The sequence below is a fragment of the Nocardioides sp. NPDC057772 genome (assembly GCF_042798075.1).
Lineage (GTDB): Bacteria > Actinomycetota > Actinomycetes > Propionibacteriales > Nocardioidaceae > Nocardioides.
Genome location: NZ_JBHVKN010000008.1, coordinates 1 through 56434, shown reverse-complemented (window position 1 = coordinate 56434; position 56434 = coordinate 1). Strand labels below are relative to the sequence as shown.

51 protein-coding genes, 1 tRNA gene, 1 other RNA gene and 1 pseudogene (1 of these 54 cut by a window edge) are annotated in these 56434 nt (G+C 67.4%); 16 read left to right on the top strand and 38 right to left on the bottom strand.

Going from position 1 to position 56434, the window contains the following annotated elements:
- From ACFVJS_RS03150 to ffs, 6 genes and pseudogenes are all read right to left on the bottom strand, one after another.
- Positions 1-393 (bottom strand): annotated as a pseudogene (locus tag ACFVJS_RS03150) (aspartate kinase) (its annotated part extends 912 nt beyond the left edge of the window); the annotation flags it as partial.
- An 11-nt stretch (positions 394-404) separates the two neighbouring features.
- On the bottom strand, positions 405-992 hold the full coding sequence (locus ACFVJS_RS03145) for a DUF5063 domain-containing protein (RefSeq protein ID WP_378877370.1): 588 nt from the start codon (positions 990-992) through the stop codon (positions 405-407).
- An 86-nt stretch (positions 993-1078) separates the two neighbouring features.
- Positions 1079-1675, bottom strand: coding sequence for a recombination mediator RecR (gene recR, locus ACFVJS_RS03140; protein ID WP_008356228.1), 597 nt, complete (start codon positions 1673-1675; stop codon positions 1079-1081).
- 32 nt (positions 1676-1707) lie between these two features.
- Positions 1708-2100, bottom strand: a complete 393-nt coding sequence (locus ACFVJS_RS03135) for a YbaB/EbfC family nucleoid-associated protein (protein ID WP_378877367.1) — start codon at positions 2098-2100, stop codon at positions 1708-1710.
- 10 nt (positions 2101-2110) lie between these two features.
- Positions 2111-4222: a DNA polymerase III subunit gamma and tau gene (locus ACFVJS_RS03130; RefSeq protein ID WP_378877365.1), complete on the bottom strand. Its 2112-nt coding sequence runs from the start codon at positions 4220-4222 to the stop codon at positions 2111-2113.
- A 65-nt stretch (positions 4223-4287) separates the two neighbouring features.
- Positions 4288-4378: signal recognition particle sRNA small type (gene ffs, locus ACFVJS_RS03125), an RNA gene on the bottom strand.
- A gap of 100 nt (positions 4379-4478) precedes the next feature.
- On the opposite strand from ffs, the gene ACFVJS_RS03120 reads away from it, so the two are divergent.
- Positions 4479-4567 (top strand) — tRNA-Ser (locus ACFVJS_RS03120).
- Positions 4568-4647: 80 nt separating this feature from the next.
- Here the strand turns inward: ACFVJS_RS03120 and ACFVJS_RS03115 are convergent.
- Positions 4648-5058, bottom strand: coding sequence for a RidA family protein (locus ACFVJS_RS03115; protein WP_378877363.1), 411 nt, complete (start codon positions 5056-5058; stop codon positions 4648-4650).
- 78 nt (positions 5059-5136) lie between these two features.
- Here ACFVJS_RS03115 and ACFVJS_RS03110 point away from each other — a divergent pair, with 78 nt between their 5' ends.
- Positions 5137-5502, top strand: coding sequence for a winged helix-turn-helix transcriptional regulator (locus ACFVJS_RS03110; protein WP_378877360.1), 366 nt, complete (start codon positions 5137-5139; stop codon positions 5500-5502).
- Positions 5503-5506: 4 nt separating this feature from the next.
- Here the strand turns inward: ACFVJS_RS03110 and ACFVJS_RS03105 are convergent, their stop codons facing one another.
- The 6 genes from ACFVJS_RS03105 to ACFVJS_RS03080 form a co-directional block, all read right to left on the bottom strand.
- Positions 5507-6649, bottom strand: a complete 1143-nt coding sequence (locus tag ACFVJS_RS03105) for a S8/S53 family peptidase (RefSeq protein ID WP_378877358.1) — start codon at positions 6647-6649, stop codon at positions 5507-5509.
- On the bottom strand, positions 6631-8037 hold the full coding sequence (locus tag ACFVJS_RS03100; RefSeq protein WP_378877356.1) for a type VII secretion protein EccB: 1407 nt from the start codon (positions 8035-8037) through the stop codon (positions 6631-6633). Before ACFVJS_RS03100 ends, ACFVJS_RS03105 begins: the two co-directional genes overlap by 19 nt.
- Positions 8037-9407 (bottom strand): type VII secretion integral membrane protein EccD, encoded by a 1371-nt coding sequence (gene eccD, locus ACFVJS_RS03095; RefSeq protein ID WP_378877354.1) that lies wholly within the window; start codon positions 9405-9407, stop codon positions 8037-8039. Before eccD ends, ACFVJS_RS03100 begins: the two co-directional genes overlap by 1 nt.
- A 183-nt stretch (positions 9408-9590) precedes the next feature.
- Positions 9591-9884, bottom strand: coding sequence for a WXG100 family type VII secretion target (locus ACFVJS_RS03090; protein WP_378877352.1), 294 nt, complete (start codon positions 9882-9884; stop codon positions 9591-9593).
- Between the two features lie 30 nt (positions 9885-9914).
- Complete coding sequence (locus ACFVJS_RS03085; protein ID WP_378877350.1) at positions 9915-10244, bottom strand: WXG100 family type VII secretion target; 330 nt, start codon at positions 10242-10244, stop codon at positions 9915-9917.
- A gap of 152 nt (positions 10245-10396) precedes the next feature.
- Positions 10397-11770, bottom strand: a complete 1374-nt coding sequence (locus ACFVJS_RS03080; RefSeq protein WP_378877348.1) for a hypothetical protein — start codon at positions 11768-11770, stop codon at positions 10397-10399.
- A 174-nt stretch (positions 11771-11944) separates the two neighbouring features.
- Here ACFVJS_RS03080 and eccCa point away from each other — a divergent pair, with 174 nt between their 5' ends.
- On the top strand, positions 11945-15985 hold the full coding sequence (eccCa, locus tag ACFVJS_RS03075) for a type VII secretion protein EccCa (protein WP_378877346.1): 4041 nt from the start codon (positions 11945-11947) through the stop codon (positions 15983-15985).
- Between the two features lie 79 nt (positions 15986-16064).
- On the opposite strand, the gene ACFVJS_RS03070 is transcribed toward eccCa, so the two are convergent.
- From ACFVJS_RS03070 to ACFVJS_RS03055, 4 genes are all read right to left on the bottom strand, one after another.
- Positions 16065-18128: a protein kinase gene (locus ACFVJS_RS03070; RefSeq protein ID WP_378877344.1), complete on the bottom strand. Its 2064-nt coding sequence runs from the start codon at positions 18126-18128 to the stop codon at positions 16065-16067.
- Between the two features lie 296 nt (positions 18129-18424).
- Positions 18425-20635 carry a protein kinase gene (locus ACFVJS_RS03065; protein WP_378877342.1) on the bottom strand — a complete coding sequence of 737 codons (2211 nt, stop codon included), beginning with the start codon at positions 20633-20635 and terminating at the stop codon, positions 18425-18427.
- Between the two features lie 57 nt (positions 20636-20692).
- A complete protein-coding gene (locus ACFVJS_RS03060) occupies positions 20693-22390 on the bottom strand; it encodes an ABC transporter substrate-binding protein (protein ID WP_378877340.1) in 1698 nt (565 codons plus the stop codon).
- 113 nt (positions 22391-22503) lie between these two features.
- Positions 22504-23910 carry a hypothetical protein gene (locus ACFVJS_RS03055; RefSeq protein WP_378877338.1) on the bottom strand — a complete coding sequence of 469 codons (1407 nt, stop codon included), beginning with the start codon at positions 23908-23910 and terminating at the stop codon, positions 22504-22506.
- 198 nt (positions 23911-24108) lie between these two features.
- Here ACFVJS_RS03055 and ACFVJS_RS03050 point away from each other — a divergent pair, with 198 nt between their 5' ends.
- Positions 24109-24741, top strand: a complete 633-nt coding sequence (locus ACFVJS_RS03050) for a transcriptional regulator (protein ID WP_378877336.1) — start codon at positions 24109-24111, stop codon at positions 24739-24741.
- Between the two features lie 66 nt (positions 24742-24807).
- Here ACFVJS_RS03050 and ACFVJS_RS03045 read toward each other — a convergent pair whose 3' ends face one another.
- The gene (locus ACFVJS_RS03045) at positions 24808-25269 is read right to left on the bottom strand and encodes a hypothetical protein (protein WP_378877334.1); all 462 of its coding nucleotides are present in this window, start codon (positions 25267-25269) and stop codon (positions 24808-24810) included.
- A gap of 383 nt (positions 25270-25652) precedes the next feature.
- Positions 25653-26858, bottom strand: a complete 1206-nt coding sequence (locus ACFVJS_RS03040; protein ID WP_378877332.1) for a hypothetical protein — start codon at positions 26856-26858, stop codon at positions 25653-25655.
- Positions 26859-27012: 154 nt separating this feature from the next.
- On the opposite strand from ACFVJS_RS03040, the gene ACFVJS_RS03035 reads away from it, so the two are divergent.
- Both ACFVJS_RS03035 and ACFVJS_RS03030 read left to right on the top strand, forming a co-directional pair.
- Positions 27013-27453, top strand: a complete 441-nt coding sequence (locus ACFVJS_RS03035) for a DUF3592 domain-containing protein (protein WP_378877330.1) — start codon at positions 27013-27015, stop codon at positions 27451-27453.
- 11 nt (positions 27454-27464) lie between these two features.
- On the top strand, positions 27465-27914 hold the full coding sequence (locus ACFVJS_RS03030) for a DUF3592 domain-containing protein (protein ID WP_378877328.1): 450 nt from the start codon (positions 27465-27467) through the stop codon (positions 27912-27914).
- Positions 27915-28063: 149 nt separating this feature from the next.
- Here ACFVJS_RS03030 and ACFVJS_RS03025 read toward each other — a convergent pair whose 3' ends face one another.
- The 6 genes from ACFVJS_RS03025 to ACFVJS_RS03000 form a co-directional block, all read right to left on the bottom strand.
- Positions 28064-28660, bottom strand: a complete 597-nt coding sequence (locus tag ACFVJS_RS03025; RefSeq protein ID WP_378877375.1) for a protein TPRXL — start codon at positions 28658-28660, stop codon at positions 28064-28066.
- 34 nt (positions 28661-28694) lie between these two features.
- Complete coding sequence (locus ACFVJS_RS03020; protein WP_378877326.1) at positions 28695-29420, bottom strand: hypothetical protein; 726 nt, start codon at positions 29418-29420, stop codon at positions 28695-28697.
- Positions 29413-30045, bottom strand: a complete 633-nt coding sequence (locus tag ACFVJS_RS03015) for a hypothetical protein (RefSeq protein ID WP_378877324.1) — start codon at positions 30043-30045, stop codon at positions 29413-29415. Before ACFVJS_RS03015 ends, ACFVJS_RS03020 begins: the two co-directional genes overlap by 8 nt.
- 62 nt (positions 30046-30107) lie before the next feature.
- The gene (locus ACFVJS_RS03010; RefSeq protein ID WP_378877322.1) at positions 30108-31199 is read right to left on the bottom strand and encodes a hypothetical protein; all 1092 of its coding nucleotides are present in this window, start codon (positions 31197-31199) and stop codon (positions 30108-30110) included.
- Positions 31200-31246: 47 nt separating this feature from the next.
- Positions 31247-31597: a flagellar protein FlgN gene (locus tag ACFVJS_RS03005; protein ID WP_378877320.1), complete on the bottom strand. Its 351-nt coding sequence runs from the start codon at positions 31595-31597 to the stop codon at positions 31247-31249.
- A gap of 106 nt (positions 31598-31703) precedes the next feature.
- Positions 31704-31991, bottom strand: coding sequence for a WXG100 family type VII secretion target (locus tag ACFVJS_RS03000; RefSeq protein ID WP_008356172.1), 288 nt, complete (start codon positions 31989-31991; stop codon positions 31704-31706).
- Between the two features lie 574 nt (positions 31992-32565).
- Here ACFVJS_RS03000 and ACFVJS_RS02995 point away from each other — a divergent pair.
- Positions 32566-32742, top strand: coding sequence for a hypothetical protein (locus tag ACFVJS_RS02995; RefSeq protein ID WP_378877318.1), 177 nt, complete (start codon positions 32566-32568; stop codon positions 32740-32742).
- A gap of 295 nt (positions 32743-33037) precedes the next feature.
- Here ACFVJS_RS02995 and ACFVJS_RS02990 read toward each other — a convergent pair whose 3' ends face one another.
- From ACFVJS_RS02990 to ACFVJS_RS02945, 10 genes are all read right to left on the bottom strand, one after another.
- On the bottom strand, positions 33038-33415 hold the full coding sequence (locus tag ACFVJS_RS02990; protein WP_378877316.1) for a hypothetical protein: 378 nt from the start codon (positions 33413-33415) through the stop codon (positions 33038-33040).
- A gap of 82 nt (positions 33416-33497) precedes the next feature.
- The gene (locus ACFVJS_RS02985; RefSeq protein ID WP_378877314.1) at positions 33498-34226 is read right to left on the bottom strand and encodes a hypothetical protein; all 729 of its coding nucleotides are present in this window, start codon (positions 34224-34226) and stop codon (positions 33498-33500) included.
- Between the two features lie 14 nt (positions 34227-34240).
- Positions 34241-34849, bottom strand: coding sequence for a protein TPRXL (locus ACFVJS_RS02980; protein ID WP_378877312.1), 609 nt, complete (start codon positions 34847-34849; stop codon positions 34241-34243).
- Complete coding sequence (locus tag ACFVJS_RS02975; RefSeq protein ID WP_378877310.1) at positions 34846-35490, bottom strand: hypothetical protein; 645 nt, start codon at positions 35488-35490, stop codon at positions 34846-34848. The genes ACFVJS_RS02980 and ACFVJS_RS02975 overlap by 4 nt, the downstream gene beginning before the upstream one ends.
- A gap of 36 nt (positions 35491-35526) precedes the next feature.
- The gene (locus ACFVJS_RS02970; protein ID WP_378877308.1) at positions 35527-36780 is read right to left on the bottom strand and encodes a hypothetical protein; all 1254 of its coding nucleotides are present in this window, start codon (positions 36778-36780) and stop codon (positions 35527-35529) included.
- Between the two features lie 42 nt (positions 36781-36822).
- Positions 36823-37119, bottom strand: coding sequence for a flagellar protein FlgN (locus ACFVJS_RS02965; protein ID WP_378877306.1), 297 nt, complete (start codon positions 37117-37119; stop codon positions 36823-36825).
- Between the two features lie 120 nt (positions 37120-37239).
- Entirely contained in the window at positions 37240-37527 is a 288-nt protein-coding gene (locus tag ACFVJS_RS02960; protein WP_008356172.1) for a WXG100 family type VII secretion target, read from the bottom strand.
- Positions 37528-37830: 303 nt separating this feature from the next.
- Entirely contained in the window at positions 37831-38118 is a 288-nt protein-coding gene (locus ACFVJS_RS02955) for a WXG100 family type VII secretion target (RefSeq protein ID WP_008356184.1), read from the bottom strand.
- 125 nt (positions 38119-38243) lie between these two features.
- The gene (locus tag ACFVJS_RS02950) at positions 38244-42749 is read right to left on the bottom strand and encodes an FtsK/SpoIIIE domain-containing protein (protein WP_378877304.1); all 4506 of its coding nucleotides are present in this window, start codon (positions 42747-42749) and stop codon (positions 38244-38246) included.
- 64 nt (positions 42750-42813) lie between these two features.
- Positions 42814-44184, bottom strand: a complete 1371-nt coding sequence (locus ACFVJS_RS02945; protein ID WP_378877302.1) for an RDD family protein — start codon at positions 44182-44184, stop codon at positions 42814-42816.
- 113 nt (positions 44185-44297) lie between these two features.
- Here ACFVJS_RS02945 and ACFVJS_RS02940 point away from each other — a divergent pair, with 113 nt between their 5' ends.
- Complete coding sequence (locus ACFVJS_RS02940; protein ID WP_378877300.1) at positions 44298-45182, top strand: spermidine synthase; 885 nt, start codon at positions 44298-44300, stop codon at positions 45180-45182.
- 194 nt (positions 45183-45376) lie between these two features.
- On the top strand, positions 45377-45547 hold the full coding sequence (locus tag ACFVJS_RS02935) for a hypothetical protein (RefSeq protein WP_378877298.1): 171 nt from the start codon (positions 45377-45379) through the stop codon (positions 45545-45547).
- A gap of 174 nt (positions 45548-45721) precedes the next feature.
- Here the strand turns inward: ACFVJS_RS02935 and ACFVJS_RS02930 are convergent, their stop codons facing one another.
- A complete protein-coding gene (locus ACFVJS_RS02930; RefSeq protein ID WP_378877296.1) occupies positions 45722-47218 on the bottom strand; it encodes an amidohydrolase in 1497 nt (498 codons plus the stop codon).
- A gap of 67 nt (positions 47219-47285) precedes the next feature.
- Positions 47286-48848: a helicase HerA-like domain-containing protein gene (locus tag ACFVJS_RS02925; RefSeq protein ID WP_378877294.1), complete on the bottom strand. Its 1563-nt coding sequence runs from the start codon at positions 48846-48848 to the stop codon at positions 47286-47288.
- Positions 48849-48898: 50 nt separating this feature from the next.
- On the opposite strand from ACFVJS_RS02925, the gene ACFVJS_RS02920 reads away from it, so the two are divergent.
- A complete protein-coding gene (locus ACFVJS_RS02920) occupies positions 48899-49192 on the top strand; it encodes a type II toxin-antitoxin system VapB family antitoxin (protein WP_008356154.1) in 294 nt (97 codons plus the stop codon).
- Positions 49193-49219: 27 nt separating this feature from the next.
- Positions 49220-49735, top strand: coding sequence for a LytR C-terminal domain-containing protein (locus tag ACFVJS_RS02915; protein ID WP_378877293.1), 516 nt, complete (start codon positions 49220-49222; stop codon positions 49733-49735).
- Between the two features lie 12 nt (positions 49736-49747).
- On the opposite strand, the gene ACFVJS_RS02910 is transcribed toward ACFVJS_RS02915, so the two are convergent.
- Entirely contained in the window at positions 49748-51238 is a 1491-nt protein-coding gene (locus tag ACFVJS_RS02910) for a potassium/proton antiporter (RefSeq protein WP_378877292.1), read from the bottom strand.
- A 109-nt stretch (positions 51239-51347) separates the two neighbouring features.
- Here ACFVJS_RS02910 and ACFVJS_RS02905 point away from each other — a divergent pair, with 109 nt between their 5' ends.
- The 5 genes from ACFVJS_RS02905 (at position 51348) to ACFVJS_RS02885 (ending at position 56390) form a co-directional block, all read left to right on the top strand.
- Complete coding sequence (locus ACFVJS_RS02905) at positions 51348-52466, top strand: aminotransferase class I/II-fold pyridoxal phosphate-dependent enzyme (protein WP_378877291.1); 1119 nt, start codon at positions 51348-51350, stop codon at positions 52464-52466.
- A 95-nt stretch (positions 52467-52561) separates the two neighbouring features.
- Positions 52562-52924 carry a hypothetical protein gene (locus ACFVJS_RS02900; protein ID WP_378877290.1) on the top strand — a complete coding sequence of 121 codons (363 nt, stop codon included), beginning with the start codon at positions 52562-52564 and terminating at the stop codon, positions 52922-52924.
- Entirely contained in the window at positions 52921-53802 is an 882-nt protein-coding gene (locus ACFVJS_RS02895; RefSeq protein ID WP_378877289.1) for a hypothetical protein, read from the top strand. Before ACFVJS_RS02900 ends, ACFVJS_RS02895 begins: the two co-directional genes overlap by 4 nt.
- A complete protein-coding gene (locus ACFVJS_RS02890; RefSeq protein ID WP_378877288.1) occupies positions 53799-55139 on the top strand; it encodes a hypothetical protein in 1341 nt (446 codons plus the stop codon). The genes ACFVJS_RS02895 and ACFVJS_RS02890 overlap by 4 nt, the downstream gene beginning before the upstream one ends.
- 159 nt (positions 55140-55298) lie before the next feature.
- Positions 55299-56390: a hypothetical protein gene (locus tag ACFVJS_RS02885; RefSeq protein WP_378877287.1), complete on the top strand. Its 1092-nt coding sequence runs from the start codon at positions 55299-55301 to the stop codon at positions 56388-56390.
- Positions 56391-56434: the final 44 nt, after the last annotated feature.

Sequence of the window (56434 nt, the reverse complement as noted above, 5' to 3'; positions counted from 1 at the left end):
CGCCTGGATCCGCTCCGGAGTGATGCTGAGGATCTTCGCGCGCCCGTGCTGGGCGTCGGTGATCAGACCGGCCTGCGACCCGGTGAACGACCGGGCCTCGTACGCCAGGCCGCGCTCGTTCGCGACGTCGTTGATCGCCATCGCGAGCAGCGCCATCGACTGCCGCTCCCCGGAGGTGAGCAGCATGTCGAACTCACGCGCGTGCGCGGTGGCGTCGGGCGAGACCTTGTTGGCCAGGTCGATCAGCTCGTCAGTGGTGTCGCCCATGGCAGACACGGCCACGACCACGTCGTGGCCCTGCTCTTTGGTCGCGACCACTCGCTGAGCCACACGCTTGATGCCTGCAGCATCCGCGACCGAGCTGCCACCGTACTTCTGAACGACGATACCCACGTCGCAGAAGTCTACGTGGCGGTCGCGGCCGTCTTCTCCAGCATCTCATCAGCGGCAGCCAGGTCCTCGTCCTCGCCGGTGAACGGCTCGGTGTCGAGGCGGTCGTGCGCCACCACCGTGAGCAGCGCGTTGAGCACCGCACCGGCCAGGTTGCCCCAGTTGTTGACATAGCTGAACTGCCACCACCACAACGCCTCGTCGACGTCGCCGAGGCGGTAGTGGCGCAGGCCGTACTCCAGGTCGGTCACCAGGCTGGCGACGTCGTCGGAGATCTGGCTGTCGACCACGTCCGGGCTGTAAGGATCGAAGACGAAGCTGTAGGTGTCGATGTCACCGAACATCTCGGCCAACCCCATCCGGAGCTCGTCGACGTCGGCCTCCATGCCCACGTCGGGCTGGAACTCCTCGCGTGGCTCGAAGTCCTGCTGGGCGCCCAGTCGCGCACCCGCCAGCAGGATCTGGCTCACTTCCAGCAGCAGCATCGGGACAGCGCTGCTGCCGTCACGCTCCGCCGCGATCGCACGTACGGCAAGCAGAAAGCTCTCCACCGAGTCCGCGATGCTCGTCGCGAAGTCCTTGCCGGTCCCGTCGTCCGTCATGACAGCTCCCTTCCCGAGGTGCCTTAGATCGTCAGGCTACCCGCGAACACCCGGCCTGACGAGGGTAAAGAGTCTGGTCTCAGGGACTACTCAGCCGCGCGCCGCCCGGCGAACGCACGCCCGAGCGTGACCTCGTCGGCGTACTCCAGGTCGCCGCCCACCGGAAGACCGCTGGCCAGACGGGTGACCTTCAAGCCGAGCGGGCTCAGCTGACGGGTCAGGTAGGTCGCGGTCGCCTCGCCTTCGAGGTTGGGGTCCGTGGCGAGGATCACCTCGGTGATCCCGGGATCGTTGAGCCGCTGGACGAGCTCGCGGATGCGGAGCTGGTCGGGACCGATCCCGTCGATCGGGCTGATCGCGCCGCCGAGCACGTGATAGCGACCACGGAACTCGCGGGTGCGCTCGATCGCGACGACGTCCTTGTATTCCTCGACCACGCACAGCACCGACTGCTCACGCCGCGGGTCGCGACAGATCCGGCACGTCTCCTCCTCGGAGACGTTGAAGCAGACCGAGCAGAACTTCACCTTCGCCTTGACCTCGTTGAGGATCGAGGCCAGCCGATGTACGTCGGCAGGATCCGCCTGCAGCAGATGGAACGCGATCCGCTGAGCGCTCTTCGGGCCGACGCCCGGCAACCGTCCCAGCTCGTCGATGAGGTCTTGGACCACACCCTCGTACAACTCTGTTGCCTGTCCTTCTAGCTGTGTCGGTCTCAGAAACCGAGCTTGAACGGCGGCTCGTTGCCGCCGGGGGCGCCCATGCCGCCGTCGAGACCGCCCGCGAGCGGGCCCATCGCCTCGCCGGCAAGCGCGTCGGCCTTGCCCTTCGCGTCGCGGTAGGCGGCGACGATCACCGCGCCGAGGTCCTCGAGGTCGTCGGGGCTGCTGCCGTCGAACTCGCCCTGCTTGATCTCCACGCCGACCAGCTCGCCGGTGCCGGTGAGCTTGACGGTCACCGCACCGCCGGCGACGGTGCCGTCGACGATCGTCTCGGCGAGCTTCTCCTGGGCGTCGACGATCTGGCTCTGCAGCGCCTGCGCCTGCTGCATGATCGCGTTGAGGTCGAAGCCGCCTTCGCCGCCGAGGCCTTCGAGTGGGTTCGTCATCTGTGCCGTCCTAGTTGTGAGGAATCTCTTCGATCATCGTTGCACCCAGCTCCTGAGCGAGCAGCGCCTCGGCGCCCATCGCCGACGGCCCGTCGTAGGCCTGGTCGTCGGGGTTCACCGCGGCGTCGGCCTCCGCCAGACGGGCCGCGGTGTCATCGACGGGGGGCTCGTAGCCGGCCGTACGCGTCGGGCGGATCGCCTCGCGCGCCAGCGCGATCGCGCCCGGGTCGGCCTGCTGCGTCGGGGGAGGCTCCGGTGCCGGTGGCTGGTCGGGTGGCGGCGGCTCGGCCGCCCAGTCGGGCGGTGGCGCCTGCTCGTTCCACGACGCCTCCGGCGGCTGCTGCGGCTGGGCGGGCTCCTGGGGCTGGCTCGGCTGCGGCTGAGGCGGCGCCTGCCGCGGCTGGGCGGGTTGGCCGCCGCCCGCGACGATCGCCTCGATCTTCGGCTGGATCCCGATCACGTTGACCAGCGCCTGCCCGAGGATCGGCTCGTGCCCGCCGGTCGCGAACCGGTCGCGCAGCCCCGGCGAGGCGAACCCGAGGGTCAGCACGCCGTCGCGGAAGTCGACCACCTGGGCGTTCTGACCCACCAGGGACCAGGTCGCCCGGCGCAGGCCCTTGGTCTGGGCGATCACGTCGTCCCACAGGCGGCGGATGTCGACGTTGCCCATCCCGCCGCTCTGCTGCGGCTGGGCCGGCGGCTGAGCCGGCGGTTGGGGCCGGCTCGGCTCGGGAGCCGGCGGCGCCTGCTGCGGAGGCGTCTCCGCTGTCGGGGCGGGCTCACGGACCGGCTGAGGCTCGGGCTCGGGAGCCGGAGCGTACGTCGGGGCAGGCTCGGGCTGCGACGGCGGCGGAGCGACCGTCTCGTGGCCCGGCGAACCGACCGACGGCTTGAGCACCGGCCGGTCCTGGGCCGGGGCGGCCGCCGGCTGAGGAGCGGTCACTGTCGGCGTACCGCTGATCTCGATCCGCCGCTCCAGACGGTCGAGCCGGGCGGCCAAGCCGTCGGCACCGTCGGCCGCGGGCAGCAGCACCCGGGCACAGATCAGCTCGAGCAGGAGCCGGGGCGCGGTCGCACCACGCATCTCGGTCAGACCGGTCGCGACGGCGTCCGCGGCCCGGGAGAGGTCGTGCGGCCCGAAGCGTCCGGCCTGGGCGACCAGCCGCTCGCCGCCGTCCTCGGAGACATCGATGAGGCCGGTGGCAGGCGCGTCCGGGACCGCCTTGACGATCACCAGGTCGCGCAGTCGCCGGAGCAGGTCCTCGGTGAACCGTCGCGGGTCCTGACCGGTCTCGATGATCTTGTCGATCACCCCGAACACCGCGGCGCCGTCATGGGCCGCGAAGGCGTCGACGACCTCGTCGAGCAGCGCATCGGGGGTGTAGCCGAGCAGCCCGGCGGCCAGCTCGTAGGTCACGCCCTCAGGGCCGGCGCCACCGAGCAGCTGGTCCATGACCGAGAGGCTGTCGCGCATCGACCCGGCACCCGCGCGCGCGACCAGCGGCAGCGCGGCCGGCTCGACCTTGATGCCCTCCTTCTCGCACAGCGTCGCGATGTAGTCGGAGACGAGCTTGGGCGGGAACAGGCGGAACGGATAGTGGTGGGTGCGCGACCGGATCGTCGGGATGACCTTCTCCGGCTCGGTCGTCGCGAAGATGAACCGCAGATGCTCCGGCGGCTCCTCGACGAGCTTGAGCAGCGCGTTGAAGCCCTGCGTCGAGACCATGTGGGCCTCGTCGATGATGTAGACCTTGTAGCGACTCTTCACCGGCGCGAAGAACGCCTTCTCCCGCAGATCGCGGGCATCGTCCACACCACCGTGGGACGCCGCGTCGATCTCGATCACGTCGATGCTGCCCGGCCCGCCTCGCGCCAGGTCCCGACACGACTCGCACTCCCCGCACGGGTCCGCGATCGGCGCCTTCTCGCAGTTCAGCGCGCGCGCCAGGATCCGCGCGGACGTCGTCTTGCCGCACCCGCGCGGGCCCGAGAAGAGGTACGCATGGTTGACCCGGTTGCCCGCGAGCGCATTGCGCAGCGGGCCGGTGACGTGATCCTGGCCGATGACCTCGGCAAACGTCTCCGGCCGGTAGCGGCGGTAGAGAGCTAGCGGTGCGTCCACTCGGTAGACCCTATCCGCCCGCACCGACAGTTTGCGACCGCGCGCGTGGGCCGTAAAGAAATAGAAAAGGCCCCCCACGTACCCAACAGAGCTCGCTTATCCTTGCTGCCTTCCGGCCCTGGGGAGGTTCGACAAGATGTCGCCACATGGGGGGTTGCCGAAGAGTCTAGACGAGTCGCCGCGCCGATCCCAAAGCCCACCCACTAGCCCTGCGCCGATTTCCCCCACACTCGCGGATCCGCGTAGGATCCCTCACGGATCTGTCGCCTAGTGGCCTATGGCGCACGGCTGGAATCCGTGTTGGGTTAATAGCCCTCGGGGGTTCGAATCCCCCCAGATCCGCCAGCAGGAACCAAGGTTGACCTGCAAGAACGCCGATCCGAAAGCGCAAGCTCCGGATCGGCGTTCTTCATTCCTCAGGCGATTCAGTCCAGGATGGCGTACGCCTCGACCTCGACGAGCACGTCCGGCTCGAACAGGTAGTCCACGCCGATGGCCGACAACGGCGGCAGCGGCCGCGGAATCCCGAGCTCGTCGACGACGCTCTCGAGCCCCGCGATGAATGCGTCGTACTTGTCCGGGGTCCAGTCCGTGACGAAGAACCGGAGGCGTACGACGTCGGCGAAGGTGGCGCCGGCGCCGGCCAGTCCGCGCGCGGTGTTGCGGAGGGCGTGGGCGAGCTGGCCGGCGAGGTCGCCGGGCGCAACACCCCGGCCGAGCTCGTCGCGGGCGATCTGTCCGGCGACATGGATGTGACGAGTGCCGGTGGCGACGGAGACGTGGTGGTAGGGCACGGGCTGGAACATGCCTTCGGGGGTGAGCAGGTCGACGGACACGATGAGATTCCTTTCGAACGGTCAAGGTTTCTCATGTGTACTTGGTATCCGAAGGACACTTCAACGAGACTAGGTTTCATGCCGGATACCCCGCCTGGCCCGCTGCGCCTGACCCAGGAGCATCGCGAGCTCCTCGACCAGCTCCTCGACAAGTGGTCTCTCCAGGTGTTGGACACCCTGTGCGAGCGACCCCGACGTTTCAACGAGCTGCGGCAGGCGATCCCCGCCGTGACCCAGAAGTCGCTCACCACCGCGTTGCGCCGCCTGGAGCGCAACGGCATGGTCGCCCGCGTCGTACTGAGCACTCGCCCGCTCGCGGTGGAATACCGCATCACCCCGTTGGGCAGCACCCTGCAGGACCTCATCGACCGGCTCTACCACTGGTCGGCGACGACACTGCCCGAGGTCGAAGCAGCACGCGAGGCGTTCGACGAAGCCTTGTGACGGGCTACATCGAGCCTTTGCGCCGCGAGAACAGCGGTCGCAGGACCAGCCCGAGTCCGAGCGCGCCCCCGCCTCCGATGCCCCACCAGACCGCGTTGTCGCGGACGGCGTCGAGCGGGTCGGCCTTCTCCCGGGCCATCGGGGCCTGCTCGACCTCCGGCGGCTCGGCAGCCTCCTTGACGGCGGGGCGGGTGAGCGCGTCGTAGGCGTTGACCACGCCGGCACCCCAGTAACGGCCGCCCTGTCCCTCTCGGCCCGACGTGGTGCTGTAGAGGCGGTCGATGACCTGGCTGGCGCTCCAGCCTCGGTTGGTCGACCAGATCAGCGCGAGCACCGCCGAGACCTCAGCGGACGCGAAGGAGGTGGAGATCGTGTCGACCCAGCACGGCTGGCCGAAGAGGGTCTTCGACGGGGCGCCGTACGTGGGAGCGGCGACGTCGGTGTTGGAGTTGGGCAGCACCGTGGATTCGGGGTCGGAAGCCCAAGTGCCGGAGGCACTGACCGTCACAACGGAGTCGTTGGCGTTGGGGAACACCTTGGGCGCCATGTCCCGGTCCGTGCCGGTGGCGACGCCGGACCAGTCGGCGGCCATCACCACGATGGCCCCCTTCTTGATGAGGGTGTCGACCGCCGTGTCCAGGCCCGGCGCGCCCTCCGTCGCCGGCAGCCCGATGTCGACGATCAGGCCCTTCGCGTTGCCCTTGGCCAGTGCGTTGAGCTCGGTCACCATCCGCTTGGCGTCGACCGTCGACTTCTCCTGACCGACCTTGAGGACCGGGTGGTCACTGAGCGTCGCCTTCGGTGCGATCTGGGAGATCAGCCCGGCTGCGACGGTGCCGTGATAGTCCTGTGCACTGCGGCTGTAACCGGAGTCGACCACCGCGATACGAATCCCCTGACCCTGCTTGCTCATCTGCTGCGCCTCCGCGATCCGCATGATCGCGAACGGAGCCACCGTCTCCGGCACGGGCGCCGTCTGGGCCTCCGCCTTCTGCGGGGTGCCGCCGGTGTTCTTCTTGTACGCCGCACAGAGAGGCCGCTCCTCCGCTGCGTACGCAGGGCTCGGGCTGCTCAGCAGGGTCATCCCGCCGACGACGGCAGCGAGCGCGATACCGCTACGCAGCAGCGTCACTCGGTCGCCACGCACTGGCTCTCCTGAACCTCTCCGGTGCTGGGCGGGCAGAGCGCGAGCTCGGTCGAGAGCGCAGCCCCGCCAGGAAGCAGTCGCAGCCAGGTGCCGGGCACGATCGGGCCGGAGTCGGTCGTCAGGCCGAGCCGCGCGACCGTGACCTTCCCGTCAAGGGTGTTGGCGGTGCCGCGGGCATCGATCAGGTAGGGCGTCGCACTCTCCTTCTGGAGCTCCTCGCCGTTGGCGGCGTAGACGAACGCACCCTTGCCGGGATCGACTCGGGCCGCCGTCAAGTCACTTGCCGCAGGAGGCTCCGACGCCGGCCAGGCACGGTTCCCCGGCTCCATACCGAGGCGTACCGTCGTCTTGTCCTCGGTCTCGAGCTTGGCGCAGACACTGCCGGTGCCGGGCTCGAGGGTCGAGGTCGGCCACGCGGTCTCCAGATCCTTGCCATTGATGTTCGGCTGAGAACTCAAGGACTGCTGGTTGGCCTTGCTGCCGAAGGCGACGTCATAGATCTCACTGGCGAAGTCGTCCAAGCGAATCCAGCCCGACTCGGTCATCAGGTAGTTCTTGGCCTGGTAGTTGGCCTTGGTGCCGATCGGGTACTCCTCGCCCTCGACCGTGCCGCCGACCTTGGTGAAGGCGCTACCGAACGAGTCACCCGACAGCGGCGCACCCGCCGGGAAGAGGTTGACCCAGGCTTGAGGAACTGTGGGCGTCGACACCGGCCCGTTGAAGGTCCGGTCAGCGTACGTCTCCGAGTCGCCCTCGATCTTGTAGCTGTAGGCCTGCGTGTAGCCCTCAGGGCTCCGATATTCAGCGATGAGGTAGTTGCCTTCTTCGGTCTGCACCATGAACCCGGTGTCGGCGGCGGACTTCACGTCCGGCTTCTCGGAGATGTTCAGGTAGGTGCCCGCACCGTTGGCCGTGCAGGCCGTCCAGCCGGTGTTGATGAAGTCGGACTTCAGCGGCAGCTCTTCGGGAACCTTGGGGCCGGAGAGCCCGATCGTCTGCTTCGGGAACTCCTTGTCGATCTCCTCCTGGTCGATGACCTTGGACTTCTTCTCCAGGTCGAGACCGAGGATGAGCTGGGCGCTGGCGAGGTTGACGACCGGGTGCAGCTCCTTGTCCTTGTCGGGGCCGGTGACGACGTAGCGCGCACCGCCCTTGGTGACGATCAGGCCGTCGTTGTCGGCCCAGCCGGTCGCGGGCCGGGGAGCGAGGAAGTGGGCGACGGCGCCACCGGCGATGAGCAGCACCGCGAGCACGACGCCACCGAAGACCGAGCGGCCCGGCCGGGCCGGCTCCACCTCCCGCCCACCCGGGGCACCGGAGAGGAACGCGGAGACGAGCCGGCGCCGGCTGAAGGCATGCGCCTCGACGAGGTCCTTCTTGCTGGCCATCAGAAACCAGCCACCGCGGCGCCGAAGAGGCCCGAGGCGAGCACCATCAGCGGCAGCATCGCGAGCAGGCAGACCGTCTCGGCGACATCGGCCAGCCGGCCACGCCGGATCGACCCGACGTCGGGGACGAGCGTCAGCACCAGGAGTACGCCACCCGCGGCCGCCAGTACGACGGCGGTCGTCGGCCGCCACGACTCGTGGTAGACCAGCAGCGCGGCACCGATCGCGAGCAGGCCGGCGATGCCGGAGACCAGCCCGACGAGCACCTCGGAACCCGTCCGGTACTGCCGGGTGCGCAGCATCAGCACGACACACGCGGCCAGCGCCAGCAGCGTGCCGAAGAGCCCGAGGCGCACCACGAACGGCGCGGTCAGCACGACCAGGACGCCGACGGAGAGCGAGATCGCGACCAGGATCTCGTGGGCGACCTTGGCGTCGACCCGGACCTGGTCCTGGCGGATCTCGTCGGGGTCGAGGTTGATGTCCTCGTCGGAGTAGAGCTGGGGGACGTCGGTCTTGGTCGTGCTCAGCGCGAGCCACGGGAAGAAGCTGCCTGCCAGCACCACGACGACCAGCACGATCCCGAGCACCACACCGGCCTTCCCGCCGGTCGCGCTCAACAACAGGCCGGCCACGAGGAAGACGCCGCCCACCAGCGCGCCCGGCATCGCCAGCATCCGGGCCTCACCCAGGCCGAGGAAACCGATCGCGGAGACCAGCATCGCGCCGGCACCGGCGAAGGCCAGCGGCATCCCGACGCCACCGTCGAGGCCGAAGGCGGCCGCGCCGATCAGGAAGCCGGCGACCGCGCCGTAGACCTCACCGATCCACACGGCGGCGATCGCGGCGTCGTTCTCCTCTTCGAGCCGGGAGAGCACGATCGCGCCTCCGGCGAGGACGATGCCGATCACGGCGGCGGCGACCCCGGCGAGCATCGACGGCGCCTGGGTCCACAGCGCACCGGCGCCGAGGAGCAGAAGCAGCGCGGCGGCCAGCAGCGACGTACGTCGTCCTGCTTCGGGCTTCCAGGGAGCCATCTCGCTCTCGACGACGTCGGTCATCGCCTCGACGACGTCGTCGTAGACCCGCGGCGGCTTGTCGTCGATGCCGGCGCTCACGGTGAGCACGCCACCGTCCTCGACGCCCTGCGGGATCAGGCCCAGGTCGCCCGCGAGCTTGCGTCCGTCGGCGAGCACGACGCGATAGCCGGCGTACGCCGTCTGCGGGTCGAGCAGCCCGACGCTTCGCGCGAGCTCGGGGACGAGCTCCGCCACCGGCACAGAGCCCGGCAGCACCAGATCCATCCGACGGGTGCCGGAGGCGACAGTGACCCGGACCAACCCCGTGGGCGCCACCTGCGCCTGCGTCATTTCACGAACTCCTCGCGTCGTGCCTGTACCCGAGACGAACCGACCGAATGTCCCGAGATCTGCGCCCTACCATCGCCTGCTGAGCCAGCCGGCGAGCATCAGCGCTGACTTTGCCATAAATCCAGCGACGAGGGGACCGGTGCCCCGCACCGGTCCCCTCGTGTTGCGTGTGTGCTGAAGAACTCAGCCGCCGAAGCCGCCGGCGCCACGCATGTCAGCCTCGTGCATACGCGCCTGCGACTCGTTGACGAACTTGCTGCTGCGGTCGAGCGCGGCACCCAGCTCACGGATGGTGCCGTTCCACTTGGCCTGGGCCTGGTTGTAGGCGTTGGCCGCCTCACCGGTGAAGTTCTCTTGGAGGTTCAGGATGTACCTCTCGAGCTCGTCGAGGGCGCCGTCCATCTCCCTCACGCCCTTGAGCAGCACGTCCACGATCGAGCCCATGGCTCCGTGGTTAACGACAATCTCTTCGCCCATGACAGTTCCCTTTCAGTCTGTTGCGTCCGGTCAGAACGAGTACTTGGTGCCCTCGACCTGGCTGCTGATGGCGCTGGTCTGCCCGGCGACATCCTGGTCGGCGTCGGATCCCAGCTGGCGAGCCTTGGTGAGCCCCGCGGTGAGCTGGTCGAGCGCCGTGGTGATCTCGCGGGCCTTCTCGTTGTAGGTGTTCATGAGCTGCTGGAACGCGTTGCCGCCAGCGCCCTTCCAGCCGGAGGCCCCAGCAGACTGAGCCTCGGAGACCGTGCGGGAGTTGATGTTCTCCAGCTTGGCCTTGGTCTCCTCGATGAACTTGACGGCGGACTCGATCGCCTGCCCTTGCTTGATCTCACTGCTCATGGTGCTGTCCTTCCACCGGCGGAACCGGTTCCTAGGTTGATACCTGTTGGAGCCCGGCTCCCGATGGGCTCCCCCGAGGTCCGGACACTGTGCTCTTACCCCGTCTCCGGAGTTCTAAACACAAATCTCTGAACTTTTTTCAGCCGTGCTGCCTAGCCATTGAAACCCGATTCCCACAGGTGTCGGAAGAAGCCTGAGGAAACGACGAACGAAGCGATGACGGCTGCTCCGCACAGCGACTCCGACCAGTCGGCCCGAGACGCCCACTTCGCCGAGCGCCAGCCCCGGCCGGTCGCGATCGCCGCGATGATCACGGCGAACCCGATCAGCACGACGCCCAGACCGAACCAGGAGACCAGCTCCGGGTCAGCCCACCCTACGAAGGCGCGGACGCCGACCGCCAGCGCAATAACGCCGGCGACCCGCAGTACGCCACGAGGCAGCCAGTAGCGGTAGCTGCGCGCCGCGAGCAGAATCACGAAGGCACCGGCGAGGACGATCATCCAGGCACCGATCCGGTCCACGTCGGCGGTCGCGGTGGCAACCAGCGCCGGCGCACTCACCGCGACCACACCGAGCACCCCCCAGGACGCGGCCGCCAGCGTACGAGCGCCGCGCTCGGCCACCTCGGTGACCTCGTCGAACGGGACGGTCGCCTTGCCTGTTGTGGTCTTGGCCCGCGCGGACCAGGCGGTCACCGAGAGCTTGGAGACGTCGAGGAGATAGGAGTCGGGGACATCGACGGCGTAGGACGGGACGATCCGTGCCGCGAGGGCCGCGGCGGCGAACAGGATCGACCACGGCACCTGCGGCGCGGTGCCGACCAGGGCGCACAGCGCGGTGACCACGAAGACCGTGACACCGGTCAGGGTCCAGACCTTGAGGGCGGCGTCGACGGTGTCGACCAGCGAGCGCGAGACGGTCGCGACGACCGCCCCGCACAGCCCCGCCACGCCGACGGCCAGCGGCATCGTCTCCGGGTCGGGGGTGACGGTGATGACGAACGCGGCGCCCGCGGCGAACGCCGGGGCCACGATCGCCCGGCGGGCTGCGTACGGTCCGGCGGGGAGGATCCCGACCAGGGTGCCGACGCCGAGGAGGCCGGCGATCGCCATCCGCTGCCAGCCGTCGGCGTGGGCGCCGAACCCCGAGGCCGCGACCGCCAGCAGGGTGGCCAGGCCGACCCAGTAGAACGAGAAGCTGCCCGCGCGGACCGGCTCGGCCGCCTCGACGACCTCGCGCCGTGCGTAGGTCTGCGTGGGCGGGGAGTCGGCGGCGAGCAGGGCACCCGAGGTGATGCCGCGGGAGGCGAGCGAGGCGGTCGGCGGGATCACCTCACCACGGCGGTCGCGCAGCACCGGCGCGGCGGGCAGGCCGACGGCCGTGGCGTACTCCCGTGACAGGTCGGACACGTGCGCATCCGACGGAACCACGATGTCGACCACTCCGGCGGTGCCGTGGACCGTGATCGCCAGGCCGCCTGCTGCGAGCGCCGGCTCAACGGCATCGGCCGTCTGAGTGGGCATGACACCTCCCGGATGCGTGATGACCCTGTGACAGAGTTCCACATCGGAAGCTCTTCCGCCCGTTTTACCCGACCGGCACGGTTAAGGGTAGTAGCCGGGGTAGGGGCACTCTAAGATCCTGACCACCTGCGGCATCCGGGCCCGCGGGGCACTGAACCAGTCTCAGGGGGACACGTGACCATCGCTGCGACAGCCGGCGGTACCCGCACCGAGGAGCCGGAGGTCCCCGAGGGGGAGCTCGCGCTGAATCCTCCGCCGGCTATCGAAGAGGGCGAGGGTGTCGGCGGCGTTCTGATGAACGCCATCCCGATGCTCGGCAGTCTCGGGTCGATCGTCTTGGTCGCCACGATGCAGCCGGCGGGCGGCACCGGTGGCGGTGCTCCGATCCAGAAGTACCTCGCGGCGGGCATGTTCCTCTTCGCAACCCTGGGCTTCATCTTCGTGCAGATCGACCGCCAGCGGAAGCAGAAGCAGAAGCAGGTCGGTGGGCAGCGCACCGACTATCTCCGCTACCTGGCCGGCGTCCGGCAATCCGCCCGCAAGGCCGGTGAGCAGCAGCGCAAGGCGCTGACCTGGCACTACCCCGCACCGTCCTCGCTGCCCGCGATCGCCGAGGAACGCAGCCGGCTGTGGGAGCGCTCGAACACCCACAAGCGCTTCCTCGACGTCCGTTACGGCGTCGCCCACCAGCCTCTGGCCCTGACCCTCGTGCCGCCGCAGCAGACCCCGATCGACCAGGTCGACCCGGCCTCGGCGAGCGCGCTGCACCGGCTGCTGACCGTCCACCGGGTCCAGCCCGACCTGCCCGCGGCGACCAACCTGCGCGGGTTCGACAAGATGGAGATCTGCGGCAACGAGGACCAGGCCCGGGCGCTCGCCCGGGCTCTGATCTGTGGGATGACGGCCTTCCACTCCCCGGAGCAGTTGATCGTCGCCGTGCTCACCTCCGAGCGCAACCTCGCCGAGTGGGACTGGGTGAAGTGGCTCCCCCACGCGCAGAGCGGCCGCGAGGTCGACGCCGTCGGGCCTCGCCGCATGGTGGTCACCAACATCAACGACCTCGGCGCTCTGCTTCCCACGGAGGTCGGCGAGCGCGCCCGCTGGGGCACCGACGACCGGATCCCCACCCCTCAGGTCGTCGTCATCGTCGACGGCGGCTCCGTCCCGCACGGCAACCACGTGCTCCCCGACGACGGCATCCAGGGCGTCACCGTGATCGACCTGCCGACCCACTGGGACGAGCTGTTCGACTCCAGCAGGGTGCGGTTCCTGATCGACGACGAGGAGCCCGACGAGAACAACACCGTCCCCGGCTACCAGGTGCGCGTACGCATGGACCCGGTCCGGCTGCGCGTCGACCAGATGAGCATGGCCGACGCCGAGGCCTACGCCCGCCGTCTGACCGCGCTCTACACGGTCGCTCCGGAGGGCTCGGACGCGGCCGCCGAGACCCCGCAGGACACCGAGATCGCGGCGCCGAAGGACTACATGGCGCTGCTCGGCCTGGGCGACGTACGCTCCTTCGACCCGGAGGTCGCCTGGCGTCCCCGCGCCAACCGCGACCGGCTGCGCGTGCCGGTCGGTGTCGGTGAGGCCGGCCAGCAGGTCTACATGGACATCAAGGAGTCGGCCCAGCAGGGTATGGGGCCGCACGGCCTCGTCATCGGTGCGACCGGTTCCGGTAAGTCCGAGTTCCTCCGCACCCTCGTCCTCGGCCTGGTGCTCACCCACCCGCCGGAGGTTCTCAACCTGGTGCTGGTCGACTTCAAGGGAGGCGCGACGTTCGCCGGGATGGCGGGCATGCCGCACGTCTCCGCGGTGATCACCAACCTCGAGGGCGAGCTCACCCTGGTCGACCGTATGCAGGACGCGCTCTCGGGTGAGATGACCCGTCGCCAGGAGCTGCTGCGCGAGGCGGGCAACTTCTCCTCGCTGAAGGACTACGAGAAGGCCCGTACGCAGGACCCGTCGATGGCTCCGCTGCCGTCGCTGTTCATCGTGGTCGACGAGTTCTCCGAGATGCTCTCGGCCAAGCCCGAGTTCATCGACCTGTTCGTCGCGATCGGTCGTCTGGGCCGGTCGCTCGGCATCCACCTGCTGCTCGCCTCGCAGCGCCTCGAGGAGGGCCGCCTGCGCGGCCTCGACTCCCACCTCTCCTACCGCGTCGGTCTGCGTACGTTCTCCGCGCAGGAGTCCCGGACCGTGCTCGGTGTGCCGGACGCCTACGAGCTCCCCGCCGTCCCCGGCCTCGGTTACCTCAAGCCCGACCCGACCACCCTGCAGCGGTTCCGGGCGGCGTACGTCTCCGGGCCACCGGCCGCGGGGTCGCGGATCCGCCGCGACGAGGGCGGCAAGCTGCAGGGCATCTTCCCGTTCTCGATCGCGGAGGTGAAGCAGCTGGCGATGCCGGTCGAGGAGGAAGAAGAGCGTCCGGCGGCACCGGTCGTGGGTGCCGACGGCGTCGAGAAGTCGATGCTCGACATCGCCGTCGACCGGATGACCGGCCACGGCACGCCTGCCCACCAGGTCTGGCTGCCGCCGCTCGACATCCCCGACACGCTCGACTCGCTGATGCCCGACCTGACCACCACCCCCGAGCTCGGCCTGCACTCGCCGGCCTGGAAGCGGCTCGGCGGTCTGGTCGTGCCGCTCGGCATCGTCGACAAGCCGCGCGAGCAGCTGCGTGACACGCTCACCGTCGACCTGCGTGGGGCCGCCGGCCACGTCGCGGTCATCGGCGCGCCGCGCACCGGCAAGTCGACCACGCTCCGCACCATCGTCACCTCGATGTCGCTGACCATGACGCCGCAAGAGGTGCAGTTCTTCGTGCTCGACTTCGGTGGCGGCACGTTCGCCCCGCTGGCCAAGCTGCCGCACGTCTCCGGTCTCGGCACGCGTTCCGAGCCGGACGTCGTACGCCGCGTCCTGGCCGAGATCTCCGGCATCATCGACCGCCGCGAGGCCTACTTCCGGGCGCAGGGCATCGACTCGATCGAGACCTACCGCACCCGCCGCGCCCGCGGCCAGGCCGACGACGGCTGGGGCGACGTCTTCCTCGTCATCGACGGCTGGGGCACGCTCCGCGCCGACTTCGACGACCTCGAGTACGCCATCCAGGAGATCGCCCCGCGTGGCCTGACCTTCGGCGTACACATCGTCGCTGCGGCCGGCCGCTGGGCCGAGTTCCGCTCCTCGATGCGCGACGTCTTCGGCACCAAGCTCGAGCTGCGACTCGGTGACCCGATGGACTCCGAGCTCGACCGCAAGCTGGCCGCGCTGGTGCCGACCGGGCGTCCAGGTCGAGGCATCGTCAAGGAGAAGCTCCACTTCCTCAGCGCCCTGCCCCGGATGGACGGTGACGGCTCCGCGGCGACGCTGGGTGACGGCGTCGACGACCTGATCTCCCGGGTTTCCGCAGCGTGGCAAGGTCCTGCCGGGCCGAAGCTGCGACTGCTGCCGGAGAAGATCACGATCGAGCGGGTCCGGGACCAGGCCGGGGTCACCGAGGACAATCCCGGCAAGCGACTGCTTCTGGGCATCAACGAGAAGGAGCTGGCTCCGGTCGGCCTCAACCCCGACGCCGAACCGCACCTGCTCGTCTTCGGCGACGGTCAGTCCGGCAAGTCCACGCTGCTGCGCAACATCGCCCGCGAGATCATGCGGACGCACTCGCCGAAAGAGGCCCAGATCGCGGTGGTCGACTACCGGCGCTCGATGCTCGGCGAGATCCCGGACGACTACCTGGTCAGCTACCTCACCTCGGCCACCCAGGCGACACCCGCTCTGAGCGATCTGGCGGACTACCTCTCGAAGCGGATCCCGGGGCCGGACGTCACGCCCGAGCAGCTGCGCAACCGGTCCTGGTGGACGGGTGCGGACCTGTTCCTGCTGGTCGACGACTACGACCTGGTCGCCACGCAGCAGGGGTCGCCGGTCGCACCCCTGCAGCCGCTGATGGCTCAGGCACGCGACGTCGGCCTGCACGTGATCATCGCCCGCCGCTCGGGTGGAGCATCGCGATCGCTCTACGAGTCGGTCATCCAGTCGATGCGCGACCTGGCCATGCCCGGCCTGCTGCTCTCCGGCAACCCCGACGAGGGTCCGCTCATCGGCAGCCTGAAGCCGGTCCCGACGCGGCCGGGTCGTGGCCGCCTGGTCACTCGCGACCGCGGTGTCGAGGTCGTGCAACTGGCGTGGAGCGAGTCCTCGGTGTAGCTCGCCTCGTCCCGAGCGAGACAGAACGGCCCGCGACCTGATCCAGTCGCGGGCCGTTCCAGTTGATCCAGAGGTTGATCTAGAGGGTCCCGGTCCCGTTGTTGTTGGACGCCTTGCGCAACGGGGGGTGGGGCTGGAACTGGTCGGCCCCCGGCATATCCCAGGTCTCCGCGGTGAACTGGTCCTTGCCAGAGATCAGGACCGAGGCCTTGTTGAGGTATTCGTAGTCCCCGTCCCCCGCACGCAGCGGGTTGACCAGGTCGTCGCGGCCATCGCCGTTGACGTCGGACACTGCGGGAATCTGGGAACCGCTGACGGCGTCGTCGTTCCTGACCGGGTCGTCGATGTCCCACGACGGCTCGTGGACGAACTTCTTGCCCTCGGGGTCGAAGGAGTAGACCCGCAAGGCCCACTTCTGCTCCACGACCTCCTGGGTGATCATCTCGTCCTTCCCGTCACCGGTGAGGTCGGCGAAGATGGCGGTCCCTGCGGACCGGTCACCGTCGGGTCCGGGCACCTCGAGCTCCGTCTTGGTGAGCTTCGATCCCTGGCTCATCAGCAGCACAGCTGCGGCCGGCGACCTCTCCCTGGCGCCCATGACGATGTCGGCCCGCTTGTCGCCGTCGAGGTCACCGACCTCGAAGTTGATGTCGAACGTGGTGCCGTTCCAGGGCCCGGTATACCAGTCGGCGCTCTTGGCCCAGGTGTTGTCGGCCTTGCTCAGCATGACCGTGACGTGGACCTGGAGGTCCTCGAGCTTCCCGAGCTCTGCGTCGTCCGCAGGCAGCTTGGTTCCGTTGCCGACGGAGATCATACCGATGTCGTCGCGTCCGTCACCGTTGAAGTCGGCGCAGAACATGGCCAGGCGCTTGCCCGAGACGGGGACCTGGATGGAGCCGTCCGGTTGATCCTTGGCGTTCGACTCGACGCTGAAGGTCGACCCGACGCCGGACAGCTGAACAACGTCGACCCGACCGTCGGCATCCAGATCACCGAGCAGGTTGCCGAACCGGAGGTTCTTCTCGGTGCCTGTCTTGAACGTCTTGCCCGTCGAGGCGAACAAAGTGGCAGCCTCGCTGTCCGAGGCATAGCTCAAGCCGAGGAAAGGCGCGCCTAGAACCACGTCACCCAACCGGTCTCCGGTGATGTCCCCGCTCACGGCGGGCTTGGGCTTCTCCGGGGTGTTCTCCGTGGTGGTGAGCGTGATCCCGAGCGCGGCACCACCTGCGACGAAGACCGCCGCTGCCGCCCCCGCGGCAACCCACCACTTGGTCTTGGCGCGCTTGAGCGTGACGGTCGCGCCGGAGGCGAATCCCATCTGACGTCCCGCCATCGCAGCGAACCGGTCCCGGACTCGGACGGCGTCGCTGGACCGTCCGACCGGGTCCTTGGTGAGCAGGCCGCCCTGACCCGAGAGCAGATCGTTGGCCTGCAGGGTGAAGTCGTCGCGCCCGGGCAGCGTGGGGATCGGCTGGGAGCTGTGGGCCATCGCGGTCTCGACGTCGTTCGCCCCGGTGAAGGGCACAGCACCGGTGACCAGCTCGTAGAAGAGACAGCCCAGTGAGTAGAGATCGGTCGCCGGGCTGGCCGGCGCACCCATCGCGCGCTCGGGCGCCAGATAGTCCCAGGCACCCGAGTGGATGCCGGGCCGAGCCGTCGCGGAGTCGTCGGCGCGCGCCGCGGCGAAGTCCGAGAGATAGGCGTACGGCGGGTTGTTGCCGTCACGCAACAGGATGTTCGACGGCTTCACGTCGCCGTGCACCACCCCGACCTCGGGTGAGTGGATCGCGGCCAGGCCATCGGCGATCTGCGCGCAGATGTCCGCCGCCATCGGCCCCGGAAGGCGACCGCGGGACTTCAGCAGAGAGCCGAGATCACCGCCGTCGGCATACTGCGAGACCAGGTACGGAGCGCCGTCGCTGGTCCGGCCGTTGGTGTAGACGCCCATGATGTGGGGCGAGTCGAGCTTGGCCATCAGGGTGGCCTGCTTGTCGAATCTCGACACGAACTCCGGGTCGCGGGCGCTCCGCCCGAGGAGCACCTTGATGGCGACCGCGCGATTGAGGCGGGTGTCGGTGGCCCGGTAGACCACCGCACTGTCGTTGGCCGCCACCTGCTGCTCGAGCCGGTAGGGCCCGATCATCCCAGGGGTGTCCTGCGGCGCAGCCGGTGGCGGCGGGGGCGACGCTGACGCAGCCGGTCCCTGTGTAGGAGCCAGTGTGGGCGCCTGCGTCGGAACTTGCGCCGAAGGCGGCGGAGGCGGAGGGGGTGGTGCCTGGGTCGAAGGTGGTGGGGGCGGCGGTGGCGGCGTACCGGTTGGCCCACCGGGTCGAGCGATCCGGGGCCGGATCGTGGTCTTGTCAGGATCGTCGACGGCCGGACGCTCGAACGAGGGCTGAGGACCGCGAGGGGTGTCGCCGGGGATTCCGTTGGAATCGCTCATCCGATGGTTCCTCCCATGATGTTGTATCGACGCACGTCTTCGGGTGACGATTTCCATGTCGCCAGCTCATGGCCCTGGAACGAGCCTTCCTTCGCTGCCAAAGCCACATAGAACGTGTACGGACTGTCGCTGGTGTCCTGGGAGGCCGCGATCACGTCGGTCAGCCCGTCCCCGTTCACGTCAGCAAGGGTGACGGGATACCTGCTGGTGGTCTTGAGCGTGTTGCGGGGTTTGGGAAGCTTTCCGCGAGTGGCGATCGAGAACTCGGCCAGGTCGTCGCTGAAGGTGCCGATCGTGATCGTCTGCCCCTCGCCCCGTCCGGACTCGCCGACGACGATCTCGTCCCGGCCGTCGCCGTCGACGTCCCCGGCGACGATCGAGCTGATCCCCTTGTGCTTGAAGGAGAACGACTTGGCCTCGGCGATGGTGGCCCCTTCTCCCTGATAGAGGTCCAGCTCCGAGGTTCCACTCGTGAGCGTCTTGTCCTCGGGCTCACCCGCAGCTCGATTCAGCACCACCAGATCAGCCTTCTTGTCACCGGTGAACTCACCCACCACGACCTGCTCCCTGGTGTCAGCCGGATAGGCCGCGAACTGCGTCGGCTCCGCAAACCCCGAACCGGTGCCGCGATAGACCCAGATGGCGCCGTCCCCGACCGTTCTGCCCTGCCTGTCGAGGTCCGGGTCCGGGTTGCCGAAGGTCGTGGCCATGAACAGATCGGCGACACCGTCACCGTCGAAGTCGTCGGCGCCCAGGTCGTAGTAGAACGTCGACCCGGCCATCTTCTTGCCCTGCTCGACGACCCCCGCCGGCGCTTTGAGCGATCCCTCCAGGTCACCATGGAAGTTGAAGCCCTTCTCGCTCCGTACAAACGTGATGAGCGAGTTCTTCCCATCGCCGGTGAAGTCGGCGCAGAGCGGAAACACCTCGCTCCCGTCGTTGTCCTCGGGGAGGGCGGGGTCGTCGTACGTGACGGGTTTCGACGGGGTCAGCGTGCGCCCGTCCGACTTCCAGGTGACCACGTCGACGCCCTTGCCGTCGGGATTCTGGGTGTTGGTGACCACGTCCCCGAACTTGTCGCCGTTCACGTCCGCGTACGCAGCGCCCTTGACGGTCGGCACGATGGGCTCGGGCCCGTGCTCGACCCAGGGCTGAGTGATCGCCAGCGCTCCGCCGACCCCGAGGGCGGCCACGCCGACCATCGCCGCACCGACCCGGAGCGGGGTGATCTTGGACGGCCGCGCGGCCTCCTCGATCAGGATCGCCTCGCTCTCGGACGGAGCCCGCACGGCCGCGACCGGGATCGGTAGCGGGTTCGGGTCGGTCATGGAGGGCGCCGGCACGAGCTGAGCGGGAGCGGTGATCTCGCGCAGCTTCAGCAGGTCGTCCTTCAACGCGGCGGCGCTCTGATAGCGCTGGCGGCGGTCCTTCGCCATCGAGAGCTGCAGGATCCGGTTGGCTTCCCTGGTCCACTCGTCGGTGCCGACGAACTGCGGGATCGGCGCGTTCTGGTGCGCCATCGCGACCTGCACGGCCGCGCCCGAGTAGGGGATCTTGCCGGTCAGCGTGAACCACAGCATGCAGCCCGCGGCGTAGACGTCCCTCGACGGTTCGGGCTTGATCGGGAGGCCCTGCGCGTCGCGCTCGTCGCGGATGTATTCGGGCGCCAGATAGTTCCACGTGCCCGTGATCCCGCCGGCCGGCGAGTCCGACGACGACGTCGCGATCCCGAAGTCGCACAGGTAGCCGAAGAGGTCGAGCGGGCTCGCGGGATTGCGTACGAGGACGTTCGACGGCTTCACGTCCTGGTGGATGATCCCGACCTGGTGGGCGTCGTGGAGCGCTCCGGCGACCTGAGCGTTGACCAGGCACGCCAGGTGCGGGGCCAACGGCCCCTTCGAACGTACGAGCCCGGTCAGGTCGCCACCCTTGATGAACTGGGTGACGATGAACGGGCTGCCCTGCTGCTCGCCGATGTCATAGATCGCGATGATGTGGGGCGACCTGATCTGGGCGAGGGTCTGGCCCTCGCGGATGAACATGTCGATGAACTGCCGGTCGGCGAGGTGGGCGTGCACCATCTTCAGCGCGACCTGGCGTTCGAGCCTGGTGTCGAATGCGTCGTAGACGACGCCCATTCCACCTTCGCCAAGAATTCGGTCCAGGCGGTAGTGTCCGAACACTGCCCCGGGATGAAGCGTCGTCATGCCCGCACCCTATGCAAGGGCCGCAGAACCCAACCACTCAAATCTGCGAAAAGTCGTCTACTTCTTGGTCGGGGACCACTCGACGACGGTCGAGACGAGCGGCGCGACCGGTCCGGACCGCGGACGTACGCTGTCGACCTTCTTGTCGCTCACCGTCACCGTCGGGTTCATCACGATCGGCACCACGATCGAGTCCCGGACCAGCGTCTTCTCGATCTGGACGCGTACGTCGCGGGCCTCGTAGGGATCGGCGGTGCGGGCCAGCTCGCTGATCAGCCGGTCGCGGTCGCGGTCGCCGCCGCCGGTCGCGTTCTGGCTGCCCTTGCTGCCCCACTGCGCCGAGATCTCCTCCGGCGTCTGCGGGATCGGGATCCGAGCGAGGACGGCATCCCACTTGTTGCCCGACAGCACCTTGTCGGCGCCGGAGACACCACAGTCGGTGGTGGACCAACCCTCGTCGTCGACGACGTTCGCGATGGTGTCGTAGGCGCCCGAGGCGAACGCGCTCGACTTGTCGTAGGCGATGCACACCCGGGCACCGCGCGGGGCCGCGGCGTCCTCGGAGGCGCCGAACTTGGTGGAGAACCCGGAGTCCTCGGTCGCGATCTGGTAGCCCTCGCCACCCGGCGGGAAGAGCACGACATCCGTGGCTTCGTACGCCTCGGCCCACTCGCCCGCGCCGCCCTCGGCGATGTCGCCTCGGGGCACGGCGCGCAGATAAGCCGTGCGGGTGTTCTTGCGCTGGAACAGGCCACGGTCGGTGCGGAGGATCAGCGCCCACATGGTGCCGTCGTGGGCGTTCGCGACCCCGTAGTCGCGACGCTCGAGGTCGCGCACCTGCTTCCGGTTGGCCTTCGTCGGGGCCACCTGGACGACATCGACGGTCTCCCCGAGGCTGTCCAACGCGTCCTCGCTCGCCGGGGTCAGGCGTACCTGCTCGTAGGTGGGCCTGGCCTCGCCCGTGTATTCGGGGTTGACCTCGAGGTCGACCTCCTGCCCGGCCTCGCCGGCCGCGATCTTCGCGATCCGGTAGGGGCCGCTGGACAGCAGCGCCTCCTCGGCTGCCTTGCCGTCCTCAGCGACCGTGAACGCGGTCTTCCATGCCTCCGCGATCTTGGTCAGCTTCGCGGTGTCGGACTCCTCGATGGCGGTCTCGACGACCTCCTTGGCCTCGATCGGGTCCTCGATCTTCAGCGCCTTCTGGCCGACCACGTGAGCCGGGACGGCGACGTCCAGGGCCGTACGCCAGTCGACCACCGGAACCACCAACGGAACCTCGATGGCCCGCGCGCCCTCGTCGACCTCAGGGATGTAGGCGCTCTTGGTCAGGCCGGTGGGGACCGCACCGAAGTCGACCGTGCCGTCCGAGCTCCCCTCCTTCGGGGTGCCGAAGTAGCCCGAGGTCGCCGCCCAGGCGAGCATGAGGTCGGCGGTGTCGATCGGCACTCCGTCGGACCAGTTCGGCTCAGCGAGGTCGTAGCGAACCCGGGCCTGCTTGTCGCCCTCCATCGTGACCTTGCCGAAGGTCTCGTCCATCTCGACGGTGTCGTCGACGAGGGTGCCGAACGCCCCGCGGGTGAGTGAGGCGATGTCGAGGTTTCCGTCGGTCACGCTCTCCGCGCTCGCCGGGTTGGTGCTCGTCAGGGTCCCTCGCCACGCGACCGCGACCTCCGAGCCCTCCTCCACCGACGCCGGCAGATCACCCGAGCAGGCGGTTGCGACGAGCGCCAGGCTGGCAACGGAAACGAGCCCCACGCGACGACGTGCCCCAGGATGCACCTTCAAGTCCCCTCTCCGAGACAACGGACGCCCAGATCCTAACGAGCCCCTCGCACGGGCTGCCACCGACGTATCCGGTCCCGGGAGTTTCAGTACGGAGCCGAGTTGTGGGAGCTCTTGCCCTTGCCGACCTTCTTGTACCGCGCGGCGTGGAGCGCCGGGCCGGTCTTGGCGCGGAGCACCCTTCCATCCTCGCCTGCCGACCACGTCGGTGCCGCCGGCCAGCGCCGCATCAGTTCGTTGCGGAATCCGCGTCCGGTCATGTTGGTGACAGCAGTGCCGATCAGAGCGAACACGAGAAGTGCGGCCGATCCGGCGACGATCGAGAGCTCCAGATCCTGATGCGGCAAGAAGAAGATCTCCAGATCAGACTCTTCACGCATACCAGCGATGTACGCCGCAGCTCCGACGATCAGGCCAAACGCGGAGAGGACCACTGTCATCTTGGTGAGCGGGTGAGTGCTTCGCCCGGCGTGGTGTGCCAGAACCGCATCCTCGGGTCGTTCGGACATCGGGTCGGCCAGCCGCCGCCGAAGATCGTTCACCTCCGAACGGCGTTGGATCCAATCGATCAGCGTTCCGCCGGCCGCCAAGAGGATTGCGACCACCATCGCCGCCACGAATGAGCTGAACCCCCAGCCGAGAATCCGCTCGACGATCGAGCCGTATTCAGTCGTGTCGCATTGCTGGGCCGGGCGGGAGCCTGGGACCGTCGAGCACCGCATGCCCAGAGACAGTTGGAGGACCACGAACCCGAGCACCGCGACGATCGTGGCTGCGTAGATGACCTTGTCTGCCAACCGGAACGCGTTCCTCGCTGACCTGGCGCGGGACGGGGCTCGGCGTGCTCGCTTCCAGGCGTTCGCCTCATCCTCGGTGCTCCAGTGTGCTGCGATCGCCTTCTGCCTGCGTTCCTGCGCAGCGGCGAGTCGCTGGGGCAGGTAGAACGCCAGAGGGACCATCAGCCCAGCCCAGGCAAGCGCAACGGCGCTGATCACAAGAGGCTCGGTCGCGTCGTCCCGGGTGAACGCGATGCCGAGACCGATCACACCGAATAGCGCCAGGGACCCTCCGGTGCCCAAAGCGAAGTAGACGAGCTGCTTTCCCGGTTCACGGGTCACAGCCTCGATCTGCTCGGGCGACGGCACCTGCTGTCTGTCAGCCCCGCCTCGGGTCGCACGGACGATCGCCCGTGACGTGGTCACTTCCCGCAGACACGTCGCCAATGCGTACCCTCCCCATGCGGCGACGCCGGCCGCCGCAAGCAAAGGGAGCGCGATCAGCAGGAGTGCATCGACAGCGTTCGCGACACCGGGGTCGCCCAGCAGCCCTTCGTCGGCCATGATCCCCACGCCCAGCACCAGCACGAACGTGCCGCCCAGACCGCACAGGAACGGTAGCGAGATGCGAACGACCGCATGCACAAACTCGGCAACCAGACCGATCGGGTACTCGTGCCAGTGCCAGGGATTCTCCTGAGCGCCGTCAGAGTTCATTGTGAGACCACCGTTCCGAGAGACCTACGTGCCCAGGCCACATGTCACCCGGCAGGTTAACGGGTGGGCGATGCGGCGCCGGTAATATCCCCTGCGCACCGGTTGTCAAAGTAATCGATGGTCGACAGTCACGGGTCCGGTGCTCATGCCCCTATCTGGCGTCCTCGGGAACAGTCACAGTTGAAGGGACCACTTTCCATGCGTATCCGCCCCGCGGGCCGTCTCGGCCTGCTCCCCGCGATCGGCCTCGGCCTCACTCTCGCCCTCACCGCTTGCGGTGGCTCTGAGGAGTCCGCCTCCGACACCGAGGCCTCCGCCCCGGCTGCGGCAGAGTCAAGCGACCCTGCCTCGGAGGCCGCTGCACCGGCCGGCGCTGAGAAGGAGGTGAAGATCGGCCAGACCCTGAAGGACCCCGACATGGGCGACACCATCGAGGTCATCTCCGCGGTCCGCGACTTCCCCTCCAAGGAGTCGGCTGACGTCATCGCCGACGGCGGCGAGATCGTGCTGCTCCAGGTCAAGATCAAGCCGGGCCAGGAGTACGGCGGCCGGATCTCGGACGGCAACTTCCAGATCTCCTGGGACAACGGCGCCGACTTCTGGACCCCGGACACCTCCCAGCTGGAAGAAGAGCTGACCGCAGCCAAGCGCACCCCGTTCGACGACATCTCGCGCCGCGATGGTGGCGAGGTCACCGGCTGGATCGCCTTCGAGGCCGACGAGAAGGCAGACACCTACCTCATCGAGTACTCGCGCGCCGGCGCCAAGGTCATCGGCTCCGACAAGGAGATCGCCGAGTTCAAGAAGCAGATCGAGATTCCTGCTTCGTGAGACGCTGATATGCCGATCGGCGGGACGACGTGGCGCAACGTCGTCCCGCCGAGTCATTTCTCAGATTCAGCGAATCTGCTTGTCACTCGAGTCGAACTCGCGCCATCCAACGTGCCGGTACTCGAGCACCCGCCGCCACTCCCGCTCGTCCAACCCGTCGAGTTCCGACCAATAGCCCAAAGGCATCTCACGGAGCCGGATCTGGTCTCCTTCGTCCACGTCGACCAGCCGACGTTGGATGAGGATCTCCAGAAGCCTGTTGCGCGCCTTCCTGGCCCGCAGACGCTGGCCAGAACGCCGTGGCCCACGCGGCGGCGGCTTGCGACTCTTCGGTCCACCCTCAGGCTTCGACACCAACTCGAGAACCAGATGGACCGTTCCCAAGATCGCGGCGACAAGCGCCAACCCAGCCAGCCAAGGCATCTCGGGAAGGTCCAGGACCATAACCAAGACGTACGCCGCGCCCGCTCCGATCGCGGTGACAGCCGCGGTCGCGACCCGTGGACGCTTCGCCGGCGGGTCCCCCACCACATGGACAGTCCCGTACCGGCCGTCAGAATCGCAAGCCCGAATGCGAGCCGGGCCAGCCACAGCAGTCCCTCTGCGCCGGTGCTCTGGGCAGGGGCGAGCGCGACCAGGGCGAGCCCGATCACGGCGGCCCCGAAGAGTGGCAGCGCAATCAGAGCAGCGATGCCAACGCCGACGAAGCCCATGAGCTTCAGCGCGAACATTCCTGGCAAAGGCGGGTAGTCGCGATCGAGCACGGCTGCCTCCGCCTCGCCCCAGTTCAACGGCTGCGAGAACCGCGCCGTCCGTGCCCAACTGTCGACCGCCTCGCGCGCCCACGCCTTCTCTGCTTCATCGACCTAGCGCGCCCATGCCACGAGCATCTTAGGCGCCTTCGCCATCGTTCACTCGCCCTTCCTGGCCAGCCACTTTGGATTGACCGCCAACGCCGTGACGTAGACGTCCTTGGTCGGGAAGTCGACGTCCTTCACGTCCACCTCCAGGGCAATCGAGGGCTCACCGGTCGCCAGATCTGTACGAACCAGGTTCAGTTCGGTCAGTTCGGTCCAAACCCTTTGACCGCTACCGCCGCGCTTCCGACGCTTGTGAAGATCACCATCCGTGGTAACCGTGTACGCGGCCTTGGCTGAGTAGGTCAACACGTCGGCGTCGAGCCCGACGTACCCCTCCAGATTATCGACCACTTCATGCGCCCTGATCGGTCCAGTAGCGGTAGTCGGAAGCGGTGCGCTGTACATCGCGTAATCGGCAACCCAGAAGAGCCGACCGTCGACCACCGTCATCGCTGATGGTCCACCGATAAGCGAGGTTTCGCCCGGGGGATAGACGATCTCATGGTCAACGGCGACGCGCGCCGCCGGCGTTCCCTTCGCGGTGTTCCAGGTGCGGACGAAGTGCTGCTCGGAGTCGGTATCCGACCACGGTTCGTAGATGACTCCGTCGACGCAAGGCGACTTCGTTCCCGGGGTCGCCGATCTCTCCAGGGTGGTCAGGATGTCCGCGCCGTCATACGGGTACACCGATGCCAACGCCGCGCGATCCCACTGACTCTCTGGGACCGACTGGCTGTCTTCCGCGAACGCCTTGGTGCCCGTTCCTCGTCCGGACGCGTATACACGGTCTCCACACACCGCCGCCGTCGACGTGTCGCCGTACGGAGCCACCCGGGTGGCCGCTTTGCCGCTCTCCCCGTCGATGTAGGTCACAAACGGGTCCTCGGACGAATCCTTGGGGCTGAACCCCACCAACGTCCCCTTCGCAACCTGCACGCGATACCACTCGTGGTCGGTCTCGACCGTCTCGCCCCCACTAGTACGCTTGCTCGCGGTGAGGCCGGCTTCGTCGACCGTGTAGTCGTGGGTCGGATCCGAGGTTGTGATCCCGTGCTCCGTCCAGGAGATCCCAGCTGTCTCGATCCCCTCGAGTTCGATCGCTCGAGTCTTTCCTTCGGGCGAGACCAGCACGAGGTAGCTGGAGTCGTCGTCACCCTCCTGGACCCGCAGCGCCAGGACCGCATCCTTGATCGCGAAGTCCTCCGGCGGCGGACCGACCGCACACCCGGAAACCATCGCCGCCGTGGCCACCGCCATCGCTGCCAAACCCCGAGCCACCGTTCACATCCCGCCGTCAGTAGATGAGTAAAGGGATGCTCAGGGTAACGACCCCCCGCCGCGACCTGACACCGGCGGGCTCCTCGCCACGGGCTAGGGTGTGGGCCCTCAACCTCGGGTAAGTGGAGCAAACATGAGTTTTGGTGCTGTCGCCGCGCTGCTGATCGGCATCGCGATGCTGATCCTTCCGGCATGGCTGACAATTCATCTGGTACGTCGCCGGCGGCGGCTGACGACCTGGTCGCGGACACAAGCGACCATCCGTCACGTCTGGAAGCAGAAGCACCAGTCGTCGGCCACCGGGTCGACATCGACGGAGACGACCATCCACGCGCGCTACGAATACCGCGACGCCGCCGGGATCCAGCACATCGGCGAGGTGGAGCACCTGGCGAACCCAAAGGTCGGCGACGTCGTCGAGATCATCTACGACCCCGACGACCCGAAGACGAATGAGACCGTCTCCGGCGGCTCCGTCGTGGGTCGGATCGTCAACTACAGCGCCGTCTTCATCGTGTTCGGCGGGATCGGGATCTTTCTGATCCTCGCCTCGCTCGGCCTGATCTCGGCGTAGCGACCACGACGATGACTGACCTGTTTGGAGCACTTGGCCTCGCGCTGATCGGCGCGCTGATCTGCGCCTCCGGCTACCTCAACTTCCGTGATGCCAAGAAGGGAGCGCGAGGCGGCCGCCGCTGGTCTCGGACGACCGCCCATGTCACCAAGACTTGGAAACAGGATGTCAGCGGCGCAGCGGGCGACATGATGCACCACGTCAACTACACCTTCACCGCGCCCGAGACCGGCGGCTCCTACTACGGCCACAGCGAGCACAGCCCTCGCGGCGTGGCAACCGGCGATGACATCGAGGTGATGTATGACCCCAAGGCTCCCTACAACAACGAGCTGCCCGCGGCGCGCTCCGCGATGTGGTTCTTCCCGATCGCCTTCGGCGTCCTCACCATCGTCGGTGTACTCATGACCCTCGCAGGTCTGGTCGGCGCGGTCGTCATCCTTGTCGACCTGATCCGCTAACGCGCCTGCTCAGCTCCGAACCAGCAGCAAGAGACGTGCGTCGACGCCTACGCGATCGTCATGAGCCTGGTGCCGAAGCGAGGATCGCAACGGCGAATCGGCATAGCCATCAGCAGTCCATCCCGAGACCAGTCAACGACGCTTCGCGTCTAAGCGCGCGGCGGCGACCAGCGAAGCGTCGAGACACACACGTCGAACGCCGTCTTCCAGCCCACGAACAACGGGTCTGTCGCCGCCATCTCCACCGGACGCGCGACCGACGCCGTGAGCTGAAGACCGCGGCGGTGGTTCGACCCAGGGATCGGTGTCACGTACACGATCGAGGTCATCACGATCGAGCCGCCCTGGAGGTCCTTCGTCGACTCGCGTTCGAAGCGGATGAACCGCTTGTCGCCGAAGAGGGGCTTGGCGTCGTACGTCTGGATCGCATGCGTCACATAGCCATCCAGGCTCTCGCCGTTGGGCGCGCGCCGGATCGTGGCGAACATCGAACCCGGGATGTAGACGTCGCCGGTCGGCGCCGCGGTGGGCGCGAAGTAGGCGATCACGTTCTGCTGCTTCATGAGCGAGAACGCCTGATCCATCTGCATCCGAAGGTGCGCGTGCAGATCGGGCCGGTTGGCCTCCATGCAGCGCCGCTTGATCTCGGCGTCGATCGCTTCTCGGTCGGAGGCGTTGGGAACGTGGCGCTCCCAGCCATCGAGGAGCTTCAGGTGGAACTCCGGGTCCTTGGGCGCGCCCAGCATCTCCCTCAACGAACTTGCACTGTTCCCAGACATTTCAAGCCTTTCCGTCAGCACTAGCAGTCAGAGGACTACGGTCCAGTGCATCAAATTCGTCGTAAGAAACGATGGAACGCGAGCGAAGCGTGGTCAGTGCTTGACGCCTCAAGGCGAGAAGCGTGTCGATCTCGTCCGACGTCAACGCGTTGACGTCGACCGCCGGCGGCTTCTCCTTCGAGTAGAGCCGGAACTCCGCGACGATCACCGCGATGCCGAACACCAGCAGCAACAGCGGTGCGATCACGAGGGGAACGCGCGGATAGGCATCCGCGTCGCTCATGAAGATCAGGACCAGAAGCAGGACGGTCGAGACCAGTACGAAGACCGAGAACCCGAACAGGGATCGGTCCCACTGCCGGTGAGTCGACCGGACCCACGGCACGAAGTGGTAGAGCAGGGCCAGGAAGCCGAGCGCGGAGCCGATGTAGACGCACGGGACCTCGAAACCCGGCGAGAAGTCTTCGGAGAGCTTCCTCGTGCCTCCGCCGCTGGCAAAGATCGCCACGGAGAACAGGGGTCCCGCCAGACCGATGAGCGCGATCCAATACATCAACCTGGCCGCGAGGTTCGCTGCGCCCGAGCGGCGACGCTTCCTCTCGGCTGCTTCCAGCTCGATCTGCGCGTAGTCCAGAACGACTCGATTCAGCTCGTTGATGTCGAAGCGATCGAAGTTGCTGTGCACCGTTGCCCAGTTGCCCGGATCAATCGCTGCCGCCTTAGGCATTGGAAAGGTGCTCCCATTCGTCAACGTGGTTTCGTGTGAGACCCGGAACCGGGCTGGCCTCGAAGGGACGACCGTCCGGATCGAGGAGAGAAAGACTCGAGAGAATGACCGGCATCTGAGTGATCGTGAGCTGGAACGCCAACGGCAGACCGGACTCCACGATCAGGCCCACACCACCGGCGTCGCCGCTGAAGGCATAGACCGCCGTGGACAGGTGCAGATCCTGTCCGTCGACGGTCTCGTCCCGCGATGCGATGCACTTGATGCCGGGGCCCATCGCCGCACCGATGCACTCATCGACGTCGAAACCCGACTTCTCCCAGGCCTTGACGTCCAGGTCGCCAGCTTCGGCAAGGACTACTCTGACGCGGCTGGCAATCGGGACCGTCATCGGCCAGTGAAGCATGGTGACCAGCCTGCCCGGCTCACCGATGCTGGCGAGGGAATCCGTCAGAATGCGGCGTACGTCCTCGTCGGACTGCCGGCTCGCGTTGCTGCCGAACCACTCGCGGACACGGGCGCACTCGGCTGACACCCACGTGTCGGCGCCCTGCCCCAGGTCGCTGGGAACGAGCGTCCATTCGCGTTGTGGGTAGATTCCTTCAGCTCGCCACGTTCCGACCATGGTCGTCCTCCGATTTGATTACAAGCTCCGAGCAGCACACGTCAGTATGGTCGATCGATCGCTCAGGCGAAGATGTCGCCGGCCGAGTCGGGCAGGCCCTGGATCGTGTTCACAGTGCTGTAGAAGGAGTTGGTCTGCTTCGCCAACGCGCCCTGGATGTCACCAGCCGCGCGCCACATCTTGCTGTACGAGCTGATCCGCGTGAAGTCACCGACGTCGAGACCGGCGTGAAGGCTGGTCATGATGTCCGGAAAGGCCTTGAACTTGACGGCGTCCCCGACGCCTCCCGCGGCCTTGTACCCAGCCGAGAACTTGGCGAACTTGGACGCGCCGGCGCCCAGGTCAGTGATCGCATCGGCCATCTTTCCGAACTTGCCGAACGGCACGACGTCGAGAACAGCTAGCACGAGGTCCCAGCCTGAGCACTTTCCGGCACAGAACTGGATGGTCTTCGCAAGGAGTACCAGGGCCGACACCGCCATCGCGATCGCCGCCAGCGGTCCCGCGATGAACAGGCTCGCCACGAAGAGCACCATCGCAACGATCTCCAGGACGGCGATGATGTCGTCGAGGACCTCCCAGAACCCATCCTCGATCTTCCCGGCCATCTCGTTGCCGATGCCGCTGACCGCAGCGTCGTACGCGTCTTCCCAGGAGTCGTAGTAGCCGTCCCAGGTCTCGGCGGCGTTCTCCCAGTCCTTGCGGGCCTGTTCCTTCGCCTCGGCAGCGTCTTCCTCCTGCTGCGCCTCGGGACTGCCTTCCTTAGGACCGGTTCCCGGAAGGTGGGTCGGCGCGCCCTCCATACCGTCGTACTTCGCCCACAGGTCCTCGCAGGTGTCGACCTGCGACCTGATCAGCGGCTGCCACTGCTGAAGCTCTTCGCCGTACTTCGCGATGATCGGCCCGACCGGCCGATAGAGCTGACTGGCCTCGCGGAGGGTCTCGTGGGAGTCACCGATCTTCTCCTGGAGCTTCTCGACGGCCTTGCCGTCCATCTCGCCGCTGGCGAGCTCGTGGGCGGCGATCATCGCCAGTTCGTCGGCGCAGGAGCTCATCATCTCGCCCAGTCGCTCGATGGCGTTCCCGCGCTCAATGATGCCGGAGGGGTTGCCCTCGACGGTCTTGATCTCTCTGCCCTTAGGGGACGAGTCCATGTTCTATGCGCTCCTTGGTCCGAGCAGGTCTGTCGTGGATACGCGTCTTAGACGGCTGCGCCGGAAGATGAGCCTCCGGGCGCCCCGGGGGCTTGAATGGAAGTGTTCGACTGGAACTGAAGGGCAGTCTCGCTGTCCCAGTTCTCGAAGCCGTCGACGACCCCTTTGACGTGCTCTTGGAGCTCTTTCAGACTCTCTTTGAGATCGTCGCGCTTGTCATCCCAGCGCTCCTCGAAGTCCTGAGCCTTGTCCCGAAGGTCACTACGGCCATAGGGGTTGCCGATGTCGGCCTCCAGCTCTTCGGACTGACTTGTCGCGTTCTCGAACTCGCTGACAATCGAGTCGAGCTGCGACGCGATTTTCGCGAGTGTATCGATCTTGATCCTGACGTCCGCCACCGCGCGCTCCCCTTCGATCTTCCGTCAATCTGCCCGGTCAAAGTGCCGAAATGCTGCTGCGGGCGGGGCGAGCACTGATGCGTCGCCCCGCCCAGCAGACAAATGATCAGCCGCCGGCGAGCTGGCTGTCCAGGTCCTGGATCGCCGTGGCCATGTCGCGCAGGGCCTGCGCCATGTCCTCGACACCAGCGATGGCATCCTTCAGACCAGTGGTCATCTCGGTGTAACCGTCCTGGAACTTACCGGACGCCTTCTCCGTCTTGAACCCGTCCTGGACGAGCTCGTCGACGTAGCCCTGGCACTCGTCCAGCGCGGACTCAATGGTGTCCTTGCCCTGGTCGAGCTTGTCGGCGGTGCCGGTCATCTCGTCGTATGTTGCCCCGAAGTCACTCATCGATCATTGCCTTTCCCGCGATTCCAATGCAGGACGCTCCGTCGGAGCGCCGGACGTCACGGTATTGCACGCGACGCGGAGTAGTGAAGCGTAATTCGCGATTCGTTGTCACCTTCGAACAAGGTTCTCTCGGAAGCATCCGAGACGACGGACGCCCAACTCCTAACAACCTCCGTGGGGAACCGGTCGCTGACATAGCCAGACGCCGCTGGGAGGCTGCCAGGAGGCTGCCAGACGGTCCACCAGAGTGTGACCCCCCCTACGACATCCGGATACGGAGATCCCCTGAGCGCTGGGGCCATCGCCGCACTCCTAGTCGGCGTTGCCCTGCTGATCCTCCCGGCTTGGCTGGCGTGGTATCTGGCACGCCGCCACCGGCGTGTGACGGCGTGGCCACGGGCCCAGGCGACGATTCGCAGCGCTCAGAAAGGCCTACCGGTCCTCGTTCATCGAGTCGAGCACAACGGAGACATACGTTCACGCCCACTACGAGTATCGGGACGCCGCCGGAATTCGGCGCATCGGCGAGGTCGAGAATCTCCACAATGGGAAGGTTGGCGACATCATCGAGATCATGTACGACCCCGCCAACCCCGACTCCAGCGACATCATCAACGGCGGCCCAACTGGCGGTCGCATCATCAACTACGGCGCGATCTTCATCATCTTCGGTGGCGGCGGTGCGAGCGCCTTCGCAACCGCCAGAACTCCCAGGGTGGAGGCAACAGGTCTCCGCACCCCGGCTACATAACCTCAGGTGCCTTCTTGGGCTCGGGACCGCTAGCCAGAAACGTCGTGATCACGCGGGGAGCGTCTTGCGATTCTTCACGCCGCCTCAGCCTTCGACATCACCTCGAAACCAGTTGAACACCGCTCCCAGCTCACAGCGACGAGCGCAGAACCAGCCAGCCAGGGCGTCTCAGGATCCAGGACCAGAACCAAGACGTACGCCGCGCCCAGCCCCGATCACGGTGACAGCGGCAAAGGGGCGCGTCTAAACGCGCACTGGCCGACGACAACGGACTCGAGTCGAGAAGTTGCGACACTCAGAAGTCCGGGAACTCATCCGGGTCATCCCATGGCACCTCCGCGCCATCATCGCGAACATAGTGCGAGACCACCGGTCTCGCCGGCGCACTGACCGCACCATCCAATACATCCTGAATTCCACGAATGTACTCTTCGACGAGCTTTGCGTTGCGACGGCCGTCGATCAGGCCGCCGGCGCCCTCAGGAAGACTTTGAACCGCAACGTTGACCGACGATCCCGTGCCACTCTCGACGGCGCGAACCATAACGAGCTTGGGCCACGAGAGTGCTTTCGTTCTCCGCCACAGGATCAGCGCACGGCCCTCGTTGTGAACGGCCTTGATTTCGCACGTCTCGTCATTCTGCGCAACCCCAAGCGCCGCACGAAATACCATGTCGGCAGAGGCGCTAAATTCAGCGCTTCTCCCTCGTTCCGACCCCATTCTGACTCCATCCGATAATTAGCAATCAAGTCGCCTAAACGCGACCTTGGGCATCAAACTTGTGCCAAGTTCCGACACGCATTCTCTGCATGCGCCGCCGTTGATCCGGCGTCAATACGACAAGCCCGCGCTCGACAAGAACGTCCACAACTTCTTCGCGCGCCGCATCGTAGCGTCGTTGCTCCCTGCCGGACTTCGGACCCTCACCAGTCTTGCTCGGTTTCGACACCAAGTTCAGCGCGACCGCCGCGATGGCTAGGACTCCTGCAGCAAGGGCCAACACTTCGAGCCATGACCCAGGGAGTTCACCGTCGTACGACAACCCGACAGCAAATGTCGCAGAGACAGAAACGATCGCTACGACCCCGCCCACAATCGATACCATCGAACGAGACCGCGTGTTCCACCATGTACGAATCGACGTCACCGTCACCACGATGGACACAACGAACATGAAGATCGCGAGAGTCACAAGGCTCTCCTGCGTCCCACGGGACTCGATCATCGTCGCCCATGCAACGAAAAAGGCTCCGATGGCGGGCGAAACGAAAAATATCGAAAGAACTAGGCTCGTCAGAGTCATGATCATGCCTAGAAGCAAGTTCCGCTTACCCACACCTTCTTCCGGCACGAGTCTCAGCGAGATGATTTCTCGCTCCAGGTCACCCCACTTCATCGGCGTCTCTATGTTCGCCGTCTTTGCCCATTCGCGAGCAGATGGGCCTTCATTTGAAGATAGCATTTCGAGCCTTCCGTCGTTCAAGGGCTGAGATTACGTCAAACCGTCGAGCGCGGCCAACGGAGCGTCGCGACACATGAATCAAGCAGGGCTCGCGTCGCGACCATCGGAGGCGAATCCGGCTCTATATCCGGCGTTCGCGCGAAACCCGCAACGAGTTGCAGCGCTTCGCGCCTCTGCGTTCCTGGAACCGGAGTGAGATAGACCAGCGAGTGATTCACGACCGATTCGCCCCCCATTTCAACCGATCGTTCACGCTCGAATCGCAGCGTCCGCGGATCGCCAAACAGCGGCTTTGCACCGAACTGCTTGATCGCATCGCGTACCACCTTGTCCAAGGGAGTCCCCGGCATTCCGGTGCGGATTGACGCATTGATCGACGCGGGAATCACTGTGGATCCAGGGTCACTAGTCGCTGGAGCAAAGAAAGCGAAGACACCGTTCTTTCGCATTTCATCGAACGCCTTGTCGAAGGTTACCTTGGCATCGGCGAAAAGATCGGGGCGGTGTGCCTCCAGAAAACGCTTCTTCATTCCTGCGAGTAGGATCTCCCGTCCACCGTCAATATCGAAGCGCGACCATCCCCGCGGAAGTTCAATCGCGAAATCCACAGCCTTGCGCACGCCAAGCTCCTCACGAAGATTCATCGCGCCGCCCAGATGTCCTCGATCGGCCAAGACTCATCGACCGGCGCACTTGGCGGGAGGACGGACTCAAAAACCCTTCCATCTTCGCGAACCACTCGGAGGAGGTCCTTTAAGGTCGACAAGCCACGAACCACTGATGTCGCAAGTTGCGGAATACACTCGTCTACACCCAACAAGAGCGAAACCTCTCCGTCAGTGAACATATAATTCACTGACTCCAGCAAGACGGATCCACCATCAAAAAGCCACTCGTTCCGGGCGGACAACTGGACTCCGGGGCCGATATTTTCAGCATGAGCCGCGTGCAGGACACCATCCCACTTCGCGATATCTGGTGAAGACTCGTTCTCCACGAGGTACAAGTGGCAAGTTACCGCGGCGGCAGACATGACGGGCCAGACCTGAAACAACGCGTAGGCATCGGAGCGTTCTCTCTCATCGAGCGCCATCTGCAGGAGGTCACGGATATCGGTCGATGTTGATTTCTCGCCGTCCCATCGCGGCGTGCCTACAAGGTATTCAAGCCGCTTCGAGGTGCCGTCGATCCATTGCTCACGTTCTCGATGCGACAACCCTTCGGGGACGGGTATCCAACCCGGAACGTCAAGATCTTCAACCAGTTCTACCGTCCATTTTGCCATTTCGGCACCTCTGAAACTCTTTCGCAGTCGAATGGCCTAGAAGCTAACCCACGCAGGAATGCCAGGAATCTTGACCTCGGGAATATCAATCGGAATCGGATCGAAATGATCAGTCCCCTGAGTGAGTTTACCAACGTTACCGACGGTACCGAGGCTGGTGCCGATCTGCTGCAAATGGAACTCTGCTTTTGTCAGGCCGCGAAACTCGCCCAAGCCAGCTTTGAGTGCGTCATAGTTTCCGATGTACATCTTCAAGTTATCCGTGCGAAAGTTCTTGGCGTTTTTACCAATCAACTGCTCGAGCATCTCGGATCCACTTCTGATCCCCAACGCATCCTTTGCCCGAGCCGCCTTAGTCAGATCCCCGATGGGCCCCTTTGCCATCGCACCCCAAACCTTGGATCCTGCCTTTCCGACATCACTGCCCCGTCGAGCGCCAATGTTGAGCAGGTGCCCAAGCTTGGTTACATTGCTCAATTTTGTGACAGGAATGATGCCCAGGGCATCCAGGCCGAGTTGGCCCAGACTCTGTTGTCCGTACGCGAACTTGATGCACGACAGACCGAAGGCAAGCAGAGCAAGAATGGCGGCCAGTGCGCCAAGGCCGGTGCAGAAGATCGCAACCACGGCGATAATCAGGGCCGCCCACGTGAGAACCTCATAGGCCGCGTTGATGAAGTCCCCGATGTTGTCCCAGGTACTATCTTCGATAGCCCCCGCGAGTCCGTCTGAGATGCCGTTAACGGCCTCATCGAAGCCGTCCTCCCACACGTCGTACCAGGTGTCGAAGCGCTCGGCCTCGTCTTCCCAGTTGTCGTAGGCTTCCTTCTTCGCCTTGTTCTCGGCCGCCTCTTCCTTGTCCGTATCGCCGATTCCGAGGAAGCCACCGTCATCCTCGGTCATGCTGTCGTCCTTGTCACCTGGCAGGGCCTCGTACGTGTCCCAGAGATCGCTGCAAGTCGAGGCCGACCTGTCGATGATCGGCTTGTAGGTCTCCAGCATCTCGCCGTACTTGACAATCACAGGGCCTACCGGCTTGTAGAGGTCAGCGGCCTCTTCGAGAACCTTGTAGGAGTCACCGATGGTCTCCTGGAGTTTCTCAATGGCCTTACCCTGTTGCTCACCACCGGCGAAGGTGTTCTCCTTGATGGCCCGCAGCGTGTCTGCGGCCGTGTCCATCTTCTTGCCAAGCTCTTCGATCTTGGTCCCACGCGCAATGATCCCCGAGGGTGATCCCTCGACCGTCTTGATCTCGCGCCCCTTCGGGGAATTCGGCATTCCACCGAACATGAGCTGTCCTTTCCGCCAGGAGAGATTTACGAACTAGGTGTTCTATTTGGACTCGAACTGAAGGGCAGTCTCGCTGTCCCAGTTCTCGATCCCGTCGATGACACCTTTGATGTGCTCGCTGACCTTCTTCAAGCTGTCTTTGAGGTCGTTGCGCTTGTCGTCCCAGCGCTCTTCGAAGTCACACGCTTTGTCGCGCAGTTCGCTCCTGTCGAACGGATCACCGATGTCGGCCTCAAGATCCTCCGAACTGTCGGTGGCGTTCTCGAACTCATCGACGATCGAGTCCAACGATCTTTTGACCGTCTCGAGTTCGACGATCTTGATCAGAATGTCCGCCATGGCACGCACCTTTCACGTGGTTGCAGAAGCGCCAGCGGGGATCGTCACCGCAGCGCGTGACCGAGAATGGGAGATGGTGGGCCAGCAGATGCCAGCCCACCATCTGGCAAGCGTTGCGACTCAGCCGCCGGCGAGCTGCGAGTCCAGGTCCTGGATGGCGGTCGCCATGTCACGCAGGGCCTGAGCCATGTCCTCGACACCGGCGATGGCGTCCTTCAGACCCGTCGTCATCTCGGTGTAACCATCCTGGAACTTGCCCGACGCCTTCTCCGTCTTGAACCCGTCCTGAACCAGCTCGTCGACGTAGCCCTGACACTCGTCCAGCGCGGACTCAATGGTGTCCTTGCCCTGGTCGAGCTTGTCGGCGGTGCCGGTCATCTCGTCGTAGGTTGCCCCGAAATCACTCATCGATCATTGCCTTTCCGCAATTTTCATCACACGACACCCCGATGCGGCGTCGTTCGTCACCATCACTCACGCATCACATGGTTGTGAGGCGTGAACCGACGAGCCGACACCGTCATCCCGGGTGTGGTGGTCCGAGATCCGGGCAATCAACGTCGTCGCGGTAGTCCTACCCGCTACGGCCAGTTTTAAACATCTCCGAAAGTAAAGTTTCCGCTGGACCTGTTAGAGGGTCGACACCGCAGCATCTGCCGGAGCCGGGTAGTGGTGGGCCGTTTGCCGGCCCACCATCGTGAACCCTGCGGCTCAGCCGCCGGCGAGCTGCGAGTCCAGATCCTGGATAGCCGTGGCCATGTCGCGCAGGGCCTGAGCCATGTCCTCGACACCAGCGATGGCGTCCTTCAGACCCGTGGTCATCTCGGTGTAGCCGTCCTGGAACTTACCGGACGCCTTCTCCGTCTTGAACCCGTCCTGGACGAGCTCGTCCACATAGCCCTGGCACTCGTCCAGCGCCGACTCGATCGTGTCCTTGCCCTGGTCGAGCTTGTCGGCGGTGCCGGTCATCTCGTCGTAGGTTGCCCCGAAATCAGTCATCGATCCTAGCCTCTCCCGCGATTTCATTGCATGGCGTCCCTGAGAACGCCGCTGGCCACCGTAGGCCACCCTTCACACGGTTGTGAAGAGTAAAAACACCTTCGTTGCCCGATTTATGCAGACGTTCAGACAGAACCCTCGGAGTCGCTCGCCAGCGGCATCTGCATGGTCACCGTGCGGCCGGCCTGGACGAAGATTCCGCGGCCTGCCGGAAAGTCGGTGCGCTTGAGCTTGCCGAACGGAACCTTGAACAGCGTGTCGCCGTCGTAGGTGTCCGGCTTGAGCACGATGCCCTGACGAGCGGCCTTCCATTCGCCCATGACGCCCGAGCCGCCGCCGGCTCGAGTGACGTCGGCGTCGCCGACGAAAAGGTGGTCGGAGTTGTTGATGGCCTGCAGCAGGGCGCGCATCGGACGGTCGGCGGGACCGTCGGCGAGGTGGGTCATGTCCTCGGCGACGATCATGATGCGGCCGGGGAAGGACTCGTCGGCGACGATCTCGGCGAGCTCGGTGACGAGCGCCTTCTCGTCGTCGGGGCGGGTGGCGCTGCGTACCCAGGGTCGGAAGTCGCCCAGGGTGGCGCGACGGCTGCCGAGGTGGAACAGCTTGACCTCGGGGTCGAAGCGCTCGACGGACTCGACGAGGGCCTTGAGGGCGTTCGTCTTACCCGACTGCGGCGGACCGGTGATGATGAACGAGCCGATCGGGTCGAAGCCGCGCGGGGACAGGGTGTCGTCGGCGATACCGAAGACGGGCTGCCCGTTGACCTGGGCCGGCATAGCGCTGCTGGAGATCTTCGTGGGCAGGGCGCCGATCTCGCCGACCTCGGGGACGCCCTGGGCGCGCAGCTGGCCAACGAGCTCGTCGAGGGCCTTGGTCTGCTCGGCGACGTTGGTCGTGCCGCCGAGCACGGCGAGCTGCACCTCGGCCTTGTCGACGACGGCGCGGCCGGGAACCGACTGCTCGTTGAGTACGTCCTTGGGTGCTCCGACGAGGACGTACTGGCTCGGGTCGGAGAGCCGCATGACGACGCGGCGCGGGATGTTCGCGAAGACGGCCGTCGGGACGGACCCGGAACGGTCGGCGGTGATCACCGCGTGGATGCCGAGCGGGCGGCCCTCACCGAGGACCCGCATGAAGGACTGGTAGAACGGCGCGCGGCCGGCGGCGATCTCCCACTCCTTCTTGAACTCGGGGTAGTTGTCGATCAGCAGCAGGATGCGCGGCATCGAGGCGTCGGCGAGCTCACGGTATTCGCTGAGGTTCGCGGCGGAGGCCTTCGCGAACAGCTCCGAGCGGCGGTCCATCTCCCGCTCGAGCGTACGCATCAGCCGCTGCAGACGCTCGGCGTCGTCACCGTCGATGATCGAGCCGACGTGGGGAAGGCGCTCGATGGCACCGAGGGCGCCGGAGGCGAAGTCGAGACCGTAGACCTGGACCGTGCCGAGCTCCGGACGGGCGCCGGCAGCGGTCGCGATCGTCTTGAGCAGCGTCGACTTGCCCGACCCGGACGAGCCGAAGATGAGCAGCGAGCCGTCCCGGTCCGGGGTGAAGTAGATCGCGTTCTGCTGCTGCCGCTCCGGGAGGTCGGCGAGACCCAGCAGGATCTGGCCGTCGCCCTCGAGCGGAAGGTCGCGCATGTCGACGACCGTCGCGAGGTCGTCCAGCCACGGTCGCCGCGGCGCCGGCAGCCCGGCGGCGTCGGCCGCACGGATCAGCGTGGTCACGACGCGCTTCTGGTCGTTCGGGCCGAGGTCCTCGTCGTGCGAGTCGCTCTCCGGCGGACGCTCGGGCTCCCACTCGGTGATCGAACCGAACTTGAGCTCGGCCACCTTCACGTCGGCGGTGACGACCTCGTCGTTGCGGGTCCAGCCACCGGCGTACGCGGACTGGAACGGGGTCAGGCGACCCGGACCGGTCTTCGCGATGCCGCGGCCGGGCAGGGACGGCGGGAAGGACGCGGCCACCGGGTCGTCGACGACGTCCTTGGAGTCGCTCTCGTCGGCCATGCGCAGGGCGACGCGGAGGTTGGTGTTGGCCCGCAGGTTGTCCTTGATGACACCGGCCGGCCGCTGGGTCGCCATGATCAGGTGGATGCCGAGCGAACGGCCTCGCTGGGCGATGTCGACGACACCGTCGACGAACTCCGGCACCTCACCGGCCAGAGCCGCGAACTCGTCGATGACCAGCACCAGCGCGGGCGGGCACTCCGGGTCCTGGCGCTTCTCCAGCTCGAGAAGGTCCTTGGCCTTCTTACGGTTGAACAGGTGCTCGCGGTAGTGCAGCTCGGCACGGAGCGAGGTCAGCGCACGTCGCACCAGGTGAGGCGACAGGTCGGTCACCAGACCCACGCAGTGCGGCAGGTCGACACAGTCGGCGAAGGCCGAGCCACCCTTGTAGTCGACGAAGAGGAAGGTCACCCGGTCGGGCGAGTGGGCCGAGGCGATGCCGAGCACCCACGCCTGGAGGAACTCGGACTTACCGGCACCGGTGGTGCCGCCGACGAGGGCGTGCGGACCCTGCGTACGCAGGTCGAGCGTCATCGCGTCCGAGGCTCCCTGACCGATGATGGCGCGGAGGTTTCCGGCCTTCTTCAGCCGCGGCCGCGGCCGGTCGGAGCGGTCGATGATCGAGTTGTTCTGCCGCCAGCGCTCGATGACCGAGTGCGGATCCTCGGCGACCTCGTTGCCCACCAGGGACAGGAAGCCGACCGAGTTCGGCAGGTCGGAGGAGTCGTGGACGACGGTGCTGGCGTCCACGACCGGCGCGAGCCGCTTGGCGAACATGTCCATGTAGGCGTTCGAGACGCCCTCGACGTTGACGCCCTCGTAGAGGTCACCGTTGCGGACCAGGCCGACGGTCGCGTTCTCCAAGCCCTCGCTGACGTCCAGGTAGCTGCGGCACACCGCCGGCAGCGCCTCGACGGTGGAGGACATGAAGACGGCGTGTACGCCGACATCGGCCCCGCGCTCGAGGACCTGCACCAGGCGGGCACGATCCACCGGAGCGTCGTTGGTGACGAAGACGATGATGGAGACCTGCACCCGCGCGTTGGTCTCCTCGCCGGCCCGAGCGACGTCGGTGCCGTACTGCATCGGGTTCCACTTCTCCGGGAACGGGCCGCGGTGCTCAGCGGTCCTTCCGGCGCGCATGATGTATTCCTCGAGCGCGCTGAGCAGTGCGTTGGCCGTCGGCGCGGAGTCGGCCAGCGGCATGTCCTTGAAGCGGTTGGTCTCGGAGGTGGTGTGCGGAAGCCACTTGAGCCACTCGAACTCCTCGACCCAGTCGGGGTCGGCGAAGGCGACGGTGACGACCTCGTTGGGAGCGTGCAGACCGAAGAGCTGCACCGCGATCCCGCGCATCGCGTCGGCCGCGGGCCCGGCCGGGCCCGCGACACCGACGGAGCCCACCGCGGGCAGCGACTCCAGCAGCGGTACGTCATCGACGTACTTGTAGCGCTCCTTCAGCCGCTCGACGCGCTCGATGAACTCGGGCAGGCCGTTCTGGGTGTCGCGCTCGGCGATCGAGTTGCGCGACAGCGCGCGGGTGGTGCCGAGACGTACGGCCAGGAAGTTCCAGTGCTCGGGACGCCGGGTCCACAGCCGCGGGCCGAGCTGCATCGCCTGCTCGAAGACCTCCGCGACCGCGGGGACCTCCTCGTTGCGAGCCAGCTCCTCCTCGGGCTTGCTGCGGTAGAAGATCTCTTCCAGCTTCTCGAACTGTCGCTCGAAGAGCTCGATCTCGTGGTCCTGCTTCGCACCGGCCTGGCGGTGCTGGTTGATGTAGTTGCCGACCGCCATCATCGGGGTCATCACCACCAGCAGCAGCGCCCGGGCGCGGCCGGTCATCGCGTAGATCGAGAGCGCCATGATGACCGGCGCGATCAGCACGAACCACGGGAACAGCTTCTTCTGCATCTCGGTCGGCATCCACGGCGGCGGGTGCTCGGTGCCGGGGTAGCGGACGTCGACCCGCGGGCTGCGGTTGAAGAGCAGGCCGCCACCACGCTCGAGGACCGGGTCCTCGACGGCGGAGAGGAAGTCGGCCGAGAGCTGCATGACCAGCGTGGTGCTGCCGATGATGACGGGCGTGTCCGGCGCCAGGCGTACGCGGGAGACCTGGGTGCCGTCGACGACGACGCCGTTGGCGGAGTTGAGGTCGACCAGCTCCACCGAGCGGTCCACCTCGATGCGGGCATGACGCTTGGAGACCATCGGGTCGGCCAGGACGATGTCGTTCTCGGGCCCACGACCGATCGAGGCGTGGCCGGTGACCAGCGGGAACGCCTGACCACGCACGGGCCCGTCGATCGCGCGCAGCACGCCGACGCTCTTGCGCCGCGAGCCGGTGGCCTCGTGATCCGGTCCCAGGTTGACCACCGCGGCGGCGAACCCGGACCCGATCGGAGCCTCGCCGATGGGGATGTCGTGCTGGAGCGGCTCCATCCGCTCCGCCGTCGGCGGTGCCACCGCCAGGGTCAAGACGTCGTGCTCACCCGCGATGATCGAACGAGCCGGGTCGGCGTCGGCGATGTGCCGAGCGACGTCACCAGCGGTGGCCGTGGAGTCAGCCGTGACGATCACATCCGCAGGCGCGACACCGGGCCGGTGCAGAGTGAGCTTGACCTTCATCCTTCGTTCCCCTCGTCAACGTGCTGAAAAGACCATGCAGAAAGATGGTGCGGGTGGGCCGCGGTCACCCGCGTCGCACCAGGGCCGAGCGGTCGCCGAACCGGATCATCGCGCCGACCGGGGCCAGCACCGGCTCCCAGGCCTTCAGCCGCCGGGTGGCACCTTCGTGGATCACCACGGTGCCGTTGGTGGAGCCTCGGTCGGTGACCTCGACGCCGTCACCGCTGGGACGCAGCGAGAGATGGGTCTTGGAGACCGACACGTCGATGATCGAGACCGTACGCGCCCCCAGAGTGTTCTCCGTCAGGGCGGGGTCGCGACCGACCAGCACCAGACCGGAGACCGGGATCCGCTCGCCGGAGTCGACCTTGAGCATGATCCCGCGCGGCTGCGCCTGCGCGGGGGGCTGCTGGCCGCCGGTGGTCGTCGGTGGCGGGGTTGGCACCGGGGTTGGCACCGGGGTCGGAGCCGGGGTCGGGATCGGGGTCGGAGTGGGACTCGTGTGAGGAGTCGGAGTCGGGTGTGGCGTGGGCGTCGGGGTGGGAGGCGGCGGAGGAACCGTCTGGCTCTGGCCGGGCGTCGCACCGCGAGAGGGCGGGATCGTCGGCGCCACCGGCTTCGGGGCGACGGGGCCCGAGGGCGGGGTCGCGAGCGCACCACCGGGGGACGCACCGGGCTCGTCGCGCTTCGCCTTCGGGCGGGATACGCCGAGCACACCGGCGCTGACCCGGCCCGCGGGCCGGTAGCTGCCGGCGTCGTGGTCGTTGGGCGTGCTGAGCGAGGGCAGCGACTTCCGCTCCGCGACGGGCGCTGCGGCGACCGTCTTCCGGGCGATGCGCATCCGCTTCTCGTCGTAGGGGTCGAGGCCCTCCCGGACGTCGACCATCCAGATCTCGGCGGCCTTGTCGTGCCAGCCGCGGCTCCGCTTCTCCTTGTCGAACAGCGGCGAGGCCAGGAAGGCGATCGGTGCGATCGGGATGATCCCGGAGCCCCACAGCACGAGGGCACGGAGGAACGCGCGGCCGATGCCGGGGCGCTCGAGCGTCTTGACGTTGATCGAGCGGATCCCGGCGATGGACTTGCCCAGCGTGACGCCCCGACGACCGTGGAAGACGATCTGGAGGATCACGTAGATCAGCGTCAGCAGCACGGTCGCGCCACCCGCGATCGCGGCCAGCGTGAAGTCGGGGTGGCTCAGGAACCGGGCGAAGCCGAACTTGCCCTGGGCCAGCTTGAGCAGCAGCGGAAGCGTGAAGACGAGATACGGGACCTGCAGGACCATGTAGCAGACGATGTCGACGGCGGCGGCGACCGCCCGACGGCCAAGCGGCGCGTCCTTCAGCCCGAGCGAGGCAGCGTAGGCCGGATCCGGCTTGCCGTCGGCGGTGAGACCTTCGATCCGGTCGTCATTTTCGGCGACCTCCCATATCTCCACCGCAAGAACTCCTCACGCCCGATGTCCGAGTAATTTCGGCGCTGACCCAGCAACGCCAGAAGGCTACCGGAATGTCCCGGCTCGGGCGCGATGGTGTCTGGGAGGATCGACGTATGTCAACACCCGCCGGGCCATCCGGAAGCCGCGAGCGCATCGTCTTCTCCGACGGCAGCACCGCCGACCTCGTACGCAAGGAGGACGGCTGGGTCATCGACATCAACGGCGTCGCGCAGTCCCATCTCGGTGACGCCGCGCAGCCGCCGAAGCTCGCCTCGATCCGGTGGATGCTCGCGGCACTCGGAGACCAGGCGCCGCAGACGGTCGCTCACCTCGGCGGTGCCCTGCTCGCACTCCCCCGTGCGGTCGCCCACCGGTGGCCCTCGGCCCGGCAGACGGTCGTGGAGCTGGAGCCCGCCCTGGTCGAGCTCACCAGGTCACGGTTCCCCCTGCCCGCCGGGATCACCATGGAGACCGCCGAGGCACGCTCATGGCTCGAGGCTCACCCCGGAGCGGAGCTCGACGCCGTCGTCATCGACATCTTCGTCGGCAATCGGATCCCGCCGGCGTTCACGTCGCTGGAGTGCATGACCGCGGCACGCAGCGCGCTGCGCGAGGGCGGACGACTGATCCTGAACTCCGTCGCCGGCCCCGAGCTGCTGTTCACCCGTCGCGAGCTCGCGACGCTGCGTACGGCCTTCGAGCATGTCGCGATGATCGTGCAGGGGTCCGCGCTCGCGGGCGCGCGGTTCGGCAACGCCACGTTGATCGCCTCGGACTCGCCGATCGACACCGAGGCGATCCGCTCGGCGCTCGCCGGCGACCCGTCGAAGGGAGCGCTGGTGACCGACCTCGACCCGATCATCGACGGCGCCGGCCCGGTCGGCGATGCCGACCAGCTCTGGTCCCCGGAGCCGAACCTGCCCGACGCGAGCGCGGCGCTGCGTCTCCTCGAGCACGCCCGCAAGGCCGTCGACACGCTGAAGACCCCCGCCGACTGACCGTTCCGTCATCTTTGTCTAGCGAGATTCGGCCCTATCGCCCGGCAGATACCGCGACAGGCATCGTCAGCCATTTCTTTTACCGAAACCGGCTTGTAACGTTCAAACAACCTGCACGCGACCTGCGCGCGGGATGCTTGATGAGCACGACAAACCACGATGCACACCATCTATCCGTTGTAGGGGGGACCTCGATGGAAACACTCACCGCGACCGAGCCTGAGGCGACCAGCATCGCCAAGCAGCGCAGCCTCAAGTTCCGGCACGCCAGCGCCCTGACCAAGCTCATGGACGAGCGACAGGACCTGCGCGGTGTTCACGTGTTCGCCGACTTCGTCGACGACTCGGTGCGCTGGTCCGCGTGACCGGCAACTGATTGGGGGGATCCACGATCCCGTTGCGTGAGGCCCGGCCGACGATGGCCGGGCCTTCGCGATTTCCGAGCCGGGCACGGAGCTTGCTCCGGGCCAACGCGAGGAGGTCGAGCGAGCGCAGCGGATGAGCTTGCGAACCCGCGAAGCGGGTCGAGACCTACACCCTCACCTTCGGTGGACGATCCGCCCGCCGACCACGGTCGCCGTGACGCCCCCGTGGGCGATGGCCGCGAGCTCCTCGACCGAGGCGCGGAGCGGGTCGACCTCGAGCACGGCCAGGTCGCCGCGGGATCCGGGCGCGACCGTGGGCTGACCGTCGACCGACGCGGCGAGCGCCTCCTGGGCGGTCAGCGCCTGCTCCGGGTGCCAGGGTTCCTTCCCGTCGCGTGAGCGACCGACCGCGGCGGCGATGGCCAGCCACGGGTCGAGCGGCGCGACCGGAGCATCCGACCCCAGCGCGAGGCGTACGCCCTCCTCGAGCATCCAGCGGGTCGCGAAGCAGCGCTCCTCCCGCCCCGGCCAGACGTCCTCGGTCATCTCGCGGTCGTCGAGGATGTGCGCCGGCTGCACAGAGGCGGTGATCCCGAGCCGGGCCATCAGCGGCAGATCCTCACGCCGTACGAGCTGCGCGTGCTCGATGCTCCCGCGCGCCCCCGTGGCCGCGTACGCCGCCAGCGCCTCGGAAACAGCGCGGTCACCGATCGCGTGGGTGGCCACCTCGAGCCCGGCCGCGTGAGCCTTCCCGAGGAGACCCTTCAGCTCGTCGGGCGACTGGTTGGGCGCCCCGCAGCTGTCCGGGTCGTCGGCGTAGGGGTCGCAGCACCAGGCCGTGCGCGTGCCGAGGGAGCCGTCGCTGATGATCTTCAGCGGCCCCATCGTCAGTCGGTCCTCGCCCGCGATCAGCGGGTCACCGGTGTGCAGACCGGAGGCGATCGCCTCGTCGAGCTGGTCGGCGTACGTCGCGACCCTGATCCGGACCAGGTCGCAGCCGGCAGCCCATCGCGAGCGCCAGTCGTCGAGCCGGAGACCGACCTCGAAGTCGGTCATCCCGACCACACCGAGCGCGGCGGTCCGGGTCAGCATCCGGCGGTAGGCCGCCGGGGTGCTGCCGTTGCTCTCGAAGAGCTCCGCGACCCGCGGGTAGGCCTGGTACCACTCCGTCTCCTGCACCATGTCCTCGCGGCGCGGCAGGTCGAGGGCGTCGAGGGCGGCGGTGTTCAACCAGGCGTGGTGGAAGTCGTGGTTGACCAGGATCGCGGGCGTGCTGCCGGTGACCGAGTCGAGCTCGGAGACGGTGCCCCAGCGGTCCCAGGTGCCGGCCGAGTGGCCCATCCCGACGATTGCCTCGCCCGGCTCACCGTCGAGCGTGCTCGCCGCCGCAGCCACCCGAGCCAGCGCCTCCGCCGGCGAGCGGGTGCCGTGCAGATCGAGCCTGCTGGCCCGCAGCGTCCACTGGCCGAGGTGGGTGTGGGCGTCCCACAGTCCCGGCACGAGCCAGCGGCCACCCGCGTCGTACGCCTCGACGCCGGCCGGCCGGGACAGGCTCTCTCCGACCGCCGACACGAGACCGTCGGTGACGAGGACGTCGACCACTCCGGTGGGCACGGCTGCCCGAGGTGAGAGCGGAACGATGCGTACGTTCCGGAGAAGCAGGTCGGGCATGAGCAGACGATAAAGATTCCGCCCATGCCCGAGCCAATCAGGCTGATCGATCAGCAGGGGCGCGGGCTCAGCGGCGCTTGAAGAGTCCCTTGACGAGCTCCCTGGCTGCCGTGCGCGCGGCCTGCTTGAACGCGGTCGACTTCACCACCGTCTCGATCATCGAGTCGTCATCGTCCCGCGACCGAGATCGCGAACCCGAGGGCTTCTTCGCGGCGGCCTTCTTGGCCGCCTTCTCCTCGGCCTCGGCCTGCTCGGCGGCTTTCGCCGCAGCCGCCGCGGCCTCCGTCTTCACCGCGATCTGGTCGGCGGCGGACTCGACCTCGACGGCCGTGGAGTACTTCGGCGCCAGCGGCGAGGACGCCACCGCAGCCTCCATCGCCGCCGCCTCCGCCGGGCCCATCAGTGACTCGGGCGCGCGCAGCCGGGTCCAGGCGACCGGCGTCGGCGCACCGCGCTCGTTCATGACGGTCACGATCGCCTCACCGATACCGAGCGTCTGGATGACCGCGCCGAGGTCGTCGTAGGAGGAGGTCGGGTAGGTGTTGACGCTCGCCTTGAGCGCCTTGGCGTCGTTGGGCGTCGCGACCCGGAGCTGGTGCTGGATGCGCGAGCCGAGCTGACCGAGCACGTCCTCGGGTACGTCGGTCGGCTTCTGGGTCACGAAGAAGACGCCCACGCCCTTGGACCGGATCAGCCGGACCGTGTTGGTGATCTGGTCGAGGAACGCGTCCGAGGCGTCGTTGAAGAGCAGGTGGGCCTCGTCGAAGAAGAAGACGAGCTTCGGCTTGTCGGCGTCACCGACCTCGGGAAGCGCCCGGAAGAGCTCGGCGAGCAGCCACATCAGGAAGGTCGAGAAGATCGCCGGTCGGTCCTGCAGGTTGGGGAGCTCGAGCAGCGAGATGATCCCGGCGTCGCCGTCGTTGCGTACGAAATCCGTGACCGCGAAGGCCGGCTCGCCGAAGAACTCGTCCGCGCCCTGGTCGGCGAAGGCGATGAGCGTACGCAGGATCACCCCCGTCGTCGCGGACGAGAGGCCGCCCAGGCCCTTGAGATCGGCCTTGCCCTCGTCGGAGACCAGCCACTGCAGGACCGCCCGCAGGTCATCGAGCCCGACCAGCTTCAGACCGGCCTTCTCGGCGTAGTGGAAGACGAGGCCGAGCGAGGACTCCTGTGTCTCGTTGAGGCCCAACACCTTGGAGAGGAGAGTCGGCCCGAAGGCGTCGACCGTCACCCGGACCGGGATGCCGGTGCCCTCGCCGCCGAGGGCGAAGTATTCGACCGGGAACCCGCGGCCCTGCCAGTCCTGTCCGACGGAGGCCGCTCGTGCGGTCAGCTTCTCGCTCGACTCACCCGGCGCGGAGAGACCGGAGAGGTCACCCTTGATGTCAGCGGCGAACACCGGGACCCCGGCTGCGGAGAGCTGCTCGGCCAGCAGCTGCAGGGTCTTCGTCTTTCCTGTGCCGGTCGCACCGGCGACCAGGCCATGCCTGTTCAGCATCCCCAAAGGAATGCGGATCGGCGTCTCCGTCAACGTCTCAGCGTCCGCCATCAGCCCCCCGAGCTCGAGGGCCGAACCCTCGAATTGGTAGCCGGGCCCGACCGCTTCTGAGAGAGCAGCAGCATCCGTCATGACGAGGACTCTATGTTGGTATTTGGTCGCGGGGCGATACAGTCACGAGGGTGATCTTCAAGCGTGTCGGCGATTCTCGCCCCTACCCTGACCATGGTCTGACGACCAAGGGGTGGGCTGCGCTGCCTCCTCGGACGGTCCGTCTCGACGAGCTGGTGACCACGAAGGACACCCTCCAGCTGGTCGCTCTGCTCAACGAGGACTCGACATTCTTCGGCGACCTCTTCGCCCATGTCGTGGAGTGGAACGGCGAGCTCTACCTCGAGGACGGGCTCCACCGGGCGCTCCGCGCGGCGCTCCAGCAGCGCAACGTGCTCCACGCCCGCGTGCACACCCTCGGCTGATCTCTCCGAGCGGTTAGGCTCGGCATCATGCTCGATTCGGCCCTCACGGGACTTCGTACGTTCATCATCCTCGCCGTCCTCGCGGCCGCGGTCGCGCTGGCCGGCGCGTGGGGATGGAAGGCGATGACCGCGCCCTTCCCGCAGAAGGTGGATGTCGGGCCGTGCGTGGACACTCCGGTCAAGAAGGGCTCCGAGGTCTACCCCTCGCAGGTGGTCGTCTCCGTGCTCAACGCGAGCACCCGCGCCGGGCTCGCCACCCGGGCGATGACGGACCTCGTCGACGAGGGCTTCGTCAAGGGTCGGACCGGCAACGCTCCCAGCGGCACCAAGCTGAGGACCGTCGAGGTGTGGACACCCGACAAGGACGCCCCCTCCGCTGCCCTCGTCGCGAGCTGGCTCGGCGACGCGAAGATCGTCGAGAAGAAGACCGACATCCCCGGCATCATCGTGGTCACCGGCGAGAACTTCCCCGACGTCGGCGGCGGCGACAAGACCATCACGGCCAAGGCCGACGCCACGATCTGCAGCCCTCCCGTGGAGTAGGGGGCGTCCTCATCAGCGCAGCCAGCCGGCCAGGCGGCCCTTCCTGCTGACCATCTCGAGGCGACGTTCGGCCTGTTCACGCAGGTGCCGGGGCACGACGACCAAGACGACATCGCGGGCGCGGAGCACGGTGGTGCTCTCCGGCACCAGGGTCTGTCCGTCGCGGATCAGCAGCGACACCGACGAGCCCGTGGGCAGGCGGAGCTCACCGACCTCGACACCGTGGAGCCGCGACTCGCGCGGGATCCGGAGCTGGATCAGGTCGGCCGCGATCTGCTCCAGCGGCGCGACGTCCAGGTCGAGGGATCGCGGGTCGTTGGGGCGGGCGACCGAGAGCACCCGCGCGACCCAGGGAAGCGTCGGACCGGTCAGCAGCGTGTAGACGACCACCATCACGAAGACCAGGTCGAAGAGCTCCTCGGCGCCGTCGACGCCCTCGGCCAGCGGGATCGTGGTGAGCACGACCGGCACGGCACCGCGCAGCCCCGCCCAGGAGACGAACGCCGTCTCGCGCCACGACATCCGGGACACCAGCGTGCTGACCAGCACCGATGCCGGCCGGGCGAGGAAGGTCAGGATCAATCCGGCGGCAAGGGCGAGGCCGATCGTCTCGAGGTCGATACGTCCCGGGGAGAGCAGCAGCCCCAGCATCACGAAGAGCCCGATCTGGGCCAGCCAGGCCACGCCTTCGGCGAACGATCTGGTGGCGCCGCGGTGGGGCAGGTCGGTGTTGCCGAGCACGAGTGCGGCCACGTAGATCGCCGCGAACCCGGACCCGTGCAGCCAGGACGAGCCGCCATAGGCGAGGAAGGCCAGCGTCAGCACGGCCAGCGGGTAGAGACCGGCGGAGGGCAGCGCGGCCCTGCGCATCAGCCACGCACCGCCGAACCCGACGATCAGGCCGATCACGATGCCCAGCAGCAGCTCGCCGACCACGATCCCGGCCACGACGACCGGATGGTTCTCGCCGATCGCACCGCTGGCGATGAGCGTCACGATCACCACGGTCGGGGCGTCGTTGAGCCCCGACTCCGCCTCGAGGACGCCGGTCAGGCGCTTGGGCAGCGGCACCACCCGTAGCACCGAGAACACCGCCGCCGCGTCGGTCGGCGACGTCACCGCTCCCAGCAGGAACGCGAGCTGCCATGGAAGCCCGAGCAGATAGTGCGCGCCCACGGCGACGATCCCGATCGAGACCACCACGCCGACCGTGGCCAGCATCAGGCCGAGGCCGAAGGAGGGACGTACGTCCTTCCACGACGTCGTCAGACCACCTTCGGCCAGGATCAGCGCCAGCGCCCCGAAGCCGATCGCGTGCGCGACAGCGGCGTCGTCGAACCGGATCCCGAGCACCGACTCGCCGAGCAGGACCCCCATCAGCAGGTAGATCAGCAGTGACGGCAGGCCCGCCTTCGTCGAGACCCGCACCGCCAGGATCGCCAGGAGCGTGACCAGGGAGCCGATCAGTACGAACATGTCGAGCTGATGGACATCAAAGCTCATGTGCGTCGGGCCCCCCTCCGACCTCTGGGACTGCATCCTAATGTTTGCCCCTATGGACCGTCTGACTGCCGCCCAACGCGCGAACGTGCCTCCTTTTCACGTGATGGACATGCTCGAGCGAGCGGCGCAGCGGCAACGGACGTACGCCGATCTCATCTCGCTCACCTCGGGGCAGCCGTCCACGGGAGCGCCGCAGGCCGTCAGCTCCGAGGCGATCCGGCTGCTGCAGAGCGGTGATCCGCTGGGCTACACGCCGGCGACCGGGATCCTGGAGCTGCGGCAGGCGATCGCCGGACATCACCGGTCCTGGCACGGCATCGACGTCTCCCCTGACGACGTGATCGTCACGACCGGCGCCAGCGGCGGGTTCCTGGCCAGCTTCCTGGCGGCCTTCGACGTCGGCGACAAGGTGGCGATGGCACGGCCGTCCTACCCCTGCTACCGCAACGTGCTCGCCGCCCTCGGCTGTGAGGTCGTGGAGATCCCGACCGGTGCGGCCGAGCGTTTCCAGCCGACCGTCGAGCAGGTGCAGGAGCTGCACGAACGCGTCGGGTTGAAGGGGCTGGTGGTGGCCAGCCCGGCCAACCCGACCGGGACGATGCTGCGGCCGGAGGAGCTCGCCGGGCTGGCGCGCTACTGCGAGGAGGCCGGGATCCAGCTGATCTCGGACGAGATCTACCACGGCCTGACCTACGGCGGGGACGGTAGCCGTGGCCGCAGCGCCTGGGAGACCTCGCGCGATGCCGTCGTCTTCGGCTCGTTCTCGAAGTACTTCTCGATGACCGGGTGGCGCATCGGCTGGTTGCTCGCACCGGCCCATCTGCGGCGCGCGATCGACGTCCTGGTCGGCAACTTCACCATCTGCCCACCGGCGCTCGCCCAGCATGCCGCGGTCGCGGCGTTCACCCCGGACGCCTATGCCGAGCTCGACAGCCACGTGACCCGCTACGCGACCAACCGCGGCGTCCTCCTCGACGGCCTCCGCTCCCTGGGCGTCACCGAGATGGCCCCGGCCGACGGCGCCTTCTACGTCTACGCCGACGTCAGCCGCTGGACCGACGACACCATGGCCTGGTGCCACGAGGTCCTCGACCGCACCGGCGTCGCGATGGCTCCGGGAGTCGACTTCGATCCTGTCGACGGCCACCGCTTCGTACGCCTCTCCTTCGCCGGCTCCGCCGCCGAGATCGAGCAGGGCCTCGACCGCCTCTCCACCGTCGTTCGCTAGGGCTTCGCGGGCGATTTTGAGAAAGTTCAGGATTTTACGTTTAGAAACCGCTCCAGCGGGGTAGGACCATCACAGAGACCTGCCCAAGGAGGGATATGTACGGCGACAGCGACGTGATTCGTCGTCGGGTGAACCGTCTGCGCGAGCAGGCGGACGACATCCGCGCGAGTGCCGACCAGCTGGTGGTGCAGGCCGAGGCCGTGCCCTGGCACGGTCGGGCGGCCCAGTCCCTGCGTGGGCGGATGAAGGAGCGAGCCACCTCGCTGCGCATCGCGGCCGAGCAGCATGACCGCGCGGCCGACACCCTGGCCAAGCACCTCAAGCAGGTCGACCTGTTCAAGGAGCAGATCGCCGAGGCCGAGGCACGCGCCGAGGCGCTGGTCGCCGACGGCAAGCTCAACGGATTCGAGGCCCCCGAGCCGGGCCACAAGGACTGGCTGGAGGTCACCCTTCGATGACCACGATCGACCTGGGCCCCGCTCCGGCGGCGCCGACCGAGCCATGGGCGGGAGTCCCCCGCCGGGTCGGCCTGACCCTTCCCGAGCTCACCCACGCGTGCGAGGCCATCGGGGCGCCGCTGCCGTTCGAGGTCGCGACGCACCGCGAGGAGGGGCTCGACGCCCGGTTGGGGCGCACCCGCTCGGCGAGCGAGGCCGAGGCACTCGCCCGCGCCGTCGCGGGATTCGGTGAGGGCAGCGCCTCGCTGCAGCGACGCGACCTCCTCGACGGCGACGGCACCCTCGACGACGGGATCGCCGGCGCCCTCGGCCTGCTCGCGACTCCGGAGGTCGTCATCGACCTCGACGTCGTCGTCGACGGGCTGCGTGGCCGCGCCTGGCACCGGCAGAAGGGCGAGGCGGCCGCCTCGCTCGCCACCGTGGACGGGCTCGTCTTCGAGCTCTCCTGGTATCCCTCCGCGGCCTGGGCGACCGAGCTCGGGCGCATCGCCACGTTGCCGGGCGACACCGCCCGGCTGACCTCGGCGGTGCCCGACCAGCTCGAGGTCCCCTTCGCGACCGCCGATGCCGTCTTCGAGGCGCTGCGCACCGGACGCGGCGACCTGGTTCCCGTGCTGACCGCCGGCGACGTCGTCGTCTCGAGCGCCCTCGAGGCCCTCTCCAACGAGACCCACGGCCGCCTGCGCGCCGTCGTCGCGACGACCGCCGACCCGGAGCACCCGCTGATCGGCACGGTCTCCTGGACGCTCGTCAACGACGGCTGGCGTTCGATGCGTACGGTGTCGCTCGACGGTGAGCTGACCCTGCTGATCACCAGCGTGGAGCCGTCCGAGCTCGCCGCAGACCTTGCCCCTGTTCTCGCGGAGGTGGCCCGATGAACGATGCCGGAAACAACGCAGCCAACGATCCTGCGAACCGCCTGGGACCCGTCCCCGGCAGTGCCCCCGACTCGGTGGCGCCGGCGACGGGCCCGGAGGACAAGTACGCGCAGATCCTCGGTCTGGCGAGCTCCATCGGCGACGCCGGTGCGCAGCTGCGCGAGTGGGCCGAGCTGGGCGCCGAGATCCTGAACGACGACGACGTCACCGACTCGGCCGAGCTGTCCGCGAAGACCTGGGAGCCGGCCGAGGAGGAGATCCGCGCCGCGATCTCGGAGAAGGGCGGCATCCTCGGGCTCGGTCAGGCTCTCGACGCCGATGCCGTCTCGGTGCGCGCGACGGTGCAGACCTACCGCTGGATCGACGAGCTCCAGGCCGCCGCCCGCCGCTCGCTGGGTGCGATCGCGGCCAACGCCCTCGACTACCTCGCGCCCGAGGTCGAGCTCGGCGGGTCGCTGCTGTCCGCCGGCCTGATCGAGACCGACGCGCTCGACCGTGAGGGCGTCACCGCCTACCTCGGCGAGCTCGCTCAGGGTCACCCCGAGCTGATGGACCACATCGCCACCGGCGGCGGGCTGCTCGAGTCGCTCGAGCTGCGCTCGCTGCTCACCGCCGACTACCCGCGCGGCGACGACACCGCCGCTGCCACCGCGGGCGCCCGGCGCGCCGCAGGCATCGACGCCTTCGCGGCCGACGCCGGACACGCACTGCGCGACGTCGGCGGTGCGCTGACGTCCACCGAGGAGGAGACCCGCGCCGGCGAGGTCACCGCCTCCACGCCGGCCACCATCGAGGAGCTGATCCGCACCCTCGAGGCGACCGAGTCGGGTGTCGCGATCCAGAAGGCGGCCCCCGGCCGCTACATCGCCTACCTCCCTGGCCCCTACGTCGGCAGCCGACGCCTACGGCTCGTCTCCGGGGACCTCTCCGACTACATCGCCACCGCGTCGCAGACCATCGAGGAGGCGGTCGAGCCCGGCTCGCACGTGATGCTCGTCGGTGCCGCGGCAGGGGGCACCGCGGCGGCCGCGATCGCGGCAGCAGCACGGGGTGCGTACGCCGTGGACCAGGTCGTCACCGTGGGCGCTCCGGGCGCGGCAGCGCCGCGGGTTCCGGAGACCACCCGGGTGCTGTCGTTGGAGGACCGCTCCGACCCGGTGGCGCTCCTCGGCGGGCTCATCAACGCGGGCGTCGGACACCGGTTCACGGTCGTCTACGACGGCACCGCGGCGGAGGACAGCCACTACATCGCCGGCGGACGGGCCGCGGACAACGCCAGCCACGACGAGCTGCGCGACGAGATCGGGAGGATCCGCAGCCTGGGATACCTGGCCTAGGCCGTCTATCCCGGATACGCGGCCTGGTATCGCCGGGTTGCCATGAGGATCTGAGTCGATACGGTGTAGGTCGCCCTCTGCGGCATCCCCGGCGGACCGGTGCCCGTCACCGGCTGTTCGATCGCGGTGGGCACTCTGACGCCTACCCGATCGGTCCCAGTGAAGTCCATCGTCATCCACGCCGGCCTCCCCAAGACGGGCACCTCCGCGGTCCAGGCGTTCTTCAGCACCAACGTGGAGAAGCTCGCACGGGCCGGCATCCACTACCCCCAGCACCGTGTCGACAGCAACGGCATCAGCGCCGGCAACGCCGGGTCGCTGATGGAGCGCTCCGGCCACCTGTTCGTGGCCTCGCCGCGAGAGATCGCCGGCACGCTCGCGGACTTCGAGGCCAGCGGCTGTCACACGCTGCTGCTGTCGTCCGAGGCGTTCCTCCCCGAGCTGCCCGGGATCGCCGAGCACATGCCGCCCGAGGCCCGGTTCGTCCTGTACGTCCGTGATCCCCTCGCCTTCCTGGAGTCCGACTACAACCAGCGGGTCAAGCGGCTCCCTCATGTCCACCCGTTCGAGCCGGCGCCGGAGGCGTACGGCGGCTGGCTGGGGCACGAGCACCTCTACCGCGCGCTCGACTCCGAGGCGGTGCGCTCCCGGCTCGTGCTCCGGCCCTATCTTCCTGAGCTCTTCGTCGGCGGCAACCTGCTCACCGACCTGTTCGACACCGCCCGGATCGACACCGCCGAGCTCGGCGACCTCTCTTTGCGGCAGGTCAACCTCTCCTACTCGCTGCACGCGCTCGAGATCAAGCGTGCGCTCAACGTGCTCCCGCTCGGGCCGCAGCTCCAGGAGCGTCTCGACATCCACCTGCAGTCCTGCCCCCTCGGGCCGACGACCTACACCCTGATCCCTCCCGCCGACTACGAACGACTGCGCAAGGTCGCCGACGACGAGCTGCACGCGCTGGCACTGAGGTACGACATCGACTCGCTCGAGCCGATGCGGGAGCTCCTGCGTACGAAGCCGCAGAAGCCCTACCACCCGCAGGCGCTCACGGAGGACGAGGTGGACGCCGTCGTCCGGCACATCGCCACCGTCGGCAAGCGGCTCACCCGCCGGATCGCCCAGATCCTCGCCGAGCACCCCGAGATCGAGCTCGTCTATCCCTCGCTCCGCGACTCGTTCGCTGCCGCTGCCGCCGAGCTGGGCGAGGAGACCGTGGCCGTGGGGCGTCGGCGTTGGTGGTGGCGGAGGTGAGTTGGGATACCCGGTTAACCGGGTATCCCTGCACTTCTCTGGCG

Excerpts from the sequence above, each read along its gene's own strand:
- ACFVJS_RS03145 (WP_378877370.1), bottom strand. The coding sequence starts at position 992 with ATGACGGACGACGGGACCGGCAAGGACTTCGCGACGAGCATCGCGGAC.
- ACFVJS_RS03135 (WP_378877367.1), bottom strand. The coding sequence starts at position 2,100 with ATGACGAACCCACTCGAAGGCCTCGGCGGCGAAGGCGGCTTCGACCTC.
- ACFVJS_RS03110 (WP_378877360.1), top strand. The coding sequence starts at position 5,137 with ATGCCGGATACCCCGCCTGGCCCGCTGCGCCTGACCCAGGAGCATCGC.
- ACFVJS_RS03100 (WP_378877356.1), bottom strand. The coding sequence starts at position 8,037 with ATGGCCAGCAAGAAGGACCTCGTCGAGGCGCATGCCTTCAGCCGGCGC.
- eccD (WP_378877354.1), bottom strand. The coding sequence starts at position 9,407 with ATGACGCAGGCGCAGGTGGCGCCCACGGGGTTGGTCCGGGTCACTGTC.
- ACFVJS_RS03090 (WP_378877352.1), bottom strand. The coding sequence starts at position 9,884 with ATGGGCGAAGAGATTGTCGTTAACCACGGAGCCATGGGCTCGATCGTG.
- ACFVJS_RS03085 (WP_378877350.1), bottom strand. The coding sequence starts at position 10,244 with ATGAGCAGTGAGATCAAGCAAGGGCAGGCGATCGAGTCCGCCGTCAAG.
- ACFVJS_RS03080 (WP_378877348.1), bottom strand. The coding sequence starts at position 11,770 with ATGCCCACTCAGACGGCCGATGCCGTTGAGCCGGCGCTCGCAGCAGGC.
- ACFVJS_RS03070 (WP_378877344.1), bottom strand. The coding sequence starts at position 18,128 with ATGATCGGGCCCTACCGGCTCGAGCAGCAGGTGGCGGCCAACGACAGT.
- ACFVJS_RS03065 (WP_378877342.1), bottom strand. The coding sequence starts at position 20,635 with ATGACGACGCTTCATCCCGGGGCAGTGTTCGGACACTACCGCCTGGAC.
- ACFVJS_RS03055 (WP_378877338.1), bottom strand. The coding sequence starts at position 23,910 with ATGAACTCTGACGGCGCTCAGGAGAATCCCTGGCACTGGCACGAGTAC.
- ACFVJS_RS03050 (WP_378877336.1), top strand. The coding sequence starts at position 24,109 with ATGCGTATCCGCCCCGCGGGCCGTCTCGGCCTGCTCCCCGCGATCGGC.
- ACFVJS_RS03040 (WP_378877332.1), bottom strand. The coding sequence starts at position 26,858 with ATGGCGGTGGCCACGGCGGCGATGGTTTCCGGGTGTGCGGTCGGTCCG.
- ACFVJS_RS03035 (WP_378877330.1), top strand. The coding sequence starts at position 27,013 with ATGAGTTTTGGTGCTGTCGCCGCGCTGCTGATCGGCATCGCGATGCTG.
- ACFVJS_RS03030 (WP_378877328.1), top strand. The coding sequence starts at position 27,465 with ATGACTGACCTGTTTGGAGCACTTGGCCTCGCGCTGATCGGCGCGCTG.
- ACFVJS_RS03025 (WP_378877375.1), bottom strand. The coding sequence starts at position 28,660 with ATGCTGGGCGCGCCCAAGGACCCGGAGTTCCACCTGAAGCTCCTCGAT.
- ACFVJS_RS03020 (WP_378877326.1), bottom strand. The coding sequence starts at position 29,420 with ATGCCTAAGGCGGCAGCGATTGATCCGGGCAACTGGGCAACGGTGCAC.
- ACFVJS_RS03015 (WP_378877324.1), bottom strand. The coding sequence starts at position 30,045 with ATGGTCGGAACGTGGCGAGCTGAAGGAATCTACCCACAACGCGAATGG.
- ACFVJS_RS03010 (WP_378877322.1), bottom strand. The coding sequence starts at position 31,199 with ATGGACTCGTCCCCTAAGGGCAGAGAGATCAAGACCGTCGAGGGCAAC.
- ACFVJS_RS03000 (WP_008356172.1), bottom strand. The coding sequence starts at position 31,991 with ATGAGTGACTTCGGGGCAACATACGACGAGATGACCGGCACCGCCGAC.
- ACFVJS_RS02995 (WP_378877318.1), top strand. The coding sequence starts at position 32,566 with ATGTACGACCCCGCCAACCCCGACTCCAGCGACATCATCAACGGCGGC.
- ACFVJS_RS02990 (WP_378877316.1), bottom strand. The coding sequence starts at position 33,415 with ATGGTATTTCGTGCGGCGCTTGGGGTTGCGCAGAATGACGAGACGTGC.
- ACFVJS_RS02980 (WP_378877312.1), bottom strand. The coding sequence starts at position 34,849 with ATGAATCTTCGTGAGGAGCTTGGCGTGCGCAAGGCTGTGGATTTCGCG.
- ACFVJS_RS02975 (WP_378877310.1), bottom strand. The coding sequence starts at position 35,490 with ATGGCAAAATGGACGGTAGAACTGGTTGAAGATCTTGACGTTCCGGGT.
- ACFVJS_RS02970 (WP_378877308.1), bottom strand. The coding sequence starts at position 36,780 with ATGTTCGGTGGAATGCCGAATTCCCCGAAGGGGCGCGAGATCAAGACG.
- ACFVJS_RS02965 (WP_378877306.1), bottom strand. The coding sequence starts at position 37,119 with ATGGCGGACATTCTGATCAAGATCGTCGAACTCGAGACGGTCAAAAGA.
- ACFVJS_RS02960 (WP_008356172.1), bottom strand. The coding sequence starts at position 37,527 with ATGAGTGATTTCGGGGCAACCTACGACGAGATGACCGGCACCGCCGAC.
- ACFVJS_RS02955 (WP_008356184.1), bottom strand. The coding sequence starts at position 38,118 with ATGACTGATTTCGGGGCAACCTACGACGAGATGACCGGCACCGCCGAC.
- ACFVJS_RS02950 (WP_378877304.1), bottom strand. The coding sequence starts at position 42,749 with ATGAAGGTCAAGCTCACTCTGCACCGGCCCGGTGTCGCGCCTGCGGAT.
- ACFVJS_RS02940 (WP_378877300.1), top strand. The coding sequence starts at position 44,298 with ATGTCAACACCCGCCGGGCCATCCGGAAGCCGCGAGCGCATCGTCTTC.
- ACFVJS_RS02935 (WP_378877298.1), top strand. The coding sequence starts at position 45,377 with ATGGAAACACTCACCGCGACCGAGCCTGAGGCGACCAGCATCGCCAAG.
- ACFVJS_RS02930 (WP_378877296.1), bottom strand. The coding sequence starts at position 47,218 with ATGCCCGACCTGCTTCTCCGGAACGTACGCATCGTTCCGCTCTCACCT.
- ACFVJS_RS02925 (WP_378877294.1), bottom strand. The coding sequence starts at position 48,848 with ATGACGGATGCTGCTGCTCTCTCAGAAGCGGTCGGGCCCGGCTACCAA.
- ACFVJS_RS02915 (WP_378877293.1), top strand. The coding sequence starts at position 49,220 with ATGCTCGATTCGGCCCTCACGGGACTTCGTACGTTCATCATCCTCGCC.
- ACFVJS_RS02910 (WP_378877292.1), bottom strand. The coding sequence starts at position 51,238 with ATGAGCTTTGATGTCCATCAGCTCGACATGTTCGTACTGATCGGCTCC.
- ACFVJS_RS02905 (WP_378877291.1), top strand. The coding sequence starts at position 51,348 with ATGCTCGAGCGAGCGGCGCAGCGGCAACGGACGTACGCCGATCTCATC.
- ACFVJS_RS02900 (WP_378877290.1), top strand. The coding sequence starts at position 52,562 with ATGTACGGCGACAGCGACGTGATTCGTCGTCGGGTGAACCGTCTGCGC.
- ACFVJS_RS02895 (WP_378877289.1), top strand. The coding sequence starts at position 52,921 with ATGACCACGATCGACCTGGGCCCCGCTCCGGCGGCGCCGACCGAGCCA.
- ACFVJS_RS02890 (WP_378877288.1), top strand. The coding sequence starts at position 53,799 with ATGAACGATGCCGGAAACAACGCAGCCAACGATCCTGCGAACCGCCTG.